Below are 55,319 nucleotides of genomic sequence, written 5' to 3'. Positions count from 1 at the left end.
CCGAGATCCTCGAGTCCGCAGTCCAGCGGCGGCATCACCGACGACCCGGTGAGCACCGTGGCCACCACCCACAGGAACAGGGCGACACCGACAGCACCCGGATCGGGCTCGCCCTTCGCTCGGTCGCCGACGTAGCTGGCCCTGCCCATACGGGCCCGCATCGACGCGGTCGCCCGCGCCCCCCGTGCCGCCGACTCTGCGGCCGACGCGAAGTCGCCCGTTGCGCTGAGGGTTTCGGCCGCGGGGGCCAGGGCGTCGACCAGGGTCCGGTCGCCGGTGGCCGCCTCCCCCACCCGCACGATCGCCGCCAGTCCGGCACCAAGGCCGTCTGCCCACGCGTCTGCCGATCCGGGATCGTCTGCGACCGCCACCGCGATCTCGGTGAACAGCAGACCGAGTAGCGGACCGGAGGTGCCGCCCACCTCGTCGAGGAACACCGCACCCAGGACCGCCAGCGGTGACTCCGTGGTGTCCACGAGTCGCTCAGCGGCGACAACCATGCCGCCCCAGAGGTTGTCGCCGAAGTCCCCGTCGCCGCTGTGCTGGTCGAGTCGGGTGAGCTGGTCGTGCGCCGCCGAAACCGCGTCGGCGAACCCGGTCACGATGTCGCGCTGAATGTCGTCGACGCTCATCGCACGTTCCCATCGGTCGACGTGCCCACCGATCGGTTCGGGAAGGACGGGGTGAAGGCCGGGGCGTCCCAGAGCGACAGGAGTTCCCCGTCGGTGCGTGTCATCGTGACCGAGAAGCCGCGCATGTCCAGTGCGGGAACGTACGTGCCGACGAGTTCGCCCACCACCCGGCCGCCGCGCGTCTCGACTTCCCGCGCCGCGTACTCGAAGATCACGTTGAGTTCCAGGAGGGTGACCGCGCCCAGTCCATTGACGACGAGGATCACGTCTCCGCCGGGCGGCAACGCGTCGAGGACCTGGTCGGTCATGCGCCGCACCAACTCCGGCGTGGTCGGCCGGGTGATCGTGGCCGAGGCTCGTTCGCCGTGGATCCCCACGCCGTACTCGAGTTCGTGTGCTGCGACGTCGAACGCGGGTGTTCCGTCGGCCCCCGTGGTCTGCGCCCGGGACGCGACCGCGATGCTCCTGCTCGCCGCCGCGACGCGGGCGCCGAGTTCCGCGAGGTCGTCGATGCCGGCGCCGTCGTCGGCTGCGGCGCCCAGGATCTTCTCGACGACGACCGTCGCTGCGGTCCCACGGCGACCCGTCGCGGTGTCGGCGCTCTCGGTGGCCAGATCGTCGTCGACGAGGACGCGACGCACCTCGATCCCCTCGAGCCGGAGACGTTCGGCGGCGATGCCGAAGTTGATCCGATCCCCGGTGTAGTTCTTGACGACGTGCAGCACGCCGCCATCTCCCGCGGCGTGCCTACTGGCCTCCAGGACCTGCCGGTTGTGCGGTGAGGCGAAGACCTTGCCGGGCGCCACCGCGTCAAGCATCCCCTCGCCGAGGAACCCGGCGTGCAACGGCTCGTGTCCGGAACCGCCGCCGGAGACCAGGCCGACGACGCGTCGGGGGTTGCGGTGGCGGGCGGTGAGGAAGGCCGGTGACTCGTGCACCTCGACGAACCGGCGGTTGGCCCGTGCGAAGCCGGCCAGCGCCACCGGTACCGGATCGCCGTCGTCGGGATGGAAGTGGCCCGTCGGCGCCTCGGGTACGGGTGACATGGTCCCGATCCTCCTCTCGTCGCGGCGATCAGTAGCCGAAGTAGACCGCGGCCATGTCCTCCTCGCCGTGCCCGGCCTCGCTGGCTGCGTCGAAGGCGGCGAGAACGCCGTCGACGAGGACCGTCGACAGTCCCGACGAGGCGATCGCGTCCCTGATCAGTCCCGTGTCCTTGCGGACACCGTCGACGCTGAACTGCGGTGCGTACGACGACTCGATGATCGCCGTGCCCTTCGCCTGCAGGTAAGGGGAACCGGCTGCGGATCCATCGAAGGCGTCGAGCATCAACTGCTGGTCCAGGCCAAGGCCCTTCGCGAGGGCAAAGGACTGGCCGATGGCTGCGGCGAGCGCACCGATCCATGCGTTGCACACCAGTTTGAGCTTCGATCCGAGACCGAGTTCGGTACCCACCCAGATCGTCTTGGACCCCATCGCGTCGAACGCCGGCTGCACGCGGTCGCGCAGCGCGGGGTCACCCGATGCGAGCACCACCAGCTTGCCCTGCTCGGCGGGCGCCTTGGTGCCCAGCACCGGGCAGTCGAGGAACGCGACGCCGTGCTCCGCCGCGACCGACGCGGTCCGCGCGGCGCCCTCGAGTCCCACCGTGGCGCACTGCACGAAGACGGCGCCCTCCTTCATCGCCGGCAGCACCTTGGCCATCGTGTCGAGCGTCGCGTCCGCGTCGAACAGCATCGCCACCACGACGTCGGCCTCCGCCACCGCCGCGGTCGGGTCGAGGGCGACGACGGCACCGTCGTCGGCCAGCGGCTCCGACCGCTCGGTGGTGCGGTTCCACACGGTGACCTCGATCCCCTCTCGCAGAAGTGATCGCGCCATCCCCGCGCCCATGGCGCCCGTGCCCAGAACCGTTGCGTGCATGGTCGTCATTCTGCCCGTATGCGAGCAGCAGTCGGGGTTACTCGGGAACGACTCCCAGCTCCGTCATGGGGATGCCGGTCTTGCACTCCCCGTCCAGGTGCCGTTCCGCGCCGTGCCGGATGCGGTCGTGGGCGGTGTCGATCAGTCCCATGGACGCGGGCGCGGTGTCGGGTCGCCTTCTCGTCCGCGTCGACTCGACCAGGTCCTTGACGATCTGTTCGGCCAGGAGGTTCACCTTGACGTTGTGGTTCTGGGACTGATTGCGCAGGAACGTGAACGCCTCGTCGGCGTCGATGCCGTACACGAACATCAACATGCCCTTGGCCTGCTCGATGACGGCTCGGCGCTCGTTGATCCCGACCAGTTCCTCGGTGATCCACTGCTGCCGCACGATGCCGGCCGCGGCGTCGCGAGTCGTCGGAACGTCGTCACACGCCTCCACTGCTGACATGGGATCCTCCACTGCACTCGTTCAGAAGGGACCCTGCGGACGCCGAGCGGACTGCGACTCGACGGACGGGGTCACCGCGTTTACCCCGAATTCGGTGCCGCCAAGCCGGTGGATCGGTGCCGGTCGCTACCGATCGGAAGGCTGCGACCGCCGCTCCATAGGATCGGGATCATGGCTGAACCGGCTCGCAGGCGGCTCTCCCCCGGTGACCGCCGCAACGAACTCCTCGCCCTGGGCGTCGAGGTCTTCGGCAAGCGTCCCTACGACGAGGTCCGCATCGACGAGATCGCAGAGCGGGCCGGGGTATCGCGCGCGCTGATGTACCACTACTTCCCCGACAAGCGGGCGTTCTTCGCCGCGGTCGTACGCGCCGAGGGCGAACGGCTCTTCGAGGCGACGAACACGCCACCGCGACCCGGGGACAGCCTGTTCGACCAACTGCGGGCGGGGGTGCTCGCCTACGTCTACTACGACGACGCGAATCCGCACGGCGCGTGGGCGGCGTACATGGGCATGGGGCGGTCGGATCCGGTGCTGCGCGGGATCGACGACGTCGACAACGACCGGCAGGCGAACCGGATCATCTCGCGCATCACCAAGGCCGTCGGATCCGACTTGGATGCCACGATCGCGCGGGACCTCCGGGTCGTGGTCTACGGCTGGCTGGCCTACACCTTCGAGCTGTGTCGGCAGCGGGTGATGGACCCGACGATCGACGGCGACCGCGTCGCCGATTCCTGCGCGCACGCCCTGCTCGACGCCATCTCACGGATGCCGGGCATCCCCACCGCGCTGGCCGAGGCGGTCGACGACCCCGCTCGCTGACGCGAACCGCGCACCGCGTGTCGGTGGGGCGAGGCACCATGGACTCATGACTGCCGTGACCGACCCCCTGGCGCAGTTCAGCGCCGTGACCAGGGACTGGTTCGCGGGTACCTTCGTCGAGCCCACGGCCGCGCAGGCCCAGGCGTGGGCGGCCATCGCCGGCGGCGACAACACGCTGGTCATCGCCCCCACCGGGTCGGGCAAGACCCTGGCCGCGTTCCTCTGGGCGATCGACCGCCTCGCCGCCGCGGAACCGCCCGCCACGGGAGAACCGAAGCCCGGCACCCGGGTGCTCTACGTGTCGCCGCTGAAGGCGCTGGCCGTCGACGTCGAACGGAACCTGTCGACTCCGCTCACCGGCATCACCCGCGTGGCCGAGCGACTCGGCTCACCGGTTCCGAGGATCACGGTCGGCGTGCGTTCGGGCGACACGTCGCCCGCCCAGCGTCGAGAGTTGGTCCGCACGCCGCCGGACATCCTGATCACGACGCCGGAGTCGCTCTTCCTGATGTTGACGTCGGCGGCGCGGGAGTCGCTGACCGACGTCACCACCGTGATCGTCGACGAGGTGCACGCGGTCGCGGGCACCAAGCGCGGCGCCCACCTCGCGCTGTCCCTCGAGCGGCTCGACCAGCTCCTCGACACCCCTGCCCAGCGCATCGGGTTGTCCGCCACCGTCCGCCCACCCGAGGACGTCGCCCGGTTCCTGTCCGGCGCCGCCCCCACGTCGATCGTCGCCCCGGCATCCGGCAAGTCCTGGGACCTCTCCGTCCAGGTGCCCGTGCCCGACATGGCGAACCTCGAGAACAACACGATTTGGCCGGACGTCGAGGAGCGCATCGTTGACCTGATCGAGTCGCACCGCAGCTCGATCGTGTTCACCAACTCCCGCCGCCTCGCCGAACGGTTGACGTCGCGGATCAACGAGATCTACGCCGAACGCACCGGCGCCGCACCCTCCGAGGAGAAGAACCCGAAGGTCGCCGGCGGTGCGCCCGCCCACGTGATGGCCAGCGGCCAGGCCTCGGGTGCCGAGCCGCTGCTGGCCAAGGCCCACCACGGGTCGGTCAGCAAGGAGCAGCGCGCGATCGTCGAGGACGACCTCAAGTCGGGCCGGTTGCGGGCCGTCGTCGCGACGTCGAGCCTCGAACTCGGCATCGACATGGGTTCGGTCGACCTGGTCATCCAGGTGGAGGCGCCGCCATCGGTGGCCAGCGGCCTGCAGCGCGTGGGCCGCGCGGGCCACCAGGTTGGCGAGGTCTCGCGCGGCGTCCTGTTCCCCAAGCACCGCACCGACCTGATCGACTGCGCAGTCACGGTGCAGCGCATGCTCACCGGCGAGATCGAGACCATGCGGGTGCCCGCCAACCCCCTCGACATCCTCGCCCAGCACACCATCGCCGCGGCGTCGCTGGAGCCGATCGACGCCGACCGCTGGTTCGAGGTCGTCCGCCGCAGCGCGCCGTTCGCCACGTTGCCGCGCAGCGCCTTCGAGGCCACGCTCGACCTGTTGAGCGGCAAGTACCCGTCCACCGAGTTCGCCGAGCTGCGACCGCGTTTGGTGTATGACCGCGACGCCGGCACGCTGACCGCGCGGCCCGGCGCGCAGCGGCTCGCCGTCACCTCCGGCGGCGCCATCCCCGACCGCGGCCTGTTCACGGTCTACCTCGCGACGAACGCCGACACCGAGAAACCCTCTCGCGTCGGTGAACTCGACGAGGAGATGGTGTACGAGTCCAGGCCCGGAGACGTCATCTCCCTGGGCGCCACCAGCTGGCGGATCACGGAGATCACCCACGACCGCGTCCTCGTCGTCCCCGCTCCCGGGCAGCCCGCGCGCCTGCCCTACTGGCGTGGCGACGGCGTCGGGCGGCCCGCCGAACTCGGCGCGGCCATCGGCGAGTTCACCGGTCAGCTCGCCGGTCTGAACCGCGAGAAGTTCGACGAGCGCTGCGCGACCATGGGTTTCAACGAGTTCGCGACCGACAACCTGTTCCAGCTCCTCGGCGAACAGCGCGAGGCCACGGGCACCGTGCCCACCGACAGCACATTCCTCGTCGAGAGGTTCCGCGACGAACTCGGCGATTGGCGCGTGATCCTGCACTCCCCCTACGGCCTTCGGGTGCACGGTCCGCTCGCGCTCGCGGTGGGGCGCCGCCTGCGGGAGCGCTACGGCATCGACGAGAAGCCGACCGCGTCCGACGACGGCATCATCGTGCGGCTCCCCGACACCGAGGACGCCGCCCCCGGCGCCGAACTGTTCGTGTTCGACGCCGACGAGATCGAACCGATCGTCACCGCCGAGGTCGGCGGCTCGGCACTGTTCGCCTCGAGGTTCCGCGAGTGCGCCGCCCGCGCCCTGCTGCTGCCGCGCCGCCATCCCGGCAAGCGCTCGCCGCTGTGGCACCAGCGCCAGCGTGCGGCCCAATTGCTCGACGTGGCGCGCAAGTACCCGGACTTCCCGATCGTGCTGGAGACCGTCCGCGAGTGCCTGCAGGACGTCTACGACGTGCCGACGCTGATCGAACTGATGAATCGCATCGCCTCGCGCCGCATCCGGGTGCTCGAGGTCGAGACGTCGACGCCGTCACCCTTCGCCGCCTCCCTGTTGTTCGGCTACGTCGGCGCGTTCATGTACGAGGGCGACAGCCCGCTGGCCGAACGACGTGCCGCCGCACTGTCACTCGACAGTGTGCTGCTCTCCGAGCTGCTCGGGCGCGTCGAACTCCGCGAGCTGCTCGACCCGGCCGTCATCGAGTCGACGCACCGGCAGCTGCAGCACCTCGCCGAGGATCGTCAGGCGCGGGACGCCGAGGGCGTCGCGGACCTCCTGCGCCTCCTCGGCCCGCTGACCGCGGCCGAGGTCGCGGCGCGTTCCACGGCGTCCGACGTCAACGGATGGCTCGAAGCGCTGCACGCCGCCCGCCGGGCACTGACGGTGTCGTTCGCCGGCGAGACGTGGTGGGTGGCGATCGAGGACATGGGCCTGCTGCGCGACGGCGTCGGCGTCGGCGTGCCCGTCGGCATCCCCTTGAGCTTCACCGAATCCGTCCGAGATCCGCTCGGCGAGTTGCTCGGCCGCTACGCGCGCACCCGCGGCCCGTTCACCACGGCCGAGGCCGCGGCCCGGTTCGGGCTGGGCCTGCGGGTGACCGCCGACGTGCTGGGCCGGATGGCGGTCGACGGCAAGCTGGTGAAGGGCGAGTACACCGACCCGATCGGTGAACAGTGGTGCGACTCCGACGTTCTCAAGATCCTGCGGCGGCGGTCGCTGGCCGTCCTGCGGGCGCAGGTCGAGCCCGTCAGCACCGCGGCCTACGCGAGATTCCTGCCCGCGTGGCAGCAGGTCGGGTCGACCCGGAACTCGGGCGTCGACGGACTCGCCGGCGTCATCGACCAGTTGTCGGGCGTGCCCATCCCCGCGTCGGCCATCGAACCCTTGGTATTCGGCCCGCGAGTACGGGACTACCAGCCCGCGATGCTCGACGAGCTGCTGGCGACCGGCGAGGTGACGTGGTCCGGCGCCGGACCGATCGCCGGCTCGGACGGCTGGATCGCCTTCCACACCGCGGACTCGGCGCCACTCAGCCTGGCCGCGCCCGCGGAGATCGACTTCACCGACACCCACCGCGAGATCATGGCGACGCTCGGCAACGGTGGCGCGTACTTCTTCCGTCAACTCGGCGCCGCCGACGACGCGGTCAAGAAGGCGCTCTGGGAACTGGTCTGGGCAGGCTGGGTCACCGGGGACACCTTCGCGCCCGTGCGGGCCGTGCTCTCGGGCGGCAGCCGGCGCCGTGGCGGTGGCGCACACCGGCAGAAGCAACAGCGGGCGCCGAGGCTCAGCCGCTACAGCGTCGCCCATGCACAGACCAGGACCACCGACACCACGGTCGCGGGACGGTGGTCGGCATTGCCCGCCGCCGAACCCGACTCCACGATCCGGACGCACTTCCAGGCCGATCTGCTGCTGAGCCGCTACGGCGTCCTGACCAAGGGGTCCGCAGAGGGCGTGCCCGGCGGATTCGCGATGCTCTACAAGGTGCTCAGCGCGTTCGAGGAGGCCGGCCGCTGTCAGCGGGGGTACTTCGTCGAGTCGCTGGGTGGCGCGCAGTTCGCAGTGGCGTCGACGGTCGACCGGTTGCGCACCTACCTCGACGACGTCGACTCGGGCACCCGCGCCTACGACGCCGTCGTCCTCGCGGCGGCCGACCCGGCGAACCCCTATGGAGCCGCACTCCCCTGGCCGGCCGACGGCACCCATCGGCCCGGCCGCAAGGCGGGCGCGCTGGTCGTGCTGGTGGACGGAGAGCTGGTGTGGTTCCTCGAGCGTGGGGGCCGCACCTTGCTGTCGTACTCCGAGGACACCGAGGCCCTCACCGCAGCCGCGACCGCGTTGGTGGGGCTCGTCGGCTCCGGTCGCCTGCAGGCGCTGCTGGTCGAGAAGGTCAACGGGATGCCGGTCCTGGACTCGACCAACGATCCAGCACTCGCGTTGGTCGGTGATGCGTTGGTGGCAGCAGGTTTTGCGCGCACACCGCGGGGCCTGCGGCTTCGTTGATCGGACGGGTGCGACGAAGGTCACCGATCTCGAGATGCACGGGCGAGCCCTCGTCGCTCCCATGGACTGACGAGTCGGTGCGGATCAAGGGCATCTGACCGCCACGTCGAAACGGCAAAAGTGACAAAACGAGGCGGGAACCGTTCCATACTGGCCTGGTGATCTCGCTCATCGTCCATCTGGTTCTCGGCATCGCCGTCATCGCCTGGATCGTTCGGGCCAACCCGCAGATCTTCGCCCGGCCGGCGGGCGGACCGACGTTCTCCGCGATGGAGATCGCGCTGTACGTGATCGGCGTGGCGTCGATCGGCCTCGGCTACTACTTCAACCACCAGTTCGTCGCGGAGTACGCCGTGGCGGGCGGCAACCCCTTCTGGGGGCCGGGCAGCTGGCAGCAGTTCATCGTGCTGGGTTACGACAACCCCGCCGCCGCGTCGGCGAGCCAGGACTACACGATCATCAACGTCATCCTGCTTCCGCTGTTCACGATCTGGGACGGGCGTCGCCGCGGGATCAACCGGCCATGGCTGTTCTTCGTCTCGAGTCTCTTCACCAGTTGCGCGTTCGCGTACGCGTTCTACTTCGCCGTGGTGGAGCGCCAGCACCGTCACCAGGAGGCGGCGCGAGGACTGTCCTCGATTCCCGCCTGAGCCGTCTGCCTACAGTGCTGACATGGCTCTGCACACCGCACTGACGACACTCCTGGGCGTCGATCACCCGATCGTGCTCGCCCCGATGGGCGGCGTCTCCGGTGGTGCACTGGCCGCAGCCGTCTCCGAGGGCGGCGGCCTCGGCATGATCGGCAGTGGCGACGCCGAATGGCTCAGGCGCGAGTGCGACGTGGCCGACGCCGGTACCGAGAAGCCCTGGGGCGTGGGCCTTCTGGCGTGGTCCGTCGACGCCGCGACACTGGACGAGGTGATCGCCCGCCGGCCTGCCGCCATCATGCTGTCGTTCGGCGACCCCACGCCGTTCGCCGCCGCCGTCCGCGCGTCGGGAATCCCGCTGCTCGTCCAGGTCACCACACTCGACGACGCCCGTCGCGCCCTCGACCTCGGTGCCGACGCCGTAGTGGCCCAGGGCGCCGAGGCCGGCGGTCACGGCGAGGGCCGCGGCACCATGGCGTTCGTGCCCGCAGTCGTCGACGCCGCGGGCGCGACGCCCGTGGTGGCGGCCGGCGGGATCGCCGACGGGCGCGGGGTGGCGGCCGCCCTCGCCCTCGGCGCGGCGGGGGCGATGATCGGCACTCGCTTCGAGGCCACCCACGAGGCGCTCGTCGGACCCCTGGAGTCGAAGGCCATCATCGCCGCGTCCGCCGCCGACACGACCCGCGACCGGGTGCTCGACGTCGTCCGGGATTCGCCGTGGCCGCACCGGTTCACCGCACGCACGCTGCGCAACCGCTTCACCGACGCGTGGCACGACCGCGAGGACGAGCTGCGGGACGACGCGGCGGCGAAGGCCGAATACGCGGCGGGCGTCGAGCGCGGGGATCCCGACTACCACCCCGTGTGGGCGGGTGAGGCCGTCGACCTCATCCGCGAGATCGAGCCCGCGACACCACTCGTGGGCCGCATCGTCGACGAGGCCGAGCGGGTGCTGCGGTCGGTCCAGCCGGGTCCCTAGGGACTACGACGCCGCGGCGGTCGTGGCCGAGTCCTTCTCGGGGCTGCTGCCGACGGTCGCACTCGGCGCGACCGGATCGGCCGGCGCAGACGGTGACGGGGAGTCCGCCGTGGTGGACCGCGGGGTGAACGCGGTGGTGACGGCGTCGCGGACTCCGCGGAGCAGCATGCCGGGCTTCCACCCTCCCGGCGCGGATCGGGGCGGCGTGAACTTCCTCGGGTTCGACCCGGCAACTGCCCCGTGCTCGCCGTCCGCGACGGTCGTCGTGGGCGCCTTCGCGGCGCGACCGGACGCGTCGGCAGTTGCCGGCGTCGGTTCGGCCACGGGCGAGGACTGCGGCGCGGTGGGTGCCGGTGACGCCGGCTCGTCGCCCTCCGCCACCGATCGGGTGTTTCGCGCGACGTCGCCCGCGCTGGGAAGCAGCTTGAAGGGGACCGGTCGATCCGACGTCACGGAGCCGTTCGCCGGCCGGTCGTAACCGCTTTCGATGATGGCGCGAAGCGCGGGATCCATCGCGAGGACCACGTCGCGTGGCACGCCGAGGTCGAGCAGCGGACGAGTGAGCGGAAGGTCGCCGGGCTTGTTGCGCAACAGGATGTCGGTGACACGGCCGTCCGAGTGCGTCGTCACGAGCGCATCGGCCGGCGGGTTCTCCGGATCGATGTCGACGTCCCGGTAGTAACCACCGTGGAGATAGACGAACCCCAGGACGGCGTTGAGGTCCGCCACCACGTTCAAGACGTAGAGAGGGGCGTCGGCGACGCCGTCGTACTGCTTGGTGACCTGGATGATCCTGGTCTGGGACGGATCGGTCCCCACCCCGAAGGTGGCGCCGATCAGCGGAAGCGTGAAGGCGGGAAACCGCGTCAGCACACCGCCGTCGTTGCGCCGCGGGTTGGCCGCGAGGACGACGACGACGTGAGCGGCGTCGTAGTTCGAGTCTTCGGCGTTCTCGAGGTCGGCGACGGCGCGGACCACCGCACCGGCACCCTGCGAGTAACCGACGAGGTACGTCGTGGCGGTCCGATCGCCACCGGTCTGGTTCGCCTTAACCCGCTGGACCAGGTCGTCGACCGCCACCTGCTCGGACGCGTCGAACGTCGGGGCGCCGAAACCGTCGGTCAGGACGCTCGCCAAGCCGACGGTCCCGGGGTAGCGGACGAACTCGGGGTCATCCCCGGGGAAGTCGTACCGTCCGGCGAAGCTGTCCCGCATGCGGTCGGCCGGATCGTCGAGGTCACTGAGGATCGGCGACTTGGTGCCGTCCACGAAGATCGCGTGGCTGGCGGCGAGCCCCACCTCGGCGATGGTCGGGTTCACGGCGCAGGTGATCGCAACCGCGCCGGCCACCTCGAGCGCCACACCGACGGTGATCCAGGGCCGGAGAATCCCCCGACGTGATCCTTGACGATGTTTGCCCATTTTTCCCCTCAATGCGTGAACGTCGCGCACCACCCTCACGCGACGGCGAAGTGTAACCATCTACGAGGCAACTTCGAGGAGGATTCGATGGAGAAACGATGCCTAGTCAACAGTCGTTCATATTTGCCAGAATCGCACCGAGATGTCAATTTCAGTAGGCGCGTACCGGCGTGGCGTGACGACCACGCATCCTGGGCGACGCGCACGGGGCCGGACGGCGCCCAGATCTACTCCTGCGCAGGAGGACTGGCGACACGTCAGACCATGCCGCCCATTCGGCTGGAATGCCGCCGCAGCCGCGCATGTAGCGTTCTACCGAAGGTTTGAGACGAACGGAGGCGCAATGCCGGAAGGCGACACCGTCTACCGCACCGCGACGAAGTTGCGCGAGGCGCTCGAGGGCAAGACGTTGACCCGCTGCGACGTGCGCGTGCCGAAGTTCGCGACCGTCGACCTCACCGGCTGCGTCGTCGACGAGGTGCTCAGCCGCGGCAAGCACCTCTTCATCCGGGCCGGGGACGCGAGCATCCACTCCCACCTGAAGATGGACGGCGCCTGGCTGCTGGGTGGTCAGATCCGCCGGGTGCCCGAGTACAAGGTTCGCATCCTGCTGGAGACGTCCGACTCGCGTGCCGCGGGCGTCGACCTCGGCGTGCTGGAGATCCTCGAGCGCGACCACGACATGGAGGTCGTCGCGCACCTGGGCCCCGACCTGCTCGGACCGGACTGGGAACCCCAAGTGGCCTCGACGAACCTGGTGACCGATCCCGAGCGTCCCCTCGCCGAGGCGCTGCTCGACCAGCGCGTGATGGCCGGGGTCGGCAACGTCTATGCCAACGAATTGTGCTTCGTCATGGGGCGGCTGCCGACCACGCCGGTGGGCGAGCTGAAGGATCCGCTGCGGATGGTCCAGCGCGCGCGGGACATGCTGTGGCTCAACCGTTCCCGGGTCAACCGCACCACGACCGGAGACACCAGACCCGGCCGCGATCTGTGGATCTACGGCCGGGTCGGGCGTCCGTGTCGACGCTGCGGGACGACGGTGCTGTCGGACCGGGCGGAAGTCACCGGCAGCGAGCGGATCTCCTTCTGGTGTCCGGTCTGTCAGACCTGATTCAGACTTGGCCGAAACTACGGTTGTTGATGGAATGTCGCCGGAAAACGTCAACAACCGTTGTGTCGCCGCTCGAGACTCAGAACGGCTTGCGGGCCAGCTTGAAGATCTTGTTCACGACCGTGGCGAACTGCTTGGGCAGCGGACCCTTGTTGTAGGGCAGGCCGTACCGCTCGCAGATCTCCTGGACCTCGGGCGCCAGCTCGGCGTGCCGGTGGGCCGGGATGTCCGGGAACAGGTGGTGCTCGATCTGGAACGACAGGTTGCCGCTCATCAGGTGGAAGAGCTTGCCGCCGGTCAGGTTCGCCGAGCCGAGCAGCTGGCGGAAGTACCACTGTCCGCGGGACTCGCTCTTGGTCTCCTCGACCGAGAACTCCTGCACGCCCTCGGGGAAGTGTCCGCAGAAGATGATCGCGTAGGACCACACGTTGCGGATCAGGTTGGCGGTGGCGTTGCCGGCGAAGGTGAACGGCGCGAACGGGCCGGACAGCAGCGGGAACGCCACGTAGTCCTTCAGCGTCTGCCGCTTGACCTTGTTCCAGATGCCCGCGGCGATCTCGCGCTTGTCGACGATCGAGATCTCACCGGAGCGGATGCGCTCGGTCTCCAGTTCGTGCAGGGCCACGCCGTACTGGAAGAACACCATCAGCAGGAACGCGTAGATCGGGTTGCCGCGGTAGTACGGCGCCCACTTCTGGTCCTCGCTCATGCGCAGGATGCCGTAGCCCACGTCGCGGTCCATGCCGACGATGTTGGTGTAGGTGTGGTGCATGTAGTTGTGCGAGTGCCGCCACTGGTCGCTCGGGCAGGCCGAGTCCCACTCGAAGTTGCGGCTCGCGAGTGCCGGGTCGCCGGTCCAGTCGTACTGGCCGTGCATGATGTTGTGCCCGATCTCCATGTTGTCGAGGATCTTCGACACGGCGAGCATCGCGGTGCCTGCCAGCCACGCGGGCGGCAGCACGCCGGCCCACAGCAGGGCGCGGCCACCGGCCTCGAGGCCACGCTGGGCCTTGATGACGTTGCGGATGTAGGTCAGGTCGCGCTCACCGAGGTCGTCGATGACGCGTTCGCGGATCGCGTCGAGTTCCTTGCCGAACGCCTCGACCTGCTCGGGGGTGAGGCTGACGGTCTCGCCGTTCACGGTCTTGCTGACGCCGCCCCTGCGGGTGACCTCGGGGGTGGTCGCTTCGGTCTCGTTCTCGGTGGTCTTGCCGGTGGTCCTGTCGAGCATGGCAGTCATGGCTGATCCTTTCTCGTAGGTTCTTCGGTGGTCGGAAAGCGTGATTAGAGGGCGACTTCGACGTCACCGACGGGAGCGGTGACGCAGATCTGCACGTCCTCCTCGTCGGTCGTCGACACGGCGCCGGTGATGAGATTGCGGACGGCACCACTGGTCTTGCGGCGGGTGCAGGTGTGGCAGATGCCCATCCGGCACCCGCTCTGGGGGGTGAGGCCCGCGGACTCGGCCTGCTCGAGCAGCGAGCGGCCGTCGTCGGTGACGTCGACGTCGCTGTCGGCGAACGTGACCTGCCCACCGGACGCCTCGACGTCCACGGTGAACACCGGGGGCACGAAGCTCTCCCACAGCGCGTCGGGGCAGATTTCCCGGACGGCGTCGACCAGTGCGGTCGGCCCGCAGACGAAGACTGCGTCGGGCGAATCCATCGCCGCAGCCAGATGCTCGGCGCCGAAGCGGCCGACGAGATCGCCCGGGTCGACGCTGCGGGTGTAGCCGTGCAGCACCCGCACGCCGTGCAGCGTGGCCAGCTCCTCGCGGTAGCACGCCTCGTCCGCCGAGCGCGCGTAGTGCACGAACGCGATCTCGGCCCCGGCCTGCTCGGCGTGCCCCTCGGCGATCAGCGTGCGGAGCATCGACATCACCGGGGTGATGCCGCTACCGCCGGAGACGAAGAGGATGCGCTTGGGCCGCACCGCCGGGAGTACGAAGTCCCCGCCGGAACCCTCGAGCCCGACGACCATGCCGGGCTGAGCGTTGCGGTAGAGGTGCTCGGAGACGACGCCGCCGTCGTGCACGCCGACGGTCAGCTCGATGAGCCGGCGGTTCTCGCCGCTCGCCGGCGAATAGCAGCGGGTCTGCCTGCGGCCGTCGACCTCGACGGTGAGGTTGACGTGCTGGCCGGCACGCAGCGGCGGGCCGGCGGTGAACACGGCGTTCGGTTCGAGCGTCAGGGTGACGCTGCGCGGTGTGTCGCGCCGGACGTGCACGACCTTGGCACGGGCATCGCCGAGGGTCCAGGTGGGTTCCACCAGCTCGGTGTAGCGGTCGACGCCGTGCGGTCCGGTCAGGAGGTCCACCAGCGATGAGCGCAGCACTCGATCGCGGAGGCGCAGCTTCGGGGTTTGAGTGAACATGTGTATACCGTGCGCTTCATCGGCGCAGATCGCAAGAGCTTTCTGCAGGTTGTGGTAGGGTTCACAACCGGTGAACAGTCGTACTCCTAAATCACACTCGTCGCGCGTTCCGCGGGACGGCGCCTCGCGTGAAGAACGCAAGGAAGCCACCCGCCGGGCCATCATCGCCGGTGCGCTACGACTCCTCGAGGAACGCAGCTTCAGCGCACTGAGCCTCCGAGAGGTGACGCGTGAGGCCGGGATCGTGCCGGCCGCGTTCTACCGGCACTTCGAATCCATGGACGCCCTGGGACTCGTGCTCATCGACGAGTCGTTCCGCGCCCTGCGCGACATGCTGCGCGGCGCGCGCGCCGGCAAGCTCGACCCGAACCGGGTCATCGAGTCGTCGGTCGACATCCTCATCGCGGGCGTCAACGAGCGGCGCGAGCATTGGCGGTTCATCGGCCGCGAGCGCAACAGCGGGGTCACCGTCCTGCGCTACGCCATCCGCACCGAGATCCGGCTGATCACCTCCGAACTCGCCATCGACCTGGCCCGCTTCCCCGGGCTGAACACCTGGAGCAGCGAGGACCTCAACATCCTGTCGACGCTGTTCGTCAACGCGATGATCTCGATCGCGGAATCCGTCGACGACGCGCACGATGCCGCCGCGCTCGAGGACATCCGGGCGACGGCCGTCCGGCAACTACGCCTGATCGTCGTCGGCATCTCGGGGTGGGACAGCAACGCCGGTTGAGCCGCAATAGGGTCGCGAGATGGCGAACCTCCACCTCACCCGCCCTCGGCCCGACGTCCTGCTGGTCACCCTCGACCGGCCCGACAGGCTGAATGCCCTCGATCACGGCCTCGTCGAGGATCTGCACAGGGTGCTGGACGACCTGCGCGCCGACGACGAGTGCCGCGTCGTGGTGCTGACCGGCGCGGGACGCGGGTTCTGTTCCGGGCTCGACCTCACCGAGCCGTTCCCCGAGGACGCGACGGCCGGACTGGAGTTCCCGCGGTCGAGCATGCGGTGGCAGGAGCGCATCGCCGAACTGGTACTCAAGCTGAGCCGTCTCCGACAGACCGTGATCGCAGCGGTCAACGGCCCCGCCTACGGCGGCGGTTTCGCACTGGCGCTCGCATCGGACATCCGCGTGGCATCCGACTCCGCCCAGTTCTGCACCCAGTTCATCAAGCTCGGCCTCGGCGGGTGTGACATCGGGGTCAGCTACACGCTGCCCCGCATCGTCGGCGCCGGGCAGGCGTTCGACCTGATCCTGACCGCCCGCACCGTCGACGCCCCCGAGGCCCTGCGACTGGGCCTGGTGTCACGCGTCTCCGAGGGATCGGTGGTCGACGACGCCCTCGCCATCGCCGAGACGCTGTGCGGCTACGGCAAGTTCGGCCTCGAGTCCACCAAGCAGGTGCTGTGGGCCAATCTGGACGCGCCCGGCCTCGATGCCGCACTGCAGGTGGAGAACCGGAGCCAGATCCTGGCATCGACCAGCGGTGAGTTGCGCGCGGCCGCCGCGGCCTTCGCCGACCGCAGGAAGCCCTAGCGCGGGGTCCCGCCGCCGTCGACGATGATGACCGTTCCCGTCATGTAACTGCCTGCGTCCGAACACAACAGCAGTGCCGCGCCCACCATCTCGTCCGCTGTGGCGAGGCGCTTGACGAGCGTTCCGCCCACCATGTGGTCGATCGCCTGCTGCGGGTTGTTGCGCATCATGTCGGTGTCGACCGGCCCTGGCGCGATGGCGTTGACGCGGATGCCGTCTGCGACGAACTCGGCGGCCATCGCCCTGGTGAACGCCATCATCGCGGCCTTCCCCGCCGCGTACATCGACATCGTCGGCGCGAAGTTGAACGCCCCCACCGACACCATGTTGAGGACGGCGGCATGCTCGCTGCGCCTGAGGTGCGGCAATGCCTTCTGCACGAGGAACACCGGACCGCGCACGTTCACGTCGTGCGACTTGGTCCACGCCTCGGTCGTCATGTCGCCGATGGGCTGCGCGAGCGCGTTGGCGGCGTTGTTCACCAGCACGTCGAGACCACCGAACTCCGCGACGGTGCGATCCACGAGCGCCCCGAGGTCGTCGACGCTGCCGGCGTGCGTCGGCACGCCGATCGCCTGCCCGCCGAGTGCGCGCAGGTGCGCGGCGGCCTCCTCGCAGGAGTCGGCCTTGCGGCTGGCGACGACGACGCGTGCGCCGGCGAGGACGAAGCCCTCCGCCAGCGCGAGGCCGATGCCCCGGGTACCGCCGGTCACCACGACGGTGCGGTCGGTCATGTCGAAGAGGCGGTCGAAGGAGGTGCGATCCATCGGGTCAGTAGACCACGTGCGCCGTCAGTCGGTCAGCGACCAGACCGACGTCGCCACCAGGTCGCCGTACTCCAGCGCAGCCGAGCGGTGTTCGTGGACGTCGGCGTAACCGGGGCCCGCCACCATGTCGAGAAACGCGGCGGGAGAGGGGTATTCGACCACCAGGATCGCGTCCCACCCCGGCCGCTCGCCGTGCCCGATGACCGTCGCCGGCGAGGTGCCTGCGTACCGCACGGTCGCACCGACCCGCTGGATGTGCGGGACCACCTCCCGGGCGTAGCGCAGGTAGCGCTCACGGCCACCGTCGACGTGGAAGGTCAGCAGGTTCACCATCACCACCGGCTCGTCCGCAGGCCGGGCGGCCAGTGCCGCGAGCTGCTCCGGGGTGGGGTCCAGCCGGCTCACACGCAGCCGCTGACGGTGACCCTGCGCCCGAAGCCCGCACACACGCTCACGTTGGGCAGCGGCGGAGGTGGCGGCGCGAGAGCGTCGTTCAGTTCGTAGAGCGGGTCCGAGCACCCGCTGACGTCCACGTGGCGACCACCGATCGACCCGCAGATGGCGTCGGCATCGGGAGCCTGGGCCACGGCCAGTCCCGCGGCGAAGAACGCGCCGACGGCGCACGCGACCACTGCCTGCTTCGCATTCACCCGATCATCCTGCGCGCACGACGGGCTCCGCACGCGTGATTCGTCGATCTAGATCGACCTGGACGTCGTGAAGGCGCGCGGCTCCCCCGTCGTCGGATCGCGGAACTCGAGTCGCTGTGCCAGCAGCCGCAGCGGCCGCGAGAAGTCGCCCACCTCCACGTCGGCGACGTCCGGATAGAGCGGGTCACCGTTGATCGGCAGGCCGATGGACGCCATGTGCAGCCGGAGTTGGTGTGTGCGTCCCGTGGTGGGGGTCAGCCGGTACAACCCGTCGCCGAGGTGCTCGACCCGGGTCTCCGCGTTCGGCTCCCCGCTTTCCTCGAACGCCTGCAAGATGCTGCGCTCCTTGCGGATCCGGCTACGCAGCGTGATCGGGAACTCGCGCGCGGGATCCACCCCCGCCCGCGCCAGGTAGGTCTTGCGCACCTCGCCGCGGGCGAACATCGTCTGGTAGGCGCCGCGCACCTCGCGGCGCGCCGTGAACAGCAGCACGCCGGCGGTGAGCCGGTCCAGCCGGTGTGCCGGGCTCAACTCGGGCAGGTCGAGGGAACGGCGCAACCGCACCAGCGCGGTCTGCACGACGTGGGCACCCCTGGGCATCGTCGCCAGGAAGTGCGGCTTGTCGACCACCACGACGTCGTCGTCACGGTGCAGGATCGGCAGGTCGAACGGGACCTCGACCTCGTCGGGCAGGTCGCGATACAGGTAGACGAACGCACCGGCGGGCAACACGGTGGTCTCGTCGAGCACCTCGCCGCCGACCGAGAACACCTCGCCCGCACGCACTTTGGCGCCCGAGGAGAACCGACGCTCGAACTCGTCGACCAGCAGGCCGCCGTGCACCCGCACCCGCGCCGGCCCCAGGCCGTCGCGCACGGGCAGCGGTGCTCGAGCCCGCCCGCGGCTCACGTCAGCGGCACCGGTTCCAGGATCTCGGCGCGCGCCTCGGGCGCGGCGGCCCGCAACGCGTCGGCTGCCTGGTCGTCGGGTTCCTGCTGCGACTTCACCTCGGCGTCGACGCGCGCGAGGTAGGTCTCCACCTCGCGGTCGACGTCCTCGGCGCTCCACCCCAGGACCGGCGCGACCACGTCGGCGACCTCTCGGGCGCAGTCGACGCCGCGGTGCGGGTACTCGATCGAGATGCGCATCCGCCGCGCCAGGATGTCCTCGAGGTGCAACGCGCCCTCGGCGGCCGCGGCGTAGTAGGCCTCGACCTTGAGGTACACCGGCGCCTCGGTGATCGGCGTCAGTAGGTCCGGCTTGCCCTCGGCCATGGCCAGTACCTCGCCGATCAGCGAGCCGTACCGGTCCAGCAGGTGGCGCACGCGGTAGGGGTGCAGGCCGTAGTGCGCCCCGACGTGCTCGGTCTGATTGATCAGGGCGAAGTAGCCGTCGGCGCCCATCAGGGGCACCTTCTCGGTGATCGAGGGGGCGACGCGCGTCGGCACGAACTCCGCCGCTGCGTCGATCGCGTCCTCGCCCATGACGCGGTAGGTCGTGTACTTGCCGCCTGCGATCGCGACCAGTCCGGGCGAGGGCGTCGCGACGGCGTGTTCGCGCGACAGCTTCGAGGTCTCCTCGCTCTCCCCCGCCAGCAGCGGTCGCAGTCCCGCGTAGACGCCGTCGATGTCGTCGTGCGACAGCGGCGTGGCCAGCACCGTGTTGACGGTGCCGAGGATGTAGTCGATGTCCGCCTTCGTCGCGGCGGGGTGGGCCAGGTCGAGATTCCAGTCGGTGTCGGTGGTCCCGATGATCCAGTGCGTGCCCCACGGGATGATGAACAGCACCGACTTCTCGGTGCGCAGGATGATCGCGACCTCGCTGACGATCCGGTCCCGCGGCACCACGATGTGCACGCCCTTCGACGCACGCACCCGGAACCGCCCGCGCTGCTTGGACAGTGCCTGGATCTCGTCGGTCCACACCCCGGTCGCGTTGACGACGACGTGTCCGCGCACGGTGGTGACCGCGCCGTTCTCGGAGTCGCGCACGCGGACACCGGTGACCCGGTCACCTTCGCGCAGCAGCGACACCACCTGCGTCGATGTGCGCACCACGGCGCCGTAGTGACCCGCGGTGCGCGCCACCATCATGGTGTGCCGGGCGTCGTCGACGACGGTGTCGTAGTAGCGGATGCCGCCGATCAGCGAGTTGCGCTTGAGCCCGGGCGCCAAGCGCAGGGCGCCGCCCTTGAGCAGGTGCTTCTGAGCGGGAACCGACTTCGCGCCGCCGAGCTGGTCGTAGAGGAAGATGCCGGCGGCGATGTAGGGCCGCTCCCACAGCCGCTTCGTCAGGGGGAACAGGAACGGCAGCGGCTTCACCAGGTGCGGCGCGAGCGTCGTCAGGGACAGCTCGCGCTCGTGCAGGGCCTCGCGGACCAGACCGAACTCCAGCTGCTCGAGGTAGCGCAGCCCGCCGTGGAACATCTTGGAGCTGCGGCTCGACGTGCCCGACGCGAAGTCGCGTGCCTCGACGAGCGCGACCTTCAGGCCGCGGGTCGCGGCGTCCAGGGCCGCTCCGGCGCCCACCACCCCGCCACCGATGACGACGACGTCGAACTGCTCGCTGCCCAACCGGTCCCAGGCGCGTGCGCGCTGCTCGGGACCGAGGAAGGTTTGCCCGTTACCCGGACCTGGGATCGAATCGCCCGTGCCTGTGGTTCGCTCGCAAGCTTCGCTCACGTGAGAGGCTCCTAGTTACTCGTCAGTACGACACCACCAGGCTAGCCGCATCAGTCCAAGTCGTCGTGCGTCATCAAGCGGCGGGCCGTCTCGACCGTCGACCCCGACAGCGACGGATACACCGACAGCGTCTGTGCCAGATCGGTCACCGACAGGTTGTTCTGCACCGCCAGCGCGATCGGCAGGATCAGTTCCGAGGCGATCGGCGCGACCACGACACCGCCGATCACGACGCCGGTGGCGGGCCGGCAGAAGATCTTCACGAAACCACGCCGCAGCAGCGACATCTTCGCTCGCGCGTTCGTGGTCAGCGGCAGCATCAGCGTCCGCGCGGGCACGGTGCCGTCGTCGATCTTGGTCTGGGGCACCCCGACGGCGGCGATCTCGGGGCGGGTGAACACCGCCGCGGCGACGGTGCGCAGCCGGATCGGCGAGACGCCCTCGCCGAGCGCGTGGTACATCGCGATGCGGCCCTGCATGGCCGCGACCGATGCGAGCGGGAGCAGGCCGGTGCAGTCGCCGGCGGCGTAGATGCCGGACGCGGCGGTACGTGAGACGCGATCCACCCCGATGTAGTTGCCGGGCTTGAGTTCGATGCCGACGCGTTCGAGGCCCAGGCCGCTGGTGTTCGGCACCGACCCGACCGTCATCAGGGCGTGGCTGCCCTCGACGGTGCGGCCGTCGGCGATGGCCACCTTCACGCCGTCCGCCGTCCGGGTCACCGAATCGGCGCGCGCGTTCTTCACCAGGCGCACGCCACGTTCGGCGAACGCCTCCTCCAGTACGGCCGCGGCGTCGGAGTCCTCGTGCGGCAGGATCTGGTCGCGGCTGGCGACCACGGTCACCTTCACGCCCAGTTCGGTGTACGCGCTGCAGAACTCGGCGCCGGTCACGCCGGACCCCACGATGATGAGGTGCTCGGGCAGTTCCGTCAGGTCGTAGAGCTGCCGCCAGTTGAGGATGCGCTCGCCGTCCGGGCGGGCGTTGGGCAGCACCCGCGGACTCGCACCCGTCGCGATCAGCACGACGTCGGCCTTGAGCGTGCCCACCTTTCCGTCGGGCGTGGTCACCCTGACGCGATGGTGCGCCATGCCCGGCACGTCGTCGACCAGTTCACCGCGACCCTGGACCACGGTGACGCCGTCGCGCAGCAGGTTCGACCCGATGTCGGCCGACTGCGACCGGGCCAGCGTCTTCACCCGGTTGTGGATCTGCGACAGGGAGATCTTCGCGTCGTCGATGTCCATGTCGAAGCCGAGACCGTTCGCGCGCCGCAGTTCGGTGCGCACGCCGGTCGAGGCGATGAACGTCTTCGACGGCACGCAGTCCCACAGCACGCACGCGCCGCCGATGCCGTCGGAGTCGACGACGGTGACCTGCGCGACCTCGGGGCCGCGGGCCGCCGCGACGAGTGCTGCTTCGTAGCCGGCGGGGCCACCACCGATGATCGCGATGCGGGTAACCACGGTCACCATCTAACCCCGTGTCGCCACCCCCATGCCCGTCAACCCTTAGGCTTGCCCCCGTGCCGCTCTACGCCGCTTACGGATCGAACATGCATCCGGAGCAGATGCTTCAGCGCGCCCCGCATTCGCCGGTGGCGGGTACCGGCTGGCTGAACGGCTGGCGGTTGACGTTCGGCGGCGCGGACATCGGCTGGGAGGGCGCGCTCGCCACCCTCGTCGAGGATCCCGACTCCAAGGTGTTCGTCGTGCTCTACGACATGACACGGGAGGACGAGGAGAACCTCGACCGCTGGGAGGGTTCCGAACTCGGCTTCCACAAGAAGATCCGCTGCCGGGTGCACCGCCTGTCGTCCGACACCGACAGCACCGACCCCGTGCTGGCCTGGCTCTACGTCGTCGACGCGTGGGAGGGCGGCATCCCGTCGGCGCGCTACCTCGGCGTCATGGCCGAGGCCGCTGAGATCGCAGGCGCACCCGAGGCGTACGTCCGCGACCTACGGACCCGTCCGTCGAGCAACGTCGGGCCCGGCACGCAACTCTGAACGCCGCGCTCAGACCGCTGCGCTGCGCTCCACGATGTTCGCGAGGACACGCACGCCCACGGCCAGCGCCCGCTCGTCGAGGTCGAACGTCGGCTGGTGCAGGTCCAACTGCGGGCCCTGACCGGACCACACCCCGAGCCGTGCCATCGCACCCGGCACCTCCTCGAGGTACCAGGAGAAGTCCTCCCCGCCACCGGACTGCCGGGTGTCGGCGAGCGCATCCGGGCCGACGTCCTCGATGGCGTGGGTGAGGATGCGCGTCGAGACCTCCTCGTTGACCACGGGCGGGACGCCGCGGCGGTAGTTCACCGCATACTGCACCTGCAGCGGCGCGAGCAGCGACGCGACGATCTCGCCGACGAGGTCCTCCATGCCCACCCAGGCCTCGCGGCTGGCGGTGCGGATGGTGCCCGCCACCGACCCCGACTGCGGGATCGCGTTGGCGGCGACGCCTGCGTTCACCGCGCCCCACACCATGACCGTGCTGTTGCGCGGGTCGGCGCGGCGGGACAGCACGCCGGGCACGCCCGTGATCAGCGTGCCGAGCGCGTACACCAGGTCGCCCGTCAGGTGCGGCCGGGACGTGTGCCCGCCGGGCGACTGCAGCGTGATCTCGATCTGGTCGGCGGCCGAGGTGATCGGTCCGGCGATGGTGGCCACCTTGCCGACCGCGAGCCGAGGGTCGCAGTGCAGCGCGAAGATCCGCGTGACGCCGATCAGCGCACCGGCGGCGACCGCGTCGATGGCGCCGCCGGGCATCAGTTCCTCGGCGGGCTGGAAGATCAGCCGGACGCCGATGGGCAGCTCCGGCGCGGACGCCAGTGCCAGCGCGGTGCCCAGCAGGACCGACGTGTGACCGTCGTGACCGCAGGCGTGTGCCACCCCGGGTACCGCGGACGCGAACGGGAGATCGGTGCGCTCGGCCATCGGCAGCGCGTCCATGTCGGCGCGCAACGCCACCCGCGGTCCGCCCTCGGGGCCGAAGTCGCACGTGAGACCGGTGCCACCGGGCAGCACCTTGGGGTTGAGGCCGGCGTCGGCGAGGCGCGAGGCGACGAACTGCGTCGTCCCGAATTCCTGGCGGCCCAGCTCGGGGTTGGCGTGGATGTGTCTGCGCCAGGCGATCAGATCGCCCTCGTGCTCGGCCAACCACGCGTCGACGTATCCGCTGAGACTCATGACGCCGCCCGTCGTTCCTGCCGAGCCAGCACGCGTTCGCGCTCGACCGGCGATTCGGCCAACCGGACCACCGTGCGGGCCAGCATGACGGCACCCTCGATCACGGCCTCGTCGGCGCTGGGGCCGGCGGCGGCCGCGGCGAAGGCGGGCTGGTGCACCGATGCGCCGCCCGCGTCGATACCGACGATCGGGTGGATGCCGGGAAGGATCTGCGTCACGTTCCCCATGTCCGTGCTACCCAGCGGGAACGCCGCCTCGACGTCCGCGCCGACGGGGCTGCGGCCCACCCGCACCATCTCCTCGCGGAAGACGTCGGCGAGCCATCGGTCGGGGTTGAGTTCGTGGTACGCGGGCTCGGTGGGCTCGATCCGGTGCTCGCAGCCGGTGGCGATCGCGCCGGCGAGGAAGCAGTCGGTGATCCGGCCCTCCAGTTCGCGCAGGGACTCCGCGTCGTTGGCGCGCATCGTGTACGCCATCTCCGCACGGCCGGGGATGACGTTGGTGGCCTGGCCGCCGACGGTGACGATGCCGTGGGCCATCTGACCCGGGGCCATCTGCTGTCGCAGCAGGCCGATCGCGACCTGCGCCACGGTGATCGCGTCGGCGGCGTTGAGGCCGAGGTACGGCGCGACGGCGGCGTGCGCCTCCCTGCCGAGGTAGGTGACCAGGACCTGCGACAGCGCCAGCGAACGGGCGCGGGCGATGTCGAGCGGGCCGGGGTGCAGCATTACCGACGCGGCGACGTCGTCGAACACGCCCGCGTTCATCATCAGCACCTTCCCGCCGCCCGCCTCCTCGGCGGGTGTGCCGAGCAGGACGACCTTGATGCCCAGCTGTCCGGCGACGTCCGCGAGCGCGAGCGCGGTGCCGACCGCCGATGCCGCGATGACGTTGTGCCCGCAGGCGTGCCCGATCTCGGGAAGCGCGTCGTATTCGGCGCAGACCCCGATGACCAGCGCTCCGTCGCCGAACTCGGCGCGGAACGCGGTGTCCAGGCCACCCGCGGCGGCCGTGATCTCGAAACCGCGCTCCGCGACCAGCGCCTGGGCCTTCGCGCAGCTGCGGTACTCCGCGAAGGCGAGTTCGGGTTCGGCGTGGATCGAGTGCGACAGCTCGACGAGGTCACTGCGACGGTGCCGGACGGTCTCCTCCACGATCGTCGACGCGCTGGCAGTGGACATGACTCGCAGTATCTCACCGCGCTTCGGATGGTCGCGGTGCCGGTTAGGCTCCCTGGCTGTGAGCGACCATCGATCCCCCTCGGACGCAGCGGCGGCAGCCGCCGAGGAACTGCTGCGGCGGACGGGTGTGGATGCCTTCGACGTGGCCGTCGTGCTCGGTTCGGGCTGGGCGCCCGCGGCCGACGCCCTCGGCGACGCGCAGGCGGTGGTTCCGATGGCGGATCTGCCCGGCTTCACCCCTCCCAGCGCGGCGGGCCACGGCGGCGAGGTGCGGGCCCTGACGCTCGGCGACACGCGAGTCCTGGTGCTGCTCGGCCGCATTCACGCCTACGAGGGACACGACCTGCGCCACGTCGTCCACCCGGTGCGCACGGCGTGTGCGGCCGGTGCGTCAGCGGTGGTGCTGACCAACGCGGCCGGTGGCCTGCGCTCGGAGTACACCGTCGGGCAGCCGGTCCTGATCGGCGACCACCTCAATCTGACGGCCCGGTCCCCGCTGGTCGGCGCGCAGTTCGTGGACATGGTCGACGCGTACTCGCCGCGGCTGCGGGCGCTGGCCCGCGGCGTGGATCCGACGTTGACCGACGGCGTGTACGCCGGTTTGCCGGGGCCGCACTACGAGACGCCCGCCGAGATCCGCGCCCTGCGCACCCTCGGCGCGGACCTCGTCGGAATGTCGACGGTGCACGAGACGATCGCCGCCCGCGCCGCGGGTGCCGAGGTGCTGGGCGTGTCTCTGGTGACCAACCTCGCGGCAGGCATGACGGGCCTGCCGCTGTCGCACGACGAGGTCCTCGAGGCGGGACGTCAGTCGGCGACGCGGATGGGTTCCCTGCTCTCCGAGGTGGTCGCCGGGCTGTAGCGCAGCCGCCGGGTGGCGGCGACGAGGCCGCGTGCCAGCAGGGGTGCTGCGAACAGCATCAGCAGGACGCGCACGACCTGCGCCGCGACGATGAACGTGACGTTGGAGCCCGTCTCCACCGCCGTGGCGAGGACGGCGTAGATGCCGCCCGGGCTGGTGGAGAGGTAGCCCTCCAGCAGGCTGATGCCGGAGACGTGGGCCAGCAGGACGCCGAGCCCGGCGCAGGCCACGTTGAGGAAGACGATGAGGCCGAGCGCGGCGGGTAGGGCGCGGCCGATCGACCGGATCGACTCCCGGGTGAAGGACACCCCCGCCTGCCACCCGATCACGGCGTAGCCCACCTGTACCAGCACCAGCGGCACCGCGAGGCCGAGTGACGTGCCGGTCAGTTCCAGGGCGATCGTGATGGCCATCGGGCCCAGCAGTCCGGCGCCGGGAAGTCGGACGAGCCGACCGACCGTCGCTCCGACCAGGACGATGACGGCCATCAGCCCGATGCTGAGATACCAGGGCAGCGCGTCGGTTTGGGCCGGCGGCGCGGCGTCGGCGGTCTTCTCGGCGTGGTAGACGAACGTGACCACGAGCGGCATCGACGCGGTGATGAGCGCCACCCGCAGGTACTGGACGACGGCGACCACTCGGTCGTCACCACCGAGTTCGCGGGCGATGGCGACGAGCCCCGACGCGCCGCCCGCGACGAGGGCGAGCGCCCCGGTCAGCGGGGTCACGTCGCGGTGCAGACCGAGCAGTGCGCCGGCGACGATGCTCAGCGCCAACGTGGCGACGGCCACGCCGAGCACGATGGCCCAGTCCGGCCCGAGCGCGTCGATGGCATCGCGGTGGACCATCGTGCCGATGTAGATGCCGAGGACTCCCTGGGCGGCGAGGCCGGCCGTGCGGGGAACGGCCTTCGGGGCCAGCGACGTCATGGCCAGCACGATGCCGACCAGCAGCGCCGCGAAGAGCGCCGCGGACGGCACGCCGACCAGTGTGAGCGGCACGGTCACGGCGACCGTGACCGCCGCCAACAACGCCCATCTCAGCATGAAGCCAAGTATGCACTTCGCATTTCACGATCGCAATCCGCGTGTCCGCTGTTCACTTTCCAGTAATACCAAGTCTAAACTTGGCATCATGGAGACACCGTCGGCGACCGAACTGCGGGAATCGGTCGTGGCCCTCACCCGCCAGCTGCGCAGACACCGATCGGACAACGGCCTCACCCTCAGCCAGATGCAGACCCTCGGCGATGCCAGCCGGCTGGGCGTCACCACGCCCGCCGAACTGGCGGCGAGGCTGGGCGTGCGGGTGCAGTCGCTGACCGACGGGCTGAACGAACTCGAGACCCGGGGACTCATCTCCCGCCGAGCGGACTCCCAGGATCGGCGACGCCAGCTCGTGGAACTCACCGACGAGGGCCGCACGCTGCTCGCCGCCGACCGCGCCGAGCGGGACGCATGGCTGCAGGACGCGATGGCACGCACCCTGACCGATCTCGAGGCCAACCTGCTGATGCTCGTCGCGCCGGTGCTCCGCAAGCTGGCCGATGCCGACACCGCACAATGAGTCCATGACCGACGAGCCCCTGGTGTTCGGCACCGCAGGACTGCGCGGCCCCATGCGGGACGGACCAGGCGGCATGAACGTCGAGACCGTGACGCGGGCGACCTGGGGGCTGGGCACAGTGTTGCGCGACCGCGGTCTCGGCGGATCGACGGTGATCGTCGGCCGCGATGCCCGGCACCAGTCCGACGACTTCGCCATCGCGACCGCGGAAGTGCTTGCCGGTCACGGTTTCTCGGTCGTACTGCTACCTGATCCCGCCCCGACGCCGGTGCTCGCCTACGCCGTTCGCGAGCGGAGCGCCGTGGCCGGCGTCCAGATCACGGCGTCGCACAATCCCGCGGCGGACAACGGGTACAAGGTGTTCGGCGAAGGTGGCATGCAGATCGTCGGCCCGACCGACCGCGAGATCGAGACCGCGATGGCCCGCGCCCCCGTGGCCGTCGACCGTGCGGAGGTCGACCCCGTCGGCACCGAGCTGATCCACTCCTACGTCCGACGCGCGGCGACGGTGCGGCGCACCGACGGTGACGTCAGGGTGGCGTTGACGGCGATGCACGGCGTCGGGGGCGAGGTCGCGTTGCAGGTGCTGCACGAGGCGGGCATCCGCGACGTGCACGTGGTGGCGGAGCAGTTCGCGCCCGACCCGGACTTCCCCACCGTCTCCTTTCCAAATCCCGAGGAGCCGGGAGCCACCGACCTGCTGCTCGCGCTGGCCGCCGACAAGGACGCCGACGTCGCGATCGCCCTGGACCCCGACGCCGACCGGTGCGCGGTGGGCATCCCGACCGACACCGGCTGGCGGATGCTGTCCGGCGACGAAACCGGTTGGCTGCTCGGCGATTACGTGCTGTCTCAACTGGGATCGGGCATGGCGGCGAACTGCGTGGTGGCGAGCACGGTGGTGTCGTCGCGCATGCTGGCGGCGATCGCCGCTGCGCACCGCGCGACGCACGTCGAGACGCTCACCGGTTTCAAGTGGCTGGCCCGGGCAGACTCGGACCTGCCCGGCAAGACCCTGGTCTACGCCTACGAAGAGGCGATCGGGCACTGTGTGGACCCGTCGGCGGTGCGGGACAAGGACGGCATCACCGCGGCGGTGCTGGCGTGCGATCTGGTCGCCGCGCTGCGTCGGGACGGCGGCACAGTGCCCGATGCGCTGGCGATGCTGTTCCGTCGGCACGGCGTGCACGCGACCGGCGCGGTCTCCCGGCGGTTCGACGACGTCGACGAGGCGCGGTCGGTCATGGCGCGGCTGCGCGAGTCCCCGCCCGCCGAACTCATGGGCCATGCGCTGACGGTCGACGACCTGGCGCAGCGGAGCGGGCAGCAGCAGACCGACGCGCTGGTTCTATCAGGGGGCGACGCCGTCACGTCGGTGCGCGTCGTGGTCCGGCCGTCCGGTACCGAGCCGAAGTTGAAGTCCTACCTCGAAGTTCGGCTCGCGCCCCGCGACGACGTGGCCGCCGCCACCGCCGAGGCCGAAGGACTGCTCGCCGCGATGGTCGAGGCCGTTCGCGGTTGGTGATGCGTGTGGGGTGCGCCCGCCGTCGAGTGAGCGCTCAGCGTCACCCCCACTCGCACTTTCCCCGCGCCAGCGCTATCTCGACACACGGGCTGACGTCAGGCCCCTCAGATCATGCCGGGCGTACCGATCCCGCCCATCCCGCCGATCATCGGCGGCGGGGGCGGCGGGCTGCCCGCGGCGGTCCCGTCGGCGTTGATGCTCCCCGGAAGGCCGCTGCCCACGGGCGGCGGCGTCGGTGGGGCGAACGGGCCGCCGGAGCACACCGCGTCCGCCGGCGACATCGCGCACTGCGGATCGGCGGGACTCGTCGGGATACCGAACGGACCACCCTCGCAGGACGCGAGATACGGCTCCACGAAGCAATTTCCATCGTCCGATCGAGGCGCCGCGTCGGCCGGAGCCGCCATCCCGAATAGTCCGGCGACGATGGCGAACCCCGTGACCGCAGCGCGCGATCGAATACCAGTCATGCACACGATGGTCGCACGCCACCTCGCCTCCCAGGACGGGTCCCGTACACGGCCAACCAAATCCGCTCAGCGCGGCCCGAATTGCCGATCGCCGGCGTCGCCGAGCCCGGGCACGATGTAGGCGACGTCGTTCAGCCCGTCGTCGATCGACGCCGTGACGAGCTTCAGGTCCGGCACCACCCGCTCCAGCGCCGCGATGCCCTCCGGCGCACACACCACGCACACCGCCGTGATGTCGACCGCCCGACGGGCCTTCAGCAGTCCCAGGGTGTAGGCCATCGACCCACCCGTCGCCAGCATCGGGTCGAGCACCATCACGGGCTGCGAACTCAGGTCGTCGGGCAGCGACTCGAGGTACGGCGTCGGCTGTGCGGTCGTCTCGTCGCGTGCCACGCCGACGAAGCCCACCCGAGCCTCCGGGATCAGCGCGTGCGCCTGGTCCACCATGCCGAGCCCCGCCCGCAGCACCGGCACCAGCAGTGGCGGCGCGGCCAGCCGCGAACCGGTCGTGTCCGTCAGCGGCGTGCGTACCGACATCGTGGCCGACGCGGCATCCCGGGTCGCCTCGTAGACGAGCATCAGCGTCAGATCCCGCAGTGCCGCGCGAAACCCGGCATTGTCGGTCCGCTCGTCACGCAGCGTGGTGAGTCGCGCAGCGGCCAGAGGGTGATCGATGACCCGGACGTCCATGCGCACGAACCCTAATGGAACCGATCGCGTCCGACCCGCGTCCTAACGACGTGCACGCTGACATTCCCGCGCTTCGCGAACTCGCCACGGCCCACGCCCGCCACGCCGCCGACCTTCAGGACGTCGCGGCCCGACTGAGCGCGCTCACCCCGCAGCCGGAGGCCTTCGGCCCGATCGGGGCGCGCTTCCTCACGGCACTGGTCGAGGCCGTCGGGCGCGACGCCGATTCCGCCAGCGCTCTGTCGACCCGTCTGAACGACGGCTCGAGCGCCGCGACGGCGACCGCGACGTCCTACGACGACGCCGATCAGCGGGCCGGCCGGACCGTCGGATCCCTCGGGGTCTGACGGTGCCCGGCACGATGGCGTCGGCCCTCTCGGCGCCGCTGCACGAGATGCGCGCGATGATCGGCACGGGCGCCGACGGCCTCGGCCCGGCACTCGACGCGGTGCGGACCGGGCTGGCCACGATCTCCCGGGACGTCTCCGCCGCCTCCACCGGCGTGCGGTGGACGGGCGCCGCCGCCGACGCCGCCCGCGACGTCACCCTCGCCACCGTCGCGGCGATCGACGCCCTGGGCGAACGCGCGGAACGGCTGGGGGCGGCGGCGACCGCGGCCTCCGACGCCGTGGTCCGCGCGCGGGCACGCATCGACGCGATCATCGAGGAGTTCGAGGCTCGGGCGTTGGCGACCGACCCCGACGATCCCGGCGAGATGGCCGAACTCGTCGAGCACGCACGCAGAGCCCAGGACGAGGCCCGGTCGGTGCTGAGCGACCTCACCGGCGAACTCGACGCGCGGGCGGCGACCGTCGAATCGACGGGATCGACCACCCCGGCGGCCGGCGGCCCGACCGGCTCGTCCCCGTGGTCCGGCCTCGGTTCGGGCGTCGCGGCGGCGGCACCGCTCACGTCGGCCGCGGCGTCGGGCCTGCGCTCGTCGGCGGGGAGCGCGGTACCGGCCGCGCACACCGCCGGCGGTCGAGGGAGCCCTAGCGGTACGCGCCGGCCCACACCGAGTCCCGACTCCTTCGGCAGCGACACGACCGTCACCCTTCCCGACGGCGCCACCGCGTCCGCGCCCAACGCCGTCGCCGCCAGCGCCGTCCGGCACGCGCTGACCCAACTCGGCGTGCCCTACGACTGGGGTGGCACGACACCCGGCGTCGGCCTCGACTGCAGCGGACTCACCCAGTGGGCGTACGGGCAGGCCGGATTGGATCTGCCACGGCTCGCGCAGGAACAGGACATCGGGGCCGCCGTCAGCCGCGACGACCTCCGTCCGGGTGACCTCGCCGTGTGGGACGGCCACGTCGCGATGGTCGCCGGAGACGGCCTGATGGTCGAAGCGGGTGACCCCGTCAAGCTCTCCCCCATCCGAACGACCAACGCGGGACAGGGATTTCAAGGCTTCTGGCGCCCGACGGCCTGAGTGACGATCAGCGGTGCACGACCACCTTGCCGACCATCCGGCCCGACTCGACGAGCCGGTGCGCCTCGCGCAACCCCTTGGCGTCGAAGCCTGCGATGGCGGTGGTGAGCGTGGTCCGCAGGTCTCCGGCGTCGACCATCGCCGCCGCATCGGCGAGCATGCGGCCCTGAGCCTCCATGTCGACGCCGAACATCGACCGGGTGAACATCAGCTCCCAGTGCCACGCGATGCTCTTCGCCTTGAGCGCCACCAGCTCCAGACCCTCGGGCTCGTCGATCGCGGTGACGTGGCCGAAGGGCCGGACGATGTCGGCGTAGACGTCGACGTTGCCCGCCGAGTGCGGCGAGAACACGTAGTCGACGCCGTCGGGCGCGACCTCGAGGGTCTGGTCGCGAAGGTGGTGATGGTCGACGACCGCGTCGGCACCCATGTCGAGCGCCCACGCACGCGAGGCGTCGCGGCTGGCCGTGCCGATCACCCGCACGCCCGTGCGTCGCTTGGCCAGCTGAATCAGGACGGACCCGACACCGCCCGCGGCCCCCAACACCAGCAGGTCGCCGGTCGTCTCGCTCGTCATGCAAAAGCGCTCGGACAGCGTCTCCCACGCGGTGATCGTGGTGAGCGGGAGCGCGGCCGCCTCGACGAAGCCCAGCGACGCCGGCTTGCGTGCGACGATCCGCTCGTCGACGGCGTGGAACTCGCCGTTGCTTCCCTGGCGGGTGACGTCACCGGCGTACCAGACCTCGTCGCCGACCTCGAACATCGTGGCCTCCGAGCCGACCGCGTGCACGACACCCGCCGCGTCGAAGCCGAGGATGGTCGGTTCCGAGGACGGCCGCATGCCGGTGCGCCGCTTCACGTCGACGGGATTCACCGAGACGGCCTCCACTCGGACGAGGACGTCCCGCGGCCGAAGCTCGGGGATCGGGACCTCGACATCCTGCAGCGCGTCCGGGGAATCGATCGGCAGGCCGGCATGGGAGCCGACCGCGGTCATCGTGGTCATGTCGTCTCGTCCTGTATCTCGTGCGGTGCCACGGGTCGTCGGTCGGAGACCCCGACCGCGATCGGATGCTATGCCCGCGATGCCGGTGTCCCGCAAGGACGGTTGCTTCCCTCGCGGGAAGCCGTGCAGCTGACGCGGCCACTACGATCCGAACGAAAGCATTACTGGTCACGGGTTCGAAGGAGACGACATGGCACGGCCATGCCCGAACGGTCGACACGACCATCACGACGTCTACTCCGCGACCTGCCCGTGCCGGGCGCTGCTCGACCTGCTGGCGAACAAGTGGTCGGCTCTGATCATCGGTCTCCTCGACGACCACGGGCCGATGCGCTTCACCGCGGTGCAGACCGCGCTGCCCGGAGTCGGCGCGAAGATGCTCACCCAGACCCTGCGGCGACTCGAGGCCGCATCGTTGGTGACGCGCACGATCTACGCGGAGGTGCCCCCGCGGGTGGAGTACGAGCTGACCGATCTCGGCGTCGACGTCTCGGGACCGCTCGGCGCCTTACGCGCTTGGGCGGAGGACAACGTCGACCGCATCGAGGCGCTCGACGGCAATTGGCTGCAGCCCACCTGAGCAGTATGCCCGAAGGTCGTCGTTAGCCGTTCTCTCAGGTTTGCTGACGACGATGGCGAGGTACACCGCACCCGAACCTCGACCATGGGAGCACCGTCATGATCCTCGGCACGAACTACCGCTTCGGCGCCGGCGCGTACCTCCTCCTGGTCAGTGTCGCGGGGTGGATGGCGTCGGTGAACCGCCCCGATCCGAACGCTCCGGGAGAGCGCCAGCCGCGGAGGCCGTGACCCCTGCACGAGCGGCGTCGTTAGGCTGTGCCGCATGGCTGCGGAAATCGTGCCGGTTCGGCTCGGGCTGACCAAGGGCGACCTGTACACACTGTGGGCTCCGTCGTGGCGAGACGCCGACGACGAATGGCAGGGGTTCCTGGGTAAGGACGAGGATCTCTACGCGTTCGAGACGGTCGCCGACCTCGTCGCGTTCGTCCGCACCGACACGGACAACGATCTCACCGATCACCCCGCCTGGCCGGCGCTGACCGAGGCCAACGCGCACCTGTGCGACCCGGACGAGGACCACCTCTACGACCTGATCGGCGTCATCGACACCGCCGCCGAGAAGCCGACCGAGGCGTCCGTCAGGTCGCTGCTGCGCTCGCTGTCGATCGTGCAGTCGCTCGGTTCGGTGTGCGACCTGGTGGCGGTGGCGAAGTTCTTCAACGGCAATCCCGTCCTCGGCTCGCTCGGCGGCGGCATCGAGGCCTTCGAGGGACGGCCGGGCAAGAAGCGCTGGGCCGAGATCGGCACGGTCATCGGCCGCGGCTGGGAGTCGGTACTCGACGCCATCGACGAGCTGGTCACCACGCCCGACGTCGACACCACGGCCGCCGAGAAGGCCGAGGCCGAACTCGCCGAGCCCGCCCCCGAGCGCGAAGAAGAGGACGAGCCGGTGATCGACGACGTCGTCGACACCGACGAGGAAGAGGACGAACTCGCGGCGCACGCCCAGGACAAGGTGCTCGGCGGCGACGAGGACTTCTGGACCCAGGTCGGCATCGACCCCATCCGGATCATGAGCCGCGGCGGCACCTATTACACGCTGCGCTGCTACCTGGACGACGAGCCCCGCTTCCTCGGCCGCAACGGCCGCATCAGCGTGTTCGGCTCGGAACGGGCCCTCGCCCGGTACCTCGCCGACGAGCACGAGAGCGATCTGTCCGAACTCGCCACCTACGACGACGTCCGCACCGCCGCCACCGACGGCTCCCTGGAGATCGCGGTGACCGACGACAACGTGTACGTGCTCACTGGTCTCGCCGACGACATCGCCGACGGACCCGACACCATCGACCGCGAACAGCTCGAACTCGTCGTCGAACTGCTGCGCGACGTCAGCGACTACGCCGAGGACACCACGGTCGACGCGGCGCTGGACGCCGATCAGCCGCTGGGCCGGTTCGTCTCCTACGCGTTGGACCCGAGTTCCGTGTCGAAGCCCACCGGGCCGTACGCCAAGGCCGTCGCACAGTGGGAGCAGCTGGAGAACTTCGTCGAGTCGCGGCTGCGCGCCGAGTAGGCGTCGCTCGCGATGAGTTCCCGGCCCGCCATGGGTCTGCACCGGCATGACCATTACTGACGGCCTCGTCTCCCGCTCGATCGACGTCCCCGGCGCACGCCTGCACTACGAGGTGCGCGGCGCGGGACCGCTGCTGTTCCTCGTCGGCTCCCCGATGGCCGCGGCCGAGTTCGCCGCCATCGCGGACGCCATGGCCACCGACCACACCGTGGTCACCTACGACCCGCGCGGCTATGCGGGCAGTCCGATGGACGATCCGGACGGCCCGTCCACGCCGGACATCCGAGCCGACGACGTCGCAGCGATCATCGACGCCATGGGCGGCGGTCCGGTCGACCTGTTCGGCAGCAGCGGCGGCGCCGTCACCGGTCTGGCGCTGGTCACCCGTCACCCCGGCACGGTCCGCACCCTCGTCGCGCACGAGCCGCCGCTGACGGAGTTGCTCCCCGACGCCGCCGAGCAGCGCGCAGCCACCGAGGCGGTCATCGCGACCTACCACCGCGACGGGTTCCAGGCCGCGTGGGGACACTTCATGGCGAACGCCGGGTTCGACCTCCCCGACGGCGACGGCCCCGGCGCTCAGGGCGCTCCGGAACCCACCGGCGACCAGGCCGCCGAGTCGGCGAGATTCTTTCTGCACGACCTGTCATCGACGACGCAGTACGTGCCCGACGCCGAGGCGTTTCGGTCCACGTCGACGCGCGTGGTGATCGGCTTGGGCGTCGACTCGGGCGGGCTGCTGACGACGCCGACCTCGCGTGCGACCGCGGAGGCCATCGGCGCCGAGTTGGCGGAGTTCCCCGGCGACCACGGCGGCTTCATGGGCGGATCCCACGTCTTCGCCGACCGCCTACGCGACGTCCTCGGTCAGCCGACGAGTACCGCGTAACGGGGCTTGATCACGTCGTCGATGATCGCCAGGCGCTCGTCGAAGGGGATGAAGGCCGACTTCATCGCGTTGATCGTGAAGCGCTGCAGATCGGTCCAGCCGTAGCCGAACGCCTCGACCAGGTGGAGCATCTCGTGGCTCATCGTGGTGTCGCTCATCAACCGGTTGTCGGTGTTGACGGTGACGCGGAAGCGCAGCCGGGCCAGCCGGTCGAAGGGGTGCTCGGCGATGCTCGGCGCCGCGCCGGTCTGCACGTTGCTGCTCGGGCACATCTCCAGCGGGATCCGCTTGTCGCGCAGCAGCGACGCGAGCCGGCCCAGCTCGACCGTACCGTCCGGGTGCTCGGTCACGTCGTCGACGATCCGCACGCCGTGGCCCAACCGGTCGGCCCCGCAGAAGGCGATGGCCTCGTGGATAGACGGCAGGCCGAAGGCCTCTCCCGCGTGAATGGTGAACCGCGCGTTGTTGCCTCGCATGTACTCGAAGGCATCGAGGTGACGCGTGGGAGGGTAGCCGGCCTCCGCCCCGGCGATGTCGAAGCCGACGACTCCCCTGTCGCGGAACCTGACGGCGAGTTCGGCGATCTCGCGTGACCGCGCCGCATGCCGCATGGCGGTGACCAGGCAGCGCACGGTGATCGGCCGACCCTCGGCGGCTGCGGCCCGCTCTCCGTCGGCGAAGCCGGCGAGCACCGCATCGACGACGGCGTCGAGCGAGAGACCGCGGTCGATGTGCAGCTCGGGGGCGAACCGGATCTCGGCGTACACCACGGCGTCGGCGGCGAGGTCCTCGGCGGCCTCCCGGGCGACCCGGTGCAGCGCCTCGGCGGTCTGCATCACGCCGACGGTGTGCGCGAACGGTTCGAGGTAGCGGACCAGCGATCCGCTGTGCGCCCGGGTGCGGAACCACGTCGCGAGTTCGTCGACGTCGGTGGCGGGCAGATCGTCGTAGCCGATCTCGGAGGCGAGGTCGATCACGGTGGCCGGGCGCAGGCCGCCGTCGAGGTGGTCGTGCAGCAGCGCCTTGGGCGCCTTGGCGATGGTCTCGAGAGTCAGTGGTGTGGTCACGAGGTGATCCGATCGATGATGAGGGGGCCGACCTCGGGGGCCGGTTCGCCGGCGGCGATGACGCTGAAGCCGCCGTCGAGTTCGGCGACGGCGCCGCCGAACCGTTCGGGAGTATCGGTGTACAAGGTGAACAGCGCCTCTCCCGGGGCGACGGGTTCGCCGGGCCTGCGGTGGACGCGCACTCCCGCTCCGAACTGCACCCGAGCGCCCGGCGCCGAACGGCCCGCACCGAGCCGCCACACCGCTAGACCCACCGCCATCGCGTCGATGTCTCCCATGGTCCCACCGTGGGTGGCGGTGAGCGTCTCGGAGTGCGCGGCCGTCGGCAGCGGGCGGGCCAGGTCGCCGCCCTGCGCGGACACCAGCGCGCGGAAGCAGTCCATCGCCGTACCGTCGGCGAGGGTGGCGGCCGGATCGACGCCGTCGACGCCGGCGACGTCGAGCATCTCGCGGGCCAGCGCCAGCGTCAGTTCCACCACGTCGGCGGGACCACCGCCGGCCAGCACGTCGAGCGACTCGGCGACCTCGACCGCATTGCCCACCGTGTTGCCGAGGGGGCGGTTCATATCGGTGAGCAGCGCCCGCGTCGGCACGCCGTAGGCGTTGCCGAGGTCGACCATCGTGCGGGCCAGTTCGCGCGACTCGGCCTCGGTCTTCAGGAAGGCGCCCCTACCGACCTTCGAGTCGAGCACCAGCGACCGGGCGCCCTCGGCCAGCTTCTTGCTCATCACCGAACTCGCGATCAGCGGCAGTGACTCGGTGGTGGCGGTCACGTCACGCAACGCGTAGATCTTCCGGTCGGCCGGGGCGAGGTCGCCGGCGGCGAAGATCGCGGCGCCGATGTCCTGAAGTTGTTGCCGAATTTGGGCTTTGGAGATCTCGGCGGTGAAGCCCTCGATCGACTCGAGCTTGTCCAGCGTGCCTCCCGTATGTCCGAGACCCCGCCCGGCGGCCTGGGGGACCGCCGCGCCGCAGGCCATCACGACGGGGACCAGCGGGATGGTGATCTTGTCCCCCACACCGCCGGTGGAGTGCTTGTCGACCAGGGCCAGCGGCGTGCCGTCACGGCGTAGGTCGTCGAAGTCGAACCGCACGCCGGACCCGACCATCGCGGCCGTCCAGCGGGTGATCTCGGCGGTGCTCATGCCCTTCAGGAAGATCGCCATCAGCAACGCCGACATCTGCGCGTCGTGCACCACGCCGCGGGTGTAGCCGTCCATCACCCAGTCGATCTGGGCGTCGGAGAGGATGCCGCCGTCGCGCTTGGTGCGGATGACCGTCGGCGCATCGTGTGACTCGAACGCGAACTCCGTCATGGCTTTTGATCTTGTCCCAGGACCCGCTCGAGGTCGTCGGGCCCGAACGCGTCGGGCAGCAGTTCACGCAGTGGCCGCGGGCCGGCGGGGTGGTCGATCAGCATGTCCGGACCCCCGTGCTCGAGCAGCAGTTGGCGGCAGCGCCCGCACGGCATGAGCGCGGTCCCGACGGCGTCGACGCAGGCGAGTGCGACCAGCCGGCCACCACCACCGGAGTGCAGGCCGCAGACCACCGAACACTCGGCGCAGAGACCCAAGCCATATGAGACATTCTCCACATTGCACCCGACCACGGTCCGGCCGTCGTCGGTCAGGCCGGCCGCACCCACCGGAAAGTGCGAGTAGGGCGCATAGGCGGTCCTTGCGACTGCAACGGCCTTGTCCCGCAACGCGTTCCAGTCGATCCGTGTGCCGGCGGCCTCGCGCCGGCCGTGTTCTGAATCCATTCCGAAGCCCCCGTCTCGCGTGCTGAACGGCCAGATAGGCAACCCTAACTCGGACTCCGCCAGGACTATCCGGGCTTCCACGCTAGTTCTAAGAGAAGGACTTTTGGGATTAGAGTCGCGAGCAGGTAAGGGCTGGTAACGCAGCCGATTGAAGCACCCGATCGGCCGCCGCGCAGCCCACACGTCCACCGAAGGCGTTGGAGGTCGGGAATGAGCACAGCAACAACCGCGGATACCTCCCTGGAGGCACCGCGTTCGTCGCCGCGGAAGCGCAGGACGCTGTACCGAGGTGACCCCGGCATGTGGTCGTGGGTGCTGCACCGGATCACCGGCGCGACGATCTTCTTCTTCCTCTTCGTGCACGTCCTCGACACCGCCCTCGTCCGGGTCAGCCCCGAGGCCTACAACCAGATCATCGAGACGTACAAGACGCCGATCATCGGTCTGATGGAGGCCGGCCTCGTCGTCGCGGTGCTCTACCACGCACTCAACGGCGTCCGCGTCATCCTCATCGACTTCTGGCAGCACGGGCCGAAGTATCAGCGCAAGATGCTGTGGGTCGTCCTCGCCATCTGGATCGCGGGCATCATCGGCTCGCTCGGAGTGATCGGCATGCACATGGCGGAGCGTTTCCTGTGAGCGCGACGACGCGAGGAAGCGCCTCGGCGGAGAACCCCTACGACCACGTCAGCGAGCGGGGCGGCGCGGCACCGGTGATGCAGCGGAGCTTCGACCGCCCGGCCGGACTGGACAACCCGCGCGCGCCGCGCAAGCGCGGCGCGATGCCGAACTTCGAGAAGTACACCTGGCTGTTCATGCGGTTCTCCGGCCTGGTGCTGGTGTTCCTGGCGCTCGGCCACCTCTTCATCATGTTGATGTGGGAGAACGGCGTGTACCGGATCGACTTCAACTACGTCGCCGAGCGCTGGGCCTCCCCGTTCTGGCAGACCTGGGACCTGCTGCTGCTGTGGCTGGCGCAGCTGCACGGCGGCAACGGGATGCGCACGATCATCGCCGACTACACGCGCAAGGATTCGACGAAGTTCTGGCTGAACAGCCTGCTGGCGCTGTCGATGATCTTCACGCTGGTGCTCGGCACCTACGTGCTGTTGACGTTCGACGCGAACATCGCCTAGCGGGACGACGGAAATGCAACGGATGGAGTCGAGAACATGTTGATCGAACACCGCTACGACGTCGTCATCGTGGGTGCGGGCGGCGCTGGGATGCGCGCGGCCGTAGAGGCGGGCCCCCGGGCCCGCACCGCCGTGCTGACGAAGCTGTACCCCACGCGTAGCCACACCGGCGCAGCCCAGGGCGGCATGTGCGCCGCGCTGGCCAACGTCGAAGACGACAACTGGGAGTGGCACACCTTCGACACCGTCAAGGGCGGCGACTACCTCGCCGACCAGGACGCGGTTGAGATCATGTGCAAGGAAGCCATCGACGCGGTCTACGACCTCGAGAAGATGGGCATGCCGTTCAACCGGACGCCCGAGGGCCGCATCGACCAGCGCCGCTTCGGCGGGCACACCCGTGACCACGGCAAGGCCCCCGTCCGGCGCGCCTGCTACGCCGCGGACCGCACCGGTCACATGATCCTGCAGACGCTCTACCAAAACTGCGTCAAGCACGACGTCGAGTTCTTCAACGAGTTCTACGCCCTGGACCTCGTCCTGTCCGAGACGCCGGGTGGACCCGTCGCCACGGGCATCGTCGCCTACGAGCTGGCGACCGGCGACATCCACGTCTTCCACGCCAAGGCGATCGTCTTCGCCACCGGCGGGTCGGGCCGGATGTACAAGACCACCTCCAACGCGCACACCCTGACCGGCGACGGCCTGGGCATCGTGTTCCGCAAGGGACTTCCGTTGGAGGACATGGAGTTCCACCAGTTCCACCCGACGGGTCTCGCCGGCCTGGGCATCCTGATCTCCGAGGCCGTGCGCGGCGAGGGCGGTCGACTGCTCAACGCCGACGGCGAACGGTTCATGGAGCGCTACGCGCCGACGATCGTCGACCTCGCGCCGCGCGACATCGTGGCCCGCTCGATGGTGCTCGAGGTCCTCGAGGGCCGCGGTGCCGGGCCGAACAAGGACTACGTCTACATCGACGTGCGTCACCTCGGTGCCGACGTGCTCGAGGCGAAGCTGCCCGACATCACCGAGTTCGCCCGCACCTACCTGGGCGTCGACCCGGTCACCGAGCTTGTGCCGGTGTACCCGACGTGTCACTACGTCATGGGTGGCATCCCCACCACGGTGCACGGCCAGGTGCTGCGCGACAACAACTCGGTGGTGCCCGGTCTGTACGCCGCCGGTGAGTGTGCGTGCGTCTCGGTGCACGGCTCCAACCGGTTGGGCACCAACTCGCTGCTCGACATCAACGTGTTCGGCAGGCGCGCGGGCATCGCCGCCGCCAACTACGCGGCGGGGCACGACTTCGTCGACATGCCGGAGACGCCCGCCAACATGGTGACGTCCTGGGTGGGCGACATCCTCTCCGAGCACGGCAACGAGCGCGTCGCCGACATCCGCGGCGCACTGCAGCAGTCGATGGACAACAACGCCGCGGTGTTCCGCACCGAGGAGACCCTCAAGCAGGCGATGACCGACATCCACTCGCTCAAGGAGCGGTACGCGCGAATCACCGTGCAGGACAAGGGTAAGCGCTACAACAGCGACCTGCTCGAGGCCATCGAGCTGGGCTTCCTGCTGGAGCTGGCCGAGGTCACCGTCGCCGGTGCGCTGAACCGCAAGGAGTCGCGCGGCGGTCACGCCCGCGAGGACTACCCGAACCGCGACGACACCAACTACATGCGTCACACCATGGCGTACAAGGTGATCGACGAGAAGAGCGACTCCGACGGCGCCACCGACCTCCTGTCCGACATCCGGCTGGACTACAAGCCCGTGGTCCAGACCCGATACGAGCCGATGGAACGGAAGTACTGACCCACATGGCCCCTGTCTTGGAAGCTCCCGACAAGGTCGATCAGGCGGAGCCGCCCGTGCCCGAGGGCGCGGTGATGGTCACGCTGAAGATCGCGCGGTTCAACCCCGACGACCCGGACGGCGCGGGCTTCCAGAGCTTCCGCGTGCCCTGCCTGCCGACCGACCGGCTGCTCAACCTGCTGCACTACGCGAAGTGGTACCTCGACGGCACGCTGACGTTCCGCCGGTCGTGCGCACATGGCGTCTGCGGGTCCGACGCCATGCGCATCAACGGTGTGAACCGGTTGGCGTGCAAGGTGCTGATGCGCGACCTGCTGCCCAAGAAGGAGGGCAAGCAGCTCACCATCACGATCGAGCCGATTCGCGGGCTGCCGGTGGAGAAGGACCTCGTGGTCGACATGGAGCCCTTCTTCGACGCGTACCGCGCGGTGAAGCCGTTCCTGATCACCAGCGGCAACGAGCCGACGCGCGAACGCGTGCAGAGCCAGACCGACCGCGCCCGCTTCGACGACACCACCAAGTGCATCCTCTGCGCGTGCTGCACGACGAGCTGCCCGGTGTTCTGGAGCGAGGGCTCGTACTTCGGCCCCGCCGCGATCGTCAACGCGCACCGGTTCATCTTCGACAGCCGTGACGAGGCCGCCGCCGAGCGACTCGACATCCTCAACGAGGTCGACGGGGTGTGGCGCTGCCGCACGACGTTCAACTGCACCGAGTCGTGCCCGCGTGGCATCCAGGTCACCAAGGCGATCCAGGAAGTGAAGCGCGCGCTGCTCTTCGCGCGGTAGTCGGTACCTCGGCCTCCTCCGGCGAGCGTGCGTGTCTGCAGGCGACACGCCGGGTGCGAACCCGAGTTTTTGCACGCTCGCCGCTTTCCTCAGAAGGCGAGCTGCCACGTGATGAATTCGAGGATCGCGTACGGTCCCGCCGCGAGCACGACCAGCACCGCCGCGACGCCGACCGTCTTGGTCACGCGGCGGCTGAGTGCAGCCGCGATCGCGACGAGAGCGAGCACCGCTGCGACGATGCTCGAACCCGCAGCCAGTTCACCGGCCGATCCGTCGACGCCGGCGGGCAGTTCGCCGTTCTCGAATTTCGACGCATAGTGGGTGCCGCCGAGGACGGTGAACATCTGCAGGTAGGCGATGGCCATCGATGCCAACGCGCCGAGCGCCAGCATGTTCGCCGCCACGCCGCGTGAGTCCTCCGTCGACGTATCTGAGTGCAGTTCGAGGTCCATCCGTCGAGAATTGCGCGGCTGCACGGCGGCTGCATCCGTAGGACTACTCGATTTCGGCGCGCGAGCGTTCCGCGAGCGTGCGCGAACTTGGGATCGCGACCGGCGTGTTGCCCGCAGACACGCACGCTCGCCGAGAGAGGTGCTCGCCGAGAGAACCGCAGAGCCCCGTCACACGTTGGGCGGCTGCGTCGTCGGACCGGTATGACGCCACGACTGGAACCCCTGTCCCGCACCAAGGCCTCGCCGCTCACCCGGCTGCTGTGGTGGTACGCCAAGCGCCGGTTCGGCGAGGTGCCCGAGCCGTTCGCGATCTACGCGCACCACCGGGGGCTGATGGTCGCCGCCGCGGTCCACGAGGGGATGGTCGAGCGGGCGTCGACGGACCTGCCCGCCAACGTCCGTGAACTCGCGGTCTACCGGACCGCGCGCACCGTCGGCTGCTCCTGGTGCGTCGACTTCGGCGCCATGCTCATCCGGCTCGACGGCCTCGACGTCGACCGCCTCCAGCACGTCGACGAGTACGCGACCTCCCCGCTGTTCACCGACGACGAGCGTGCGGCCATCGCCTACGCCGACGCGATGACCACCGACCCGCACTCCGTCACCGACGACCAGGTGGCCGACCTCCGCCAACGGTTCGGCGAGGGCGGCGTGATCGAACTGACCTATCAGATCGGTGTCGAGAACATGCGCGCGCGCATGAACACCGCGCTGGGGATCGCCGAACAGGGTTTCAGCGCGGGCGACGCCTGCCGGGTGCCGTGGCCGGCCGATGCGCCGCCAGCGGGGACGCGCTGAACTTCTCCGGGTTCGCGACGTCCCAGATCGCGGTCACGAGGCCGTCGCGCACGGTGAGGGCCTGGATGTGCGGTTGCAACTCCGTCCACTCGCCGTCGGTGTGCGCCCGTTCGTTGTACATCCCGAGGTCCCCGTTGACGAGCGCCGGCCGGCCCACCTCGAACATCGCCGGGCCGTAGCGGGCGACGAGTGACATGACGAATCGGGCCACCTTCTCCGATCCGTGGATGACACGAGCCGCCGTGGGGGCCATCCGGTTCGAGTCGCCGGTGAACGTGACGTCGGGGTGTAGCAGCGCCACGACCGCGCCGACGTCGCCGGTTGCCATGGCAGCCAACAGCTTCGAGACGGTCTCGGCGTGGGAGGGGTCGCGGGCGGGCGGTGCCGCGTCGACCACGGTGCGGCGGGCCCGGGACGCCAACTGGCGTGCGGCCGCCGCGGTGGTGCCGAGCACCCCGGCGATCTCGGAGAACGGTACGGCGAACCCGTCGTGCAGCACGAACGCCACCCGCTGGTCCGGCGTCAGCCGTTCGAGCACCACCATGGCTGCGAACCGCGCGTCCTCGGCGGAGACGACCGCGGCGAGCGGATCCGATCCGTCCAGCGACGTGACGACCGGTTCGGGCAGCCACTCCCCCACGTACGTCTCGCGGCGGTGTGCGGCGGACTTCAGCCGGTCCAGACCGATCCGGCTGACCACGGTGGTGAGCCAGGCGCCCGGGTTGGTGATGCCGTCGCGGCCGTCGCCGCCCATACCGTGCCATCGCAGCCACGCGTCCTGCACGGCGTCCTCGGCATCGGCGAACGTGCCCGTCAGTCGGTACGCGACGGCGAGCAGGTGGGACCGCCACCGCTCGAACTCGTCGACCCCCATGGTCACCTCACCAGGGTAGTAACCGCCGGACGGCCATGCCCGCGGTCGGGGCGACGAGCCACCACGCCCACAGCCACCACGTCGCCCCGTCAAGCGTGGCCAACAGCGTGCAGACGCCCTGCGCGATCCAGAACGGCCCGCCGACGACGGCGAACATCAGACCCGTCGCGGCCATCCCCTCCCACCTGATCGCGGGATCGGCGCCCTTGCGGTCGCCGGCGAGCAGGACGGCGCCGGCCGCCGCGACGATCACCCCCAGCACGATCGCGGCGACGGTCATCATGGACGCATGGTAGGACTCGTCGAGTATCAGGAGGGCTACGCCGCGGTCGCGGTCTTCGTCGACGACGCGGACGGGACGCCGGCGACGCTGACCTTCCGATCGGACCTCGACGACGGCGGGCGGATCATCCGCGCCGAGGAGCGGCTGCCGGTGGCGGACTTCCTCGCCAAGGGACTCGGCCCGTGGCCGTGGTACGACCTCGGCGAACGTCGGCTCGGCGCACTGCGGGTCGTCTCGGCCCTCGGCGCGGACCCGCCACCGTGGCTGACCCCGCTCGAGCCCGACGCACTCGAGCTGTTCCGTCGCTCCGAACGCGGTGGCCCGTCGGTGGCCGACCTGCTCGACCGGGGCGACGACCCCGATCCGCTCGATCCGTGCGGCGGGACACCGCTCTGGTACGCCGTGCGCGCCCTTCGGCCCGAGGCCGCGGTCCTCCTCGTCGACGCCGGTGCCGACGCCGGCCGCGTCGTCGACGTGACGGCGCGTGGGGAGCGGACGACGACGATCCTGCACGAGATGGTCCGGCTCGGACGGACCGTCGCGCTCGACGCGGCCCTGGCACGTGGGGTGGACCCGTCGCCGCGCGACTCCGACGGCGCGACGCCGATGCACTGCCTCGACGACCGGTCCGACCACGTCGGCCCGCAGCTGGTCCGGGCACTCGCCGGCGCCGGCGCCGCAGTCGACGCCGCTGCGGCCGACGGCACCCGGCCGATCGAGGTCGCCGCCCGCCAGCTGCTGCCCGGCACCGTCGCGGCGCTGGCCGAGCTGGGCGCCGATCCGCAGCCGGGCCTCGACGCCCTTGTCGCGTGGTGGGCCGACGCGCAGAGGCACCACGCGTATCGCGCGAAGGAGGTGTCCGCCACGATCGCCGTCCTGCACGCGGCAGGCGCACGATAGCGGAACCAGCAAACCCGCCAATCAACGGAATCAGTTGCTGGGTTACCTCTGAGAAAACAAATCAGTGGTATCCACCCGCCGAAACGGACGTAACCGTATATTCAGCCACCATGGCAATCGCTGAACCGCCTGCGCCGCCGCTCGCGGCCGTCAACGGCAAGGGTCTGCAGGCGGGGGCACTCGGTCTCGTCGGCAACGTCGTCATCGGCCTCGCCGCCGTGGCACCCGCCTACAGCCTCGCGGCGACGCTGGGCTACGTCGTGCTCGCGGTCGGCGAGAAGGCACCCTCGATGTTCCTCCTGGCGTTCATCCCGATGCTCCTCGTGGCGTTCGCCTACAAGGAGCTGTCGCAGGACACGCCGGACTGCGGCACGACGTTCACCTGGGGCACGAAGGCCTTCGGGCCGTGGATCGGGTGGATCGGCGGCTGGGGTCTGGCGGTGTCCGCGATCATCGTGCTGGCCAACGTCGCCGAAGTGGCTGCCATCTACCTGTTCAAGTTCCTCGGCCAGGACGACCTGGCCGAGAGCCTGTTGGCGAAGGTCCTGCTCGGGTCGTTCTTCATCATCTCGATGACGCTGGTGAGCGCCCGCGGCGTCGCCGTGTCGGAGAAGATGCAGAACGTCCTCATCGCCATTCAGTTCGGCGTGCTGATCGTCGCCAGCATCATCGCGCTGGTCCGCGTGTTCACCGGTACCGCTGGGGCGCAGGCCGTCTCGCCGCAGCTGTCGTGGCTGTGGCCGTCGGGCCTGGACATGTCCTCGATCGCCGCCGCGATCATCCTCTGCATCTTCATCTACTGGGGCTGGGACGCCTGTCTCGCCGTCGGCGAGGAGACCAAGGATCCCGGCAAGACGCCCGGCATCGCCGCGGTCATCACCACGCTGATCCTGGTGTGCACCTACGTCCTGGTCGCCTACGCCGTCCAGTCGTTCGCCGGCTTCGGCGAGGTCGGCATCGGACTCAACAACCCGAACAACACCGACGACGTGCTGACGGTGCTCGGCAAGCCCGTCGCCGGGCCCATCCTGGCCTCGCTGCTGCTGCTGACGGTGTCGGTGTCGGCGCTGTCGTCGACACAGACCACGATCCTGCCGACCGCCCGCGGCACGCTGTCGATGGCGGTCTACGAGGCGCTGCCGAAGCGGTTCGCGAGCGTGCACCCCAAGTACATGACGCCGGCGTTCGGCACGATCGTGATGGGTTGTGCCGCACTGTTCTTCTACCTGGTGCTGACGTTCCTCTCGGAGAACGCGCTCGCCGACTCGGTGGCGTCCCTTGGCTTGGCCGTCGCGTTCTACTACGGCGTCACCGCCTACGCCTGCGTGTGGTACTTCCGCAGGACGCTCTTCACGTCGGTCCGAAACCTGTTCTTCCGCGGCATCTTCCCGCTGCTGGGTGCCATCGCGATGACGTTGGCGTTCGGCAAGAGCGCCTACGACATGATGGCGCCCGACTACGGCTACACCGCCTTCGGACCGATCGGCGGCGTGTTCGTCCTCGGCGTCGGCATGCTGGTGCTGGGCATCCCGCTGATGCTCGCGTGCTTCGCGTTCGGTACCAAGCGGTTCTTCCGTGGCGAGACGCTCAACGCCTCGACCGAGGTCAAGGTCCCGGACACCTACTGATCTCTTGGGAGAGACCATGCACCTGACCGTTGGCTACCTGGCCACCCCGACCGGCGACGACGGCGTCGCCCTGGCGACGGCGCTGGCCGAGACCTTCGACGCGACCGTGGACGTCCTGCTGGTGGTCCGCGAGGAACTCCCCGACGGCCACCCGGGCCGCGCCGAGTACCAGAACCTGCTCGTCGAACGCGGCAATACCTGGGCGGCGCAAGCGGTGTCGACGTTGCAGGCATCGGGCGTGACCGCGGCCGGCACCGTCACCGTCGGCGAGTCGTTCGCCGAGTCGCTCATCGGGTTCGCCGAGGAGAAGTCCTCCGACCTGATCGTCGTCGGCGGTGCCCGCGACGGCTTCTTCGGCGGCCACACCGTCGGCCCGGTCACCGGCGCGCTGCTGCACTCCTCGCCCATCCCCGTCGCGCTCGCACCGCGCGGGTACGCCGACGACCCCGACGAGGCCTTCGCCTCGGTGACCGCCGCGGTGCCCACGCGACCGGGCGACGACAATCCCCTCCCGTTCGCGATCACACTCGCCAGTGCGGGCGGGATCGGCATCCGCATGCTGTCGCTGGTGTCGGCGGAGAACCTGGCCGAGGCCGAGAGTGCGCGAGCCGTCCGCCAACTGCAGGTGACCGCCGCCGAGGAGAACCTCGTGCTGGCCGGGCGAGCGCTGCCCGATGCACCGGAGATCGAGTCGCTCGTCGCCGACGGCATGACGCTCGAATCCGCACTCAAGAAGCTCAACTGGGACGACGGCGACCTACTCGTCGTCGGATCCAGCAGATTCGCCGCACCGCGACGAATCTTTCTGGGATCGACGGCGGCGAGAATCCTCGCCGGCGTCGACGTCCCGGTCATCGTCATCCCCAAGGGCGAGTAGACAGGAGGGACGGGGCGCCGCGCGCGGCCCGTCCGTAACGACACGAGGAGTGAATTCGCAATGAGCACGTCCCTGTACGCGGTGGTCGACCCATCGACGGGCGAGTTGATCAAGGAGTACCCGACCGCCACCGACGAGCAGATCGAACAGGCCGTCGCCGCGGCCGCGAAGGCGCACCGCGAGTGGTCGCGCCCGTCGACGATCGCCGAGCGCGCCGCGCTGATCCGCAAGGTGGCCGAATTGCACACCGAGCGCAAGGAAGAACTCGCCAAGATCATCCAGCGCGAGATGGGCAAGCCGCTCGACCAGTCCATCGGCGAGGTCGAGTTCAGCGCTGCCATCTACGAGTACTACGCCGACCACGCCGAGAAGTTCCTCGCCGACGAGCCGATCGACCTGCTCGAGGGCGAGGGCTCGGCGCTGATCCGCCGTGGCTCGGTGGGCGTGCTGCTCGGCATCATGCCGTGGAACTACCCCTACTACCAGGTCGCGCGGTTCGCCGGGCCCAACCTGGTGCTGGGCAACACGATCGTGCTCAAGCACGCGCCGCAGTGCCCCGAGTCCTCGGCTGCGCTGCAGCAGATCTTCACCGACGCCGGCTACCCCGAAGGGGCCTACGTCAACGTGTACGCGACCAACGAGCAGATCGCCGAGGTCATCGCCGACCCACGCGTGCAAGGGGTTTCGCTGACCGGCTCGGAGCGGGCCGGTGCCGCGGTCGCAGAGATCGCGGGACGCAACCTCAAGAAGGTGGTGCTCGAACTCGGCGGCTCCGACCCGTTCATCGTGCTGTCCGCCGACGATCTCGACGAGACCGTCGACGCGGCGATCGACGGCCGCTTCGAGAACACCGGGCAGGCGTGCAACGCGGCCAAGCGCATCATCGTCGCCGAGGACATCTACGACGACTTCCTGGACCGGTTCACGAAGAAGGTGCTGCAGAAGGCAGACGGTCTCGCACCGCTGTCCTCCGTGGGCGCGGCCGACCGGCTCGACGAGCAGGTGAAGCGGGCCGTCGACGACGGCGCGACCCTGGTGTCCGACGGTCAGCGCAACGGCGCGTTCTTCCCGCCGGGCGTGCTGACCGGCGTCTCCCCCGACTCGCCGAGCTACCGCGAGGAGCTGTTCGGTCCCGTGGCGACGGTGTTCAAGGTGGCCGACGAGGACCAGGCGGTCGAGCTGGCCAACGACACCCCGTTCGGCCTGGGCTCCTACGTCTACACCACCGACGACGAGCAGGCCAAGCGCGTCGCCGACAAGATCGAGGCGGGCATGGTGTTCGTCAACGCCGTCGGCGCCGAGGGCGTCGAGCTGCCGTTCGGCGGGGTGAAGCGGTCCGGCTTCGGCCGCGAGCTGGGACGCTTCGGGATCGACGAGTTCGTCAACAAGAAGCTGATCCGCATCGCCTAGGTTGTTGCTGCTGCGAGACCGGTGGGGCAAAAATTGCCCCACTGGTCTCGCTGCGCTCGGCGCCTCAGGACGTGTGTCGGCCGAGGGTGGCGACGACGCGGCGCGCCACGAGGTCCACGTCCTCGTCGGTCATGACGGTGGACAGTGCCAGCAGGCCGTTGGTGCCGGCGAGTACACCGGCCTCGTAGAGCTGCCACCACGTCGACGTCGGGTCGTCGACCATCAGGCGCAGGAGGGACCCGCGTCCATTGACGCGGATCCCCGCGTCCACGAGCAACATACGTAGGTCGTCACCCCTGGCGTTGAGTGCCGCGACATCGGCCTCGCCGTACCTGCTCATGGCGCTCAGCCCTGCGGCCATGGTGATGGGATTCGCACTGAACGTGCCGCCCCACGACACCGGACCGTCCCCGAGGGGGCTGAACGCCGCCAGCACCTCCGCGCGTCCGCCGACGGCCCCGACCGGGTATCCGCCGCCGATGATCTTGCCGAGCGACACCAGATCCGGGACGACTCCGTACGTCTGGTGTAGGCCACCGACACCGAGCCGGAAGGAGATGACCTCGTCGATCGCCAGCAGCGCGCCGAAGTCGGTGGCCAACCTCGCTGCGGCAGAGGCGAACTCAGTCGACACCGGAGTCAGACCGGCGCGATTGGGCATCAGGTCGAGGAGCACGACGGCGACGCGGTCGCCGTACCGGCTCATGGCCCCCTCCAGTGCCGACACGTCGTTCTGCGGCAGCACGATCGACGCCTCGGCGACACTCCTGGGTACGCCGGGTGCGTCCACCGGCACGACGCCATCGTAGGTGCCGTGGTAACTGCCCTCGAACCGGACGACCAGGTCACGACCGGTGTGCGCCCGCGCGCCGCGGATCAGCATCATCACCGCCTCGGTACCCGAATTGCAGAACCGCCACTGCTGCAATCCCGTCCGCGCCACGAGCAGCTCCGCGAGGTCGACCTCGTAGGTCGTCGGGAGGCCGAAGGCGGTGCCCTTGACTGCCGCCTCGGCCGTGACGGCGAGGATCTCCGGGTCCGCATGGCCGTGGATCAGCGCGGTGTAGTTGTTGTTGCAGTCGATGGTCCGGTGGCCCGCCGTGTCGACGACGGTCGCCCCGTCACCCACGGCGGCGTACGGGGGGTGGGGTGTCACGAACAGCGTCGAGCGGGTGTTGCCGCCGGGGATGACTCGTGCCGCCCGTTCGAAGACCTCGTCGGCGAGGGTCATCGGGCCGAGCTGATGGTGCGACTCTGCTCCCGCATGAAGCCGGGCAGGTACCACGGCCCCAGACCGCCCTTGCCCGAGGAACCGCTCGCCTTCCACCCGCAGAAGGACTGCAGACCGGGCCACGCACCGGTGGTGGCACCCTCGCGTCGATTGACGTAGACGACACCCGCGTGGATCTCGTCGAGGAATCGGTCGACCTCCTCGGTGACGCCGCTGAAGATCCCGGCCGAGAGTCCGTAGTCGACGGCGTTCGCCTCGGCCAGCGCCTCATCGATCCCGTTCACGGCGGTGACCGTGACGACGGGCGCGAACAACTCGTCCCGTGTCTGGCGATGGCCGCGCGGTAGACCGGTGACGACGGTGGGCGACACGAAGTGACCGGGCCCATCCGGGCACGGCGTGCTGATGATCGTGGCGCCGTCGGCGCGCGCCGTTGCCAGCTCCGAGTGGACCCGGGCCGCAACGTGTTCGTCGATCACGGGCCCGACGAACACGTCGGACGACGCAGGATCCCCGACGACGATCTGCTCGATCCGGGAGGCCAGGCGAGCGACCAGGTCGTCGTGTACCGACCGGTCGACCACCACACGCCTGGTCGCGCTGCACTTCTGCCCCGAGAACCCGAATGCCGACCGGACGATTCCCTCCACCGCGTCGTCCAGGTCGGCCGTCGCCATCACGATGGCCGGATTGCTGCCACCCATCTCGGCGAGGACCGGTTTGGCGTAGGCGCCGGCGGACAGCGTACGAATCAGACCCCACCCCACCGCCGCGGACCCCGTGAACGCCACGCCGTCCACGTCGGCCGCGGTGAGCATCCGTCCGGTGTCGGCGCCGCCCTGGATCACGTTGAGGACGCCGTCGGGAAGCGACGCCGCCAACAGCTGCGCCGCGAGGGCCGTCGACCGAGGAGTCTTGTCGGATGGCTTGAGCACGACCGTGTTCCCGGTCACCAGCGCAGCCGCTGCCATGTTGACCGCCAGCGCGACGGGAAAGTTGAAGGGTGCCAGCACGGCGAACACCCCGTAGGGCCGCAGTACGTCGGTCGTCGTGTCCGTCGCGGTCGGCCGCAGGGGTGTCACGAAGCCGTCGCGGGACTCCATCTGGGCGCAGTAGTGCTCGATGAGGTCCGCCGACTCCTGCGCCTCCGCAAGGGCCTCGATGCGAGACTTTCCGGTCTCCGCGGAGATCGTGGCCGCCACGTCCACCGCGTTGTCGACGAATCGAGACTTGGCCGCACGCAACGCCGTCACCCGCTCCGAGAACGGCAGTGCCCGCCAGCCCCTGGCTGCGGCCCGTCCCGCGGCCACCGCGTCGTCGACGACCTCCTTGCCGGCAGCGTGTGCTCGAGCCACCACCCTGCCGGGGTCCGCGGGATCCCGCCGCTCGAACACGTCTCCCTCGTGGCGGTCACCGCCGCCGACGACGTGGCCGAGTGGGGTGTCGACCCCGGCGCGACTGGCGGCCAAGGCCCGCTCGAAGTCCCGGTCGAGTCCCGGCTCCAGCGAGGTACTTCCGTAGTTCAGCGTTGTCATGAGGGGGCCTCTCAGGAGATGGGTCGGGGTGGCGTATCAGCGGTCAAGCGGTCGGGAGCCCACGTCCGGCTCCACGCGAAGGTCGGTCGTGCCTCGAGGACGGCCTCTGCCGCGACGAGCCCGACCGCGGGCGCGAGTTGGATCCCAGATCCACCCGTCCCCAGTGCGCAGACGACCGTGGGTTGGTCGGGATGACGCCCGACGACGGGCCGATGATCCGGGCTCATCGGGTAGATGCCCTGCCAACTGCCGCTGACGCTCAGATCGTCGACCACGTGCAGTCTTTCGGCCATCAACGTCAAGACGCGCTCGATCTCGTCGTCACCGACTCGTCTGAGCTTGACGTCGGGTGACACCGGCTCGTGGACACCCTCGTCGGTGTGCAGGCCCGCGATCAACTGACCGGCGCGCTCCGACCGGAAGTAGACGCCATCGGTCCCGGAGTCCGGCACGTAGTCCATCACGAACGGGAGGAGCGGTTCCACCGGATTGCGCAGATCCATGGTGACGGCGCCGTGCAGTTGCGGGTGCAGCGGTGCGGGCGCGCCGAGCAGGTCTCCCACCCGAGCGGCCCAGGCGCCGGCGGCGTTGACCACCACATCGGCCTCGAACCTGCCCCTGGTGGTGTCGAGGCTCCAGCGTCCGTCGGATCCGAGTGTCGCGCCCAGGAGTTCGTTGTTCACCGACACGCGACCACCTCCGCTGGTGATCAGTCGGGCCGCGATCGTGCAGAACTCATAACCGTCGATATGGCCGTCGGATGCGCCGAACAGGCCTCCGACCCGATCGTCGGTGACGAGTTGCGGCCACCTGCCGGCGATCTCATCGGCCGAGAGGACGTAGGCGTCCGTCACGCCGAAGCCGCGTTGCACGTCGACGCTCTTCTCGAACGTTTCGAGATCGGTCCGGGATGAGCCGAGGCGCAGGTACCCGCACGCGGAGAACTGCAGACCGTGCTCTGCTGAGACGGAGTCGTAGTACCGCCGCCCGTAGACCCGCGCCTCGATGTCGTCGGCTCGGAAGTACTGCGTCTCCACCATCCCGACGGAACGTCCCGAGGAGCCCTCACCCGGATGGGAGCGCTCGATCACGTGCACGTCACCGACACCGCGACGAACGAGTTCCAACGCGGTAGACAGCCCGAGAACGCCACCGCCGACCACGATCACCGATGGGGTGGTACTCATTTCGCCTCCACGAGAATGTGATTCGAGCGACCGACGTTGCGGTTCACGCACACGCCGGCACCCGGCCAGTAAATCCTATAGTTCAGTTGTTTTACTGGCAAGTGTCATCGACCGAACCGCACGACCGACCATCCGTAGCCCGACACCGGATAGCGTCTCGTCGACGGGAGGTCGGGTTCGTCACGCGCAGCGCGCGGCCGGATCGGTAGCCCGGTGCTCAGTGAGGGCTCCGTCGAGACGACGACGCGGTCCGATTCGTTGACGAGCGCCAGGGGCGCGGAGATCTCGGCCATCTCGGCGGTCAGGGACTCGATGAAGCGACGCACGTCGACGTCCACGGCGATCACACCCAGCAGGGTGGAGTCATTGGACACCGGTAAGGACACCGTTACCGTGTAGTCGTCGGCTCCCCAGGTGTCGATGAACGGACCGGACAGGGTCGGCGCCCCGGTGTCCTTGGCCGCCGTGAACCAGCGCAGCGCCGCGTAGTCGTAGAAGCTTTCTGACTCCGGGTCGACGCTGTGCGTTCTCTCCGCAATGGATCCACCCCGGCGAACCCACCACACCATCGCCGGAGCGCGGACCGGATCGGCGTACTCCACGGCGTATCCGGCGCCGGCAAGAGAGCTGCGCGTCGCCTCGCGCATCAGCAATTCCCTCGTCACGGCGGCAAAGTAGTCGAAGTCGGAGGCCGCAGGGGGTACGCCGGCCGCAACGTCGGTCAGGACCTCGACCACCGCGTCGATCCGTCGCGCCACCGACGCGGTCAAGACCTTGATTGCCGCGTCCGCGGTGCCACGACGACTCGTATTCACTTCGCCACCTTCGTACCGGTCTTCCGTCTTGCCAATTCGAGTGCCACCTCGACGCCCGCCTGGCGCACCGCACGACCGGCGTGCACGCGGTCACCGTCGCCGATGGCGCCCAGCAGCGCTTGGTGTCGCCGAACGACCGCCCTACGGCACGTGACGTTCTTGTAGGCGACCGACAGCAACGGGCCGTAGTCGATCACGCAGGCGACCGTCGCTCTGGTCAGGCGCACGGATTGGGAGGCGGCCGCCATCGCGATATACAACCGCCCCTCGTTTCGTCGCGCCGCCGCCGAGTCCCGTGCCCGCTGAAAACCCAGGACGTGGTTCGCCATGACGTCGACCTCGTCGTCGGACGCCCGCTCTGCGCTGAGCGAGGCGGCAGCCTCGGCGAGCGAGATCCGCCAGTCCGCCAGATCTCGCAGGTCCACCAGCGACATGCCCTCGAGCTGTGAAAGACCGTGCGCAAGCGGGTCGTAACCGTCCCGGCGGACGAAGCTGCCGCCCGTGCGGCCACGCCTGGTCTCAACCAGACCTGCTTCACGCATGAGGCCCAGCGCATCACGCAGGGTCACCGGGGACACCCCCAGCTGGCCGGCGAGTTCCGTCTCCGGAGGCAGTTGTTCACCGTCCTTGAACACGTCGAGTGCCACCGCGTTGCGCAACCGATCGAAGATCTGCTGCGTTCGACCACCGTGTTCAAGCGGGCTGAAGATCACCTCGCGCAGAATGTCCGAGGTCTGCGGTACCGCCATCGGCGAACAACCATTTCTCGTGTCGGGGCCCGGGTCAGTAGTGCCGGATCGGCTCAGTGACCGAGTATGTCCAAGACCTCTTCCGCGGCCAGACCACCGGTGTGCAGCGCGCCCTCCACACCCAGTCGGGAGTCGTAGTCCGAGCCCGCGAACGTGACCCGTCCGAGCGGATGTCTCGCCGCGGGTCGTACGGACGTCTGCCCTGGCCTCAGATAGCTCCACGTTCCGCGGGAGAAGTCGTCGCCCGCCCAGTCGTGCCACGCTACGGCGTCGACCGTGATGCCGGGTACGTACTGCCGCAGCGCCTTCTCCACGGCAGCGTGGTCGGTAAGGTCGAGAATGCCCGGCTCGGAGGTGAATCCGACGACGATGGCCCTGTCGCCATCGTGGAACGTGGTCGACGCCGTCGCGAAGCCACCCTCCGGGGGGATGCCGTGCGCGTAGAAGGGTTCTGGGCAATCGTGGACGAACACGGTCGCCTTGTCCGCTTGGGCCGCCACGCCCTGATCGGCTAGCAGACGCAGTTCCGGCGAGACC

The 55,319-nt window shown here is 69.8% G+C and carries 57 protein-coding genes (2 of these 57 running past the window's edge); 26 read left to right on the top strand and 31 right to left on the bottom strand.

The genetic code is table 11. The features are described 5' to 3' along the window. The 4 genes in view from G6N64_RS13090 to G6N64_RS13075 are tightly spaced (at most 28 nt apart) and all read right to left on the bottom strand, a layout consistent with a single transcriptional unit that may run on beyond the window. Positions 1–632, bottom strand: partial view of a DAK2 domain-containing protein gene (locus G6N64_RS13090; protein ID WP_163797453.1) — the 5' portion only. It extends 13 nt beyond the left edge of the window; only the first 632 of its 645 coding nucleotides appear in the window; the start codon lies at positions 630–632; its stop codon lies off the left edge, out of view. Then, complete coding sequence (locus G6N64_RS13085) at positions 629–1,678, bottom strand: dihydroxyacetone kinase subunit DhaK (protein ID WP_163797452.1); 1,050 nt, start codon at positions 1,676–1,678, stop codon at positions 629–631. The genes G6N64_RS13090 and G6N64_RS13085 overlap by 4 nt, the downstream gene beginning before the upstream one ends. 28 nt (positions 1,679–1,706) lie before the next feature. Then, positions 1,707–2,564, bottom strand: a complete 858-nt coding sequence (locus G6N64_RS13080) for an NAD(P)-dependent oxidoreductase (protein WP_197748352.1) — start codon at positions 2,562–2,564, stop codon at positions 1,707–1,709. A gap of 28 nt (positions 2,565–2,592) precedes the next feature. Then, the gene (locus G6N64_RS13075) at positions 2,593–3,006 is read right to left on the bottom strand and encodes an ANTAR domain-containing protein (protein ID WP_163797450.1); all 414 of its coding nucleotides are present in this window, start codon (positions 3,004–3,006) and stop codon (positions 2,593–2,595) included. Between the two features lie 171 nt (positions 3,007–3,177). Here G6N64_RS13075 and G6N64_RS13070 point away from each other — a divergent pair, with 171 nt between their 5' ends. The 4 genes from G6N64_RS13070 to G6N64_RS13055 all read left to right on the top strand — a co-directional run bounded on the left by G6N64_RS13070 (position 3,178) and on the right by G6N64_RS13055 (position 10,018). Beyond that, complete coding sequence (locus G6N64_RS13070; protein WP_163797449.1) at positions 3,178–3,831, top strand: TetR/AcrR family transcriptional regulator; 654 nt, start codon at positions 3,178–3,180, stop codon at positions 3,829–3,831. A gap of 46 nt (positions 3,832–3,877) precedes the next feature. Then, positions 3,878–8,392, top strand: a complete 4,515-nt coding sequence (locus G6N64_RS13065; RefSeq protein ID WP_163797448.1) for an ATP-dependent helicase — start codon at positions 3,878–3,880, stop codon at positions 8,390–8,392. A gap of 158 nt (positions 8,393–8,550) precedes the next feature. Further along, a complete protein-coding gene (locus G6N64_RS13060; protein WP_163797447.1) occupies positions 8,551–9,042 on the top strand; it encodes a DUF2834 domain-containing protein in 492 nt (163 codons plus the stop codon). Positions 9,043–9,064: 22 nt separating this feature from the next. Beyond that, on the top strand, positions 9,065–10,018 hold the full coding sequence (locus G6N64_RS13055) for an NAD(P)H-dependent flavin oxidoreductase (RefSeq protein WP_163797446.1): 954 nt from the start codon (positions 9,065–9,067) through the stop codon (positions 10,016–10,018). 3 nt (positions 10,019–10,021) lie between these two features. Here G6N64_RS13055 and G6N64_RS13050 read toward each other — a convergent pair whose 3' ends face one another. Then, positions 10,022–11,380, bottom strand: coding sequence for a PE-PPE domain-containing protein (locus G6N64_RS13050; RefSeq protein WP_163797445.1), 1,359 nt, complete (start codon positions 11,378–11,380; stop codon positions 10,022–10,024). A 403-nt stretch (positions 11,381–11,783) separates the two neighbouring features. Between G6N64_RS13050 and nei2 the strand changes: the two genes are divergently transcribed. After that, positions 11,784–12,554 (top strand): endonuclease VIII Nei2, encoded by a 771-nt coding sequence (nei2, locus tag G6N64_RS13045; protein ID WP_163797444.1) that lies wholly within the window; start codon positions 11,784–11,786, stop codon positions 12,552–12,554. A 79-nt stretch (positions 12,555–12,633) separates the two neighbouring features. Here the strand turns inward: nei2 and G6N64_RS13040 are convergent, their stop codons facing one another. Continuing rightward, the gene (locus G6N64_RS13040) at positions 12,634–13,794 is read right to left on the bottom strand and encodes a fatty acid desaturase family protein (protein WP_163797443.1); all 1,161 of its coding nucleotides are present in this window, start codon (positions 13,792–13,794) and stop codon (positions 12,634–12,636) included. Between the two features lie 44 nt (positions 13,795–13,838). Beyond that, positions 13,839–14,927 carry a flavin reductase family protein gene (locus tag G6N64_RS13035; protein ID WP_163797442.1) on the bottom strand — a complete coding sequence of 363 codons (1,089 nt, stop codon included), beginning with the start codon at positions 14,925–14,927 and terminating at the stop codon, positions 13,839–13,841. A gap of 70 nt (positions 14,928–14,997) precedes the next feature. On the opposite strand from G6N64_RS13035, the gene G6N64_RS13030 reads away from it, so the two are divergent. Continuing rightward, complete coding sequence (locus tag G6N64_RS13030; RefSeq protein WP_163797441.1) at positions 14,998–15,663, top strand: TetR family transcriptional regulator; 666 nt, start codon at positions 14,998–15,000, stop codon at positions 15,661–15,663. Positions 15,664–15,682: 19 nt separating this feature from the next. After that, positions 15,683–16,468: an enoyl-CoA hydratase/isomerase family protein gene (locus G6N64_RS13025; RefSeq protein ID WP_163797440.1), complete on the top strand. Its 786-nt coding sequence runs from the start codon at positions 15,683–15,685 to the stop codon at positions 16,466–16,468. Here the strand turns inward: G6N64_RS13025 and G6N64_RS13020 are convergent. The 6 genes from G6N64_RS13020 to G6N64_RS12995 are packed head-to-tail and all read right to left on the bottom strand — an operon-like array spanning position 16,465 to position 22,032. Beyond that, positions 16,465–17,235, bottom strand: a complete 771-nt coding sequence (locus tag G6N64_RS13020; protein WP_163797439.1) for an SDR family NAD(P)-dependent oxidoreductase — start codon at positions 17,233–17,235, stop codon at positions 16,465–16,467. The genes G6N64_RS13025 and G6N64_RS13020 overlap by 4 nt on opposite strands. Before the next feature lie 24 nt (positions 17,236–17,259). Further along, complete coding sequence (locus G6N64_RS13015) at positions 17,260–17,640, bottom strand: DUF1330 domain-containing protein (protein WP_163797438.1); 381 nt, start codon at positions 17,638–17,640, stop codon at positions 17,260–17,262. Further along, positions 17,637–17,885, bottom strand: coding sequence for an RNA-binding protein (locus G6N64_RS13010; RefSeq protein WP_409370702.1), 249 nt, complete (start codon positions 17,883–17,885; stop codon positions 17,637–17,639). The genes G6N64_RS13015 and G6N64_RS13010 overlap by 4 nt, the downstream gene beginning before the upstream one ends. Positions 17,886–17,933: 48 nt before the next feature. Then, positions 17,934–18,794 (bottom strand): pseudouridine synthase, encoded by an 861-nt coding sequence (locus G6N64_RS13005; protein ID WP_246231134.1) that lies wholly within the window; start codon positions 18,792–18,794, stop codon positions 17,934–17,936. Then, positions 18,791–20,566 (bottom strand): glycerol-3-phosphate dehydrogenase/oxidase, encoded by a 1,776-nt coding sequence (locus G6N64_RS13000; RefSeq protein WP_246231133.1) that lies wholly within the window; start codon positions 20,564–20,566, stop codon positions 18,791–18,793. Before G6N64_RS13000 ends, G6N64_RS13005 begins: the two co-directional genes overlap by 4 nt. A gap of 50 nt (positions 20,567–20,616) precedes the next feature. Continuing rightward, the gene (locus tag G6N64_RS12995; protein WP_163801715.1) at positions 20,617–22,032 is read right to left on the bottom strand and encodes an NAD(P)H-quinone dehydrogenase; all 1,416 of its coding nucleotides are present in this window, start codon (positions 22,030–22,032) and stop codon (positions 20,617–20,619) included. A gap of 59 nt (positions 22,033–22,091) precedes the next feature. Here G6N64_RS12995 and G6N64_RS12990 point away from each other — a divergent pair, with 59 nt between their 5' ends. Then, positions 22,092–22,574, top strand: a complete 483-nt coding sequence (locus G6N64_RS12990; RefSeq protein ID WP_163797437.1) for a gamma-glutamylcyclotransferase family protein — start codon at positions 22,092–22,094, stop codon at positions 22,572–22,574. A 9-nt stretch (positions 22,575–22,583) separates the two neighbouring features. Here G6N64_RS12990 and G6N64_RS12985 read toward each other — a convergent pair whose 3' ends face one another. Further along, positions 22,584–23,753, bottom strand: coding sequence for a M20 family metallopeptidase (locus G6N64_RS12985; RefSeq protein ID WP_163797436.1), 1,170 nt, complete (start codon positions 23,751–23,753; stop codon positions 22,584–22,586). Then, positions 23,750–24,934 carry a M20 family metallopeptidase gene (locus G6N64_RS12980; protein ID WP_163797435.1) on the bottom strand — a complete coding sequence of 395 codons (1,185 nt, stop codon included), beginning with the start codon at positions 24,932–24,934 and terminating at the stop codon, positions 23,750–23,752. Before G6N64_RS12980 ends, G6N64_RS12985 begins: the two co-directional genes overlap by 4 nt. A gap of 58 nt (positions 24,935–24,992) precedes the next feature. On the opposite strand from G6N64_RS12980, the gene G6N64_RS12975 reads away from it, so the two are divergent. After that, positions 24,993–25,796, top strand: a complete 804-nt coding sequence (locus tag G6N64_RS12975) for a purine-nucleoside phosphorylase (RefSeq protein WP_246231132.1) — start codon at positions 24,993–24,995, stop codon at positions 25,794–25,796. Here G6N64_RS12975 and G6N64_RS12970 read toward each other — a convergent pair. Next, a complete protein-coding gene (locus G6N64_RS12970) occupies positions 25,742–26,842 on the bottom strand; it encodes an AbrB family protein (RefSeq protein ID WP_163797433.1) in 1,101 nt (366 codons plus the stop codon). The genes G6N64_RS12975 and G6N64_RS12970 overlap by 55 nt on opposite strands. An 88-nt stretch (positions 26,843–26,930) precedes the next feature. On the opposite strand from G6N64_RS12970, the gene G6N64_RS12965 reads away from it, so the two are divergent. Both G6N64_RS12965 and G6N64_RS12960 read left to right on the top strand, forming a co-directional pair. Beyond that, positions 26,931–27,362, top strand: coding sequence for a MarR family winged helix-turn-helix transcriptional regulator (locus G6N64_RS12965; protein ID WP_163797432.1), 432 nt, complete (start codon positions 26,931–26,933; stop codon positions 27,360–27,362). A gap of 4 nt (positions 27,363–27,366) precedes the next feature. Continuing rightward, complete coding sequence (locus G6N64_RS12960) at positions 27,367–28,887, top strand: phospho-sugar mutase (protein WP_163797431.1); 1,521 nt, start codon at positions 27,367–27,369, stop codon at positions 28,885–28,887. 104 nt (positions 28,888–28,991) lie between these two features. Here the strand turns inward: G6N64_RS12960 and G6N64_RS12955 are convergent, their stop codons facing one another. Further along, positions 28,992–29,357, bottom strand: coding sequence for a hypothetical protein (locus G6N64_RS12955; protein WP_163797430.1), 366 nt, complete (start codon positions 29,355–29,357; stop codon positions 28,992–28,994). 66 nt (positions 29,358–29,423) lie between these two features. Next, positions 29,424–30,047 carry a uracil phosphoribosyltransferase gene (gene upp, locus G6N64_RS12950; protein ID WP_163797429.1) on the bottom strand — a complete coding sequence of 208 codons (624 nt, stop codon included), beginning with the start codon at positions 30,045–30,047 and terminating at the stop codon, positions 29,424–29,426. Between the two features lie 50 nt (positions 30,048–30,097). Between upp and G6N64_RS12945 the strand changes: the two genes are divergently transcribed. Next, positions 30,098–30,394 carry a type VII secretion target gene (locus G6N64_RS12945; protein ID WP_246231131.1) on the top strand — a complete coding sequence of 99 codons (297 nt, stop codon included), beginning with the start codon at positions 30,098–30,100 and terminating at the stop codon, positions 30,392–30,394. Between the two features lie 14 nt (positions 30,395–30,408). Then, positions 30,409–31,479 (top strand): C40 family peptidase, encoded by a 1,071-nt coding sequence (locus G6N64_RS12940; protein WP_163797427.1) that lies wholly within the window; start codon positions 30,409–30,411, stop codon positions 31,477–31,479. Positions 31,480–31,486: 7 nt separating this feature from the next. On the opposite strand, the gene G6N64_RS12935 is transcribed toward G6N64_RS12940, so the two are convergent. After that, the gene (locus G6N64_RS12935; RefSeq protein WP_163797426.1) at positions 31,487–32,485 is read right to left on the bottom strand and encodes a zinc-binding alcohol dehydrogenase family protein; all 999 of its coding nucleotides are present in this window, start codon (positions 32,483–32,485) and stop codon (positions 31,487–31,489) included. A gap of 190 nt (positions 32,486–32,675) precedes the next feature. Here G6N64_RS12935 and G6N64_RS12930 point away from each other — a divergent pair, with 190 nt between their 5' ends. From G6N64_RS12930 to G6N64_RS12920, 4 genes are all read left to right on the top strand, one after another. After that, complete coding sequence (locus tag G6N64_RS12930) at positions 32,676–33,065, top strand: winged helix-turn-helix transcriptional regulator (protein ID WP_163797425.1); 390 nt, start codon at positions 32,676–32,678, stop codon at positions 33,063–33,065. 98 nt (positions 33,066–33,163) lie between these two features. Further along, positions 33,164–33,295, top strand: coding sequence for a hypothetical protein (locus tag G6N64_RS30505; protein WP_264002121.1), 132 nt, complete (start codon positions 33,164–33,166; stop codon positions 33,293–33,295). A 34-nt stretch (positions 33,296–33,329) separates the two neighbouring features. Then, positions 33,330–34,583: a protein export chaperone SatS gene (gene satS, locus G6N64_RS12925; RefSeq protein WP_163797424.1), complete on the top strand. Its 1,254-nt coding sequence runs from the start codon at positions 33,330–33,332 to the stop codon at positions 34,581–34,583. A gap of 46 nt (positions 34,584–34,629) precedes the next feature. After that, complete coding sequence (locus G6N64_RS12920) at positions 34,630–35,472, top strand: alpha/beta fold hydrolase (protein ID WP_163797423.1); 843 nt, start codon at positions 34,630–34,632, stop codon at positions 35,470–35,472. Here G6N64_RS12920 and G6N64_RS12915 read toward each other — a convergent pair. The 3 genes from G6N64_RS12915 to G6N64_RS12905 are packed head-to-tail and all read right to left on the bottom strand — an operon-like array spanning position 35,451 to position 38,301. Then, on the bottom strand, positions 35,451–36,539 hold the full coding sequence (locus tag G6N64_RS12915; protein ID WP_163797422.1) for an adenosine deaminase: 1,089 nt from the start codon (positions 36,537–36,539) through the stop codon (positions 35,451–35,453). The two genes, G6N64_RS12920 and G6N64_RS12915, sit on opposite strands and share 22 nt — an antisense overlap. Then, positions 36,536–37,855 (bottom strand): thymidine phosphorylase, encoded by a 1,320-nt coding sequence (locus G6N64_RS12910; RefSeq protein ID WP_163797421.1) that lies wholly within the window; start codon positions 37,853–37,855, stop codon positions 36,536–36,538. Before G6N64_RS12910 ends, G6N64_RS12915 begins: the two co-directional genes overlap by 4 nt. Continuing rightward, the gene (locus G6N64_RS12905; protein WP_163797420.1) at positions 37,852–38,301 is read right to left on the bottom strand and encodes a cytidine deaminase; all 450 of its coding nucleotides are present in this window, start codon (positions 38,299–38,301) and stop codon (positions 37,852–37,854) included. The genes G6N64_RS12910 and G6N64_RS12905 overlap by 4 nt, the downstream gene beginning before the upstream one ends. Positions 38,302–38,511: 210 nt before the next feature. On the opposite strand from G6N64_RS12905, the gene sdhC reads away from it, so the two are divergent. The 4 genes from sdhC to G6N64_RS12885 all read left to right on the top strand — a co-directional run bounded on the left by sdhC (position 38,512) and on the right by G6N64_RS12885 (position 42,043). Beyond that, positions 38,512–38,940 carry a succinate dehydrogenase, cytochrome b556 subunit gene (sdhC, locus tag G6N64_RS12900; RefSeq protein WP_163797419.1) on the top strand — a complete coding sequence of 143 codons (429 nt, stop codon included), beginning with the start codon at positions 38,512–38,514 and terminating at the stop codon, positions 38,938–38,940. Between the two features lie 77 nt (positions 38,941–39,017). After that, on the top strand, positions 39,018–39,437 hold the full coding sequence (locus G6N64_RS12895; RefSeq protein ID WP_163801712.1) for a succinate dehydrogenase hydrophobic membrane anchor subunit: 420 nt from the start codon (positions 39,018–39,020) through the stop codon (positions 39,435–39,437). A 36-nt stretch (positions 39,438–39,473) separates the two neighbouring features. Beyond that, positions 39,474–41,255, top strand: a complete 1,782-nt coding sequence (sdhA, locus tag G6N64_RS12890) for a succinate dehydrogenase flavoprotein subunit (RefSeq protein ID WP_163797418.1) — start codon at positions 39,474–39,476, stop codon at positions 41,253–41,255. 5 nt (positions 41,256–41,260) lie between these two features. Beyond that, positions 41,261–42,043 carry a succinate dehydrogenase iron-sulfur subunit gene (locus G6N64_RS12885; protein ID WP_163797417.1) on the top strand — a complete coding sequence of 261 codons (783 nt, stop codon included), beginning with the start codon at positions 41,261–41,263 and terminating at the stop codon, positions 42,041–42,043. Between the two features lie 89 nt (positions 42,044–42,132). Here the strand turns inward: G6N64_RS12885 and G6N64_RS12880 are convergent, their stop codons facing one another. Next, positions 42,133–42,495 carry a hypothetical protein gene (locus tag G6N64_RS12880; protein ID WP_163797416.1) on the bottom strand — a complete coding sequence of 121 codons (363 nt, stop codon included), beginning with the start codon at positions 42,493–42,495 and terminating at the stop codon, positions 42,133–42,135. Positions 42,496–42,696: 201 nt separating this feature from the next. On the opposite strand from G6N64_RS12880, the gene G6N64_RS12875 reads away from it, so the two are divergent. Next, positions 42,697–43,293, top strand: coding sequence for a carboxymuconolactone decarboxylase family protein (locus tag G6N64_RS12875; RefSeq protein ID WP_163797415.1), 597 nt, complete (start codon positions 42,697–42,699; stop codon positions 43,291–43,293). Here the strand turns inward: G6N64_RS12875 and G6N64_RS12870 are convergent. Together G6N64_RS12870 and G6N64_RS12865 are read right to left on the bottom strand one after the other, a co-directional pair. Beyond that, positions 43,229–44,167, bottom strand: coding sequence for a sigma-70 family RNA polymerase sigma factor (locus G6N64_RS12870; protein ID WP_163801710.1), 939 nt, complete (start codon positions 44,165–44,167; stop codon positions 43,229–43,231). The two genes, G6N64_RS12875 and G6N64_RS12870, sit on opposite strands and share 65 nt — an antisense overlap. Before the next feature lie 7 nt (positions 44,168–44,174). After that, positions 44,175–44,450: a hypothetical protein gene (locus G6N64_RS12865; protein WP_163797414.1), complete on the bottom strand. Its 276-nt coding sequence runs from the start codon at positions 44,448–44,450 to the stop codon at positions 44,175–44,177. A 6-nt stretch (positions 44,451–44,456) separates the two neighbouring features. Here G6N64_RS12865 and G6N64_RS12860 point away from each other — a divergent pair, with 6 nt between their 5' ends. From G6N64_RS12860 to G6N64_RS12845, 4 genes are all read left to right on the top strand, one after another. After that, positions 44,457–45,350, top strand: coding sequence for an ankyrin repeat domain-containing protein (locus G6N64_RS12860; RefSeq protein WP_163797413.1), 894 nt, complete (start codon positions 44,457–44,459; stop codon positions 45,348–45,350). A gap of 110 nt (positions 45,351–45,460) precedes the next feature. Further along, positions 45,461–46,978, top strand: a complete 1,518-nt coding sequence (locus G6N64_RS12855) for an APC family permease (RefSeq protein WP_163797412.1) — start codon at positions 45,461–45,463, stop codon at positions 46,976–46,978. A gap of 16 nt (positions 46,979–46,994) precedes the next feature. After that, on the top strand, positions 46,995–47,855 hold the full coding sequence (locus tag G6N64_RS12850; protein WP_163797411.1) for a universal stress protein: 861 nt from the start codon (positions 46,995–46,997) through the stop codon (positions 47,853–47,855). Between the two features lie 60 nt (positions 47,856–47,915). Further along, positions 47,916–49,265 (top strand): NAD-dependent succinate-semialdehyde dehydrogenase, encoded by a 1,350-nt coding sequence (locus tag G6N64_RS12845; protein WP_163797410.1) that lies wholly within the window; start codon positions 47,916–47,918, stop codon positions 49,263–49,265. A gap of 64 nt (positions 49,266–49,329) precedes the next feature. Here G6N64_RS12845 and G6N64_RS12840 read toward each other — a convergent pair whose 3' ends face one another. The 6 genes from G6N64_RS12840 to G6N64_RS12815 all read right to left on the bottom strand — a co-directional run. Next, positions 49,330–50,496 carry an aspartate aminotransferase family protein gene (locus G6N64_RS12840; protein ID WP_163797409.1) on the bottom strand — a complete coding sequence of 389 codons (1,167 nt, stop codon included), beginning with the start codon at positions 50,494–50,496 and terminating at the stop codon, positions 49,330–49,332. After that, positions 50,493–52,031 carry an aldehyde dehydrogenase family protein gene (locus G6N64_RS12835; protein WP_163797408.1) on the bottom strand — a complete coding sequence of 513 codons (1,539 nt, stop codon included), beginning with the start codon at positions 52,029–52,031 and terminating at the stop codon, positions 50,493–50,495. Before G6N64_RS12835 ends, G6N64_RS12840 begins: the two co-directional genes overlap by 4 nt. Before the next feature lie 11 nt (positions 52,032–52,042). Beyond that, positions 52,043–53,218: an NAD(P)/FAD-dependent oxidoreductase gene (locus G6N64_RS12830; protein WP_163797407.1), complete on the bottom strand. Its 1,176-nt coding sequence runs from the start codon at positions 53,216–53,218 to the stop codon at positions 52,043–52,045. 104 nt (positions 53,219–53,322) lie between these two features. Further along, on the bottom strand, positions 53,323–54,033 hold the full coding sequence (locus G6N64_RS12825; RefSeq protein WP_163797406.1) for a cache domain-containing protein: 711 nt from the start codon (positions 54,031–54,033) through the stop codon (positions 53,323–53,325). Further along, positions 54,030–54,782 carry a FadR/GntR family transcriptional regulator gene (locus tag G6N64_RS12820; protein WP_163797405.1) on the bottom strand — a complete coding sequence of 251 codons (753 nt, stop codon included), beginning with the start codon at positions 54,780–54,782 and terminating at the stop codon, positions 54,030–54,032. The genes G6N64_RS12825 and G6N64_RS12820 overlap by 4 nt, the downstream gene beginning before the upstream one ends. Before the next feature lie 53 nt (positions 54,783–54,835). Beyond that, on the bottom strand, positions 54,836–55,319 hold the final stretch of the coding sequence (locus tag G6N64_RS12815; protein WP_163797404.1) for a flavin monoamine oxidase family protein. The gene runs 866 nt beyond the window's last position; 484 of the gene's 1,350 nt are visible here — the last part of the coding sequence; its start codon lies beyond the right edge, outside the window; its stop codon occupies positions 54,836–54,838.

Origin of the sequence: Mycolicibacterium sediminis (genome assembly GCF_010731735.1) — a bacterium.
Taxonomy (GTDB): domain Bacteria; phylum Actinomycetota; class Actinomycetes; order Mycobacteriales; family Mycobacteriaceae; genus Mycobacterium; species Mycobacterium sediminis.
The sequence above is the reverse complement of the archived record's forward strand: the minus strand, read 5'-3'. Positions and strand labels throughout refer to the sequence as shown.

Excerpts from the sequence above, each read along its gene's own strand:
- G6N64_RS13085 (WP_163797452.1), bottom strand. The coding sequence starts at position 1,678 with ATGTCACCCGTACCCGAGGCGCCGACGGGCCACTTCCATCCCGACGAC.
- G6N64_RS13080 (WP_197748352.1), bottom strand. The coding sequence starts at position 2,564 with ATGACGACCATGCACGCAACGGTTCTGGGCACGGGCGCCATGGGCGCG.
- G6N64_RS13075 (WP_163797450.1), bottom strand. The coding sequence starts at position 3,006 with ATGTCAGCAGTGGAGGCGTGTGACGACGTTCCGACGACTCGCGACGCC.
- G6N64_RS13070 (WP_163797449.1), top strand. The coding sequence starts at position 3,178 with ATGGCTGAACCGGCTCGCAGGCGGCTCTCCCCCGGTGACCGCCGCAAC.
- G6N64_RS13065 (WP_163797448.1), top strand. The coding sequence starts at position 3,878 with ATGACTGCCGTGACCGACCCCCTGGCGCAGTTCAGCGCCGTGACCAGG.
- G6N64_RS13055 (WP_163797446.1), top strand. The coding sequence starts at position 9,065 with ATGGCTCTGCACACCGCACTGACGACACTCCTGGGCGTCGATCACCCG.
- nei2 (WP_163797444.1), top strand. The coding sequence starts at position 11,784 with ATGCCGGAAGGCGACACCGTCTACCGCACCGCGACGAAGTTGCGCGAG.
- G6N64_RS13040 (WP_163797443.1), bottom strand. The coding sequence starts at position 13,794 with ATGACTGCCATGCTCGACAGGACCACCGGCAAGACCACCGAGAACGAG.
- G6N64_RS13035 (WP_163797442.1), bottom strand. The coding sequence starts at position 14,927 with ATGTTCACTCAAACCCCGAAGCTGCGCCTCCGCGATCGAGTGCTGCGC.
- G6N64_RS13025 (WP_163797440.1), top strand. The coding sequence starts at position 15,683 with ATGGCGAACCTCCACCTCACCCGCCCTCGGCCCGACGTCCTGCTGGTC.
- G6N64_RS13020 (WP_163797439.1), bottom strand. The coding sequence starts at position 17,235 with ATGGATCGCACCTCCTTCGACCGCCTCTTCGACATGACCGACCGCACC.
- G6N64_RS12985 (WP_163797436.1), bottom strand. The coding sequence starts at position 23,753 with ATGAGTCTCAGCGGATACGTCGACGCGTGGTTGGCCGAGCACGAGGGC.
- G6N64_RS12980 (WP_163797435.1), bottom strand. The coding sequence starts at position 24,934 with ATGTCCACTGCCAGCGCGTCGACGATCGTGGAGGAGACCGTCCGGCAC.
- G6N64_RS12970 (WP_163797433.1), bottom strand. The coding sequence starts at position 26,842 with ATGCTGAGATGGGCGTTGTTGGCGGCGGTCACGGTCGCCGTGACCGTG.
- G6N64_RS12965 (WP_163797432.1), top strand. The coding sequence starts at position 26,931 with ATGGAGACACCGTCGGCGACCGAACTGCGGGAATCGGTCGTGGCCCTC.
- G6N64_RS12960 (WP_163797431.1), top strand. The coding sequence starts at position 27,367 with ATGACCGACGAGCCCCTGGTGTTCGGCACCGCAGGACTGCGCGGCCCC.
- G6N64_RS12955 (WP_163797430.1), bottom strand. The coding sequence starts at position 29,357 with ATGACTGGTATTCGATCGCGCGCTGCGGTCACGGGGTTCGCCATCGTC.
- upp (WP_163797429.1), bottom strand. The coding sequence starts at position 30,047 with ATGGACGTCCGGGTCATCGATCACCCTCTGGCCGCTGCGCGACTCACC.
- G6N64_RS12940 (WP_163797427.1), top strand. The coding sequence starts at position 30,409 with ATGGCGTCGGCCCTCTCGGCGCCGCTGCACGAGATGCGCGCGATGATC.
- G6N64_RS12935 (WP_163797426.1), bottom strand. The coding sequence starts at position 32,485 with ATGACCACGATGACCGCGGTCGGCTCCCATGCCGGCCTGCCGATCGAT.
- G6N64_RS12930 (WP_163797425.1), top strand. The coding sequence starts at position 32,676 with ATGGCACGGCCATGCCCGAACGGTCGACACGACCATCACGACGTCTAC.
- G6N64_RS30505 (WP_264002121.1), top strand. The coding sequence starts at position 33,164 with ATGATCCTCGGCACGAACTACCGCTTCGGCGCCGGCGCGTACCTCCTC.
- satS (WP_163797424.1), top strand. The coding sequence starts at position 33,330 with ATGGCTGCGGAAATCGTGCCGGTTCGGCTCGGGCTGACCAAGGGCGAC.
- G6N64_RS12920 (WP_163797423.1), top strand. The coding sequence starts at position 34,630 with ATGACCATTACTGACGGCCTCGTCTCCCGCTCGATCGACGTCCCCGGC.
- G6N64_RS12910 (WP_163797421.1), bottom strand. The coding sequence starts at position 37,855 with ATGACGGAGTTCGCGTTCGAGTCACACGATGCGCCGACGGTCATCCGC.
- G6N64_RS12905 (WP_163797420.1), bottom strand. The coding sequence starts at position 38,301 with ATGGATTCAGAACACGGCCGGCGCGAGGCCGCCGGCACACGGATCGAC.
- sdhC (WP_163797419.1), top strand. The coding sequence starts at position 38,512 with ATGAGCACAGCAACAACCGCGGATACCTCCCTGGAGGCACCGCGTTCG.
- G6N64_RS12895 (WP_163801712.1), top strand. The coding sequence starts at position 39,018 with ATGCAGCGGAGCTTCGACCGCCCGGCCGGACTGGACAACCCGCGCGCG.
- sdhA (WP_163797418.1), top strand. The coding sequence starts at position 39,474 with ATGTTGATCGAACACCGCTACGACGTCGTCATCGTGGGTGCGGGCGGC.
- G6N64_RS12885 (WP_163797417.1), top strand. The coding sequence starts at position 41,261 with ATGGCCCCTGTCTTGGAAGCTCCCGACAAGGTCGATCAGGCGGAGCCG.
- G6N64_RS12880 (WP_163797416.1), bottom strand. The coding sequence starts at position 42,495 with ATGGACCTCGAACTGCACTCAGATACGTCGACGGAGGACTCACGCGGC.
- G6N64_RS12875 (WP_163797415.1), top strand. The coding sequence starts at position 42,697 with ATGACGCCACGACTGGAACCCCTGTCCCGCACCAAGGCCTCGCCGCTC.
- G6N64_RS12870 (WP_163801710.1), bottom strand. The coding sequence starts at position 44,167 with ATGGGGGTCGACGAGTTCGAGCGGTGGCGGTCCCACCTGCTCGCCGTC.
- G6N64_RS12865 (WP_163797414.1), bottom strand. The coding sequence starts at position 44,450 with ATGATGACCGTCGCCGCGATCGTGCTGGGGGTGATCGTCGCGGCGGCC.
- G6N64_RS12860 (WP_163797413.1), top strand. The coding sequence starts at position 44,457 with ATGGTAGGACTCGTCGAGTATCAGGAGGGCTACGCCGCGGTCGCGGTC.
- G6N64_RS12855 (WP_163797412.1), top strand. The coding sequence starts at position 45,461 with ATGGCAATCGCTGAACCGCCTGCGCCGCCGCTCGCGGCCGTCAACGGC.
- G6N64_RS12850 (WP_163797411.1), top strand. The coding sequence starts at position 46,995 with ATGCACCTGACCGTTGGCTACCTGGCCACCCCGACCGGCGACGACGGC.
- G6N64_RS12845 (WP_163797410.1), top strand. The coding sequence starts at position 47,916 with ATGAGCACGTCCCTGTACGCGGTGGTCGACCCATCGACGGGCGAGTTG.
- G6N64_RS12840 (WP_163797409.1), bottom strand. The coding sequence starts at position 50,496 with ATGACCCTCGCCGACGAGGTCTTCGAACGGGCGGCACGAGTCATCCCC.
- G6N64_RS12835 (WP_163797408.1), bottom strand. The coding sequence starts at position 52,031 with ATGACAACGCTGAACTACGGAAGTACCTCGCTGGAGCCGGGACTCGAC.
- G6N64_RS12830 (WP_163797407.1), bottom strand. The coding sequence starts at position 53,218 with ATGAGTACCACCCCATCGGTGATCGTGGTCGGCGGTGGCGTTCTCGGG.
- G6N64_RS12820 (WP_163797405.1), bottom strand. The coding sequence starts at position 54,782 with ATGGCGGTACCGCAGACCTCGGACATTCTGCGCGAGGTGATCTTCAGC.